57 protein-coding genes, 3 tRNA genes, 1 pseudogene and 1 riboswitch (1 of these 62 running past the window's edge) are annotated in these 56,164 nt (G+C 66.2%); of the genes and pseudogenes, 22 read left to right on the top strand and 39 right to left on the bottom strand.

Annotation, left to right across the window (positions count from 1 at the left end):
* Nucleotides 1-305 precede the first annotated feature (305 nt).
* The 3 genes from ACQP0C_RS03440 to ACQP0C_RS03430 form a co-directional block, all read right to left on the bottom strand.
* Entirely contained in the window at nt 306-1,520 is a 1,215-nt protein-coding gene (locus ACQP0C_RS03440) for an O-succinylhomoserine sulfhydrylase (protein WP_433730453.1), read from the bottom strand.
* Nucleotides 1,517-1,933 (bottom strand): rhodanese-like domain-containing protein, encoded by a 417-nt coding sequence (locus ACQP0C_RS03435; RefSeq protein ID WP_433682217.1) that lies wholly within the window; start codon nt 1,931-1,933, stop codon nt 1,517-1,519. Before ACQP0C_RS03435 ends, ACQP0C_RS03440 begins: the two co-directional genes overlap by 4 nt.
* Nucleotides 1,934-1,947: 14 nt before the next feature.
* Nucleotides 1,948-2,064, bottom strand: a riboswitch (SAM riboswitch).
* Nucleotides 2,065-2,128: 64 nt separating this feature from the next.
* Nucleotides 2,129-2,584, bottom strand: coding sequence for an Rv0361 family membrane protein (locus tag ACQP0C_RS03430; protein WP_433730451.1), 456 nt, complete (start codon nt 2,582-2,584; stop codon nt 2,129-2,131).
* Between the two features lie 410 nt (nt 2,585-2,994).
* On the opposite strand from ACQP0C_RS03430, the gene ACQP0C_RS03425 reads away from it, so the two are divergent.
* Nucleotides 2,995-4,410 (top strand): FAD-dependent oxidoreductase, encoded by a 1,416-nt coding sequence (locus ACQP0C_RS03425; protein WP_433730449.1) that lies wholly within the window; start codon nt 2,995-2,997, stop codon nt 4,408-4,410.
* A gap of 124 nt (nt 4,411-4,534) precedes the next feature.
* Nucleotides 4,535-5,407 (top strand): amidohydrolase family protein, encoded by an 873-nt coding sequence (locus ACQP0C_RS03420; protein ID WP_433730447.1) that lies wholly within the window; start codon nt 4,535-4,537, stop codon nt 5,405-5,407.
* A gap of 16 nt (nt 5,408-5,423) precedes the next feature.
* Here the strand turns inward: ACQP0C_RS03420 and ACQP0C_RS03415 are convergent, their stop codons facing one another.
* Complete coding sequence (locus ACQP0C_RS03415) at nt 5,424-5,906, bottom strand: DUF456 domain-containing protein (protein ID WP_433730445.1); 483 nt, start codon at nt 5,904-5,906, stop codon at nt 5,424-5,426.
* An 87-nt stretch (nt 5,907-5,993) separates the two neighbouring features.
* A complete protein-coding gene (locus tag ACQP0C_RS03410) occupies nt 5,994-6,575 on the bottom strand; it encodes a TetR/AcrR family transcriptional regulator (RefSeq protein ID WP_433730443.1) in 582 nt (193 codons plus the stop codon).
* A 132-nt stretch (nt 6,576-6,707) separates the two neighbouring features.
* On the opposite strand from ACQP0C_RS03410, the gene ACQP0C_RS03405 reads away from it, so the two are divergent.
* The 3 genes from ACQP0C_RS03405 (at nt 6,708) to ACQP0C_RS03395 (ending at nt 8,554) form a co-directional block, all read left to right on the top strand.
* A complete protein-coding gene (locus tag ACQP0C_RS03405) occupies nt 6,708-7,529 on the top strand; it encodes an SDR family NAD(P)-dependent oxidoreductase (protein ID WP_433730441.1) in 822 nt (273 codons plus the stop codon).
* A gap of 78 nt (nt 7,530-7,607) precedes the next feature.
* Entirely contained in the window at nt 7,608-8,300 is a 693-nt protein-coding gene (locus tag ACQP0C_RS03400) for an NUDIX hydrolase (protein WP_433730439.1), read from the top strand.
* A 101-nt stretch (nt 8,301-8,401) separates the two neighbouring features.
* On the top strand, nt 8,402-8,554 hold the full coding sequence (locus tag ACQP0C_RS03395; protein WP_433730437.1) for a hypothetical protein: 153 nt from the start codon (nt 8,402-8,404) through the stop codon (nt 8,552-8,554).
* A 144-nt stretch (nt 8,555-8,698) separates the two neighbouring features.
* Here the strand turns inward: ACQP0C_RS03395 and ACQP0C_RS03390 are convergent, their stop codons facing one another.
* The 3 genes from ACQP0C_RS03390 to ACQP0C_RS03380 form a co-directional block, all read right to left on the bottom strand.
* Nucleotides 8,699-9,862, bottom strand: coding sequence for an NAD(P)-binding protein (locus tag ACQP0C_RS03390; protein ID WP_433730435.1), 1,164 nt, complete (start codon nt 9,860-9,862; stop codon nt 8,699-8,701).
* A gap of 206 nt (nt 9,863-10,068) precedes the next feature.
* Nucleotides 10,069-11,169, bottom strand: coding sequence for a CaiB/BaiF CoA transferase family protein (locus tag ACQP0C_RS03385; RefSeq protein ID WP_433730433.1), 1,101 nt, complete (start codon nt 11,167-11,169; stop codon nt 10,069-10,071).
* 222 nt (nt 11,170-11,391) lie between these two features.
* On the bottom strand, nt 11,392-12,894 hold the full coding sequence (locus tag ACQP0C_RS03380; RefSeq protein ID WP_433730431.1) for a PLP-dependent aminotransferase family protein: 1,503 nt from the start codon (nt 12,892-12,894) through the stop codon (nt 11,392-11,394).
* Nucleotides 12,895-12,956: 62 nt separating this feature from the next.
* Between ACQP0C_RS03380 and ACQP0C_RS03375 the strand changes: the two genes are divergently transcribed.
* The 4 genes and pseudogenes from ACQP0C_RS03375 (at nt 12,957) to ACQP0C_RS03360 (ending at nt 14,697) form a co-directional block, all read left to right on the top strand.
* Nucleotides 12,957-13,271: a hypothetical protein gene (locus ACQP0C_RS03375; protein WP_433730429.1), complete on the top strand. Its 315-nt coding sequence runs from the start codon at nt 12,957-12,959 to the stop codon at nt 13,269-13,271.
* A 52-nt stretch (nt 13,272-13,323) separates the two neighbouring features.
* Nucleotides 13,324-13,896 carry a methylated-DNA--[protein]-cysteine S-methyltransferase gene (locus ACQP0C_RS03370; RefSeq protein ID WP_433730427.1) on the top strand — a complete coding sequence of 191 codons (573 nt, stop codon included), beginning with the start codon at nt 13,324-13,326 and terminating at the stop codon, nt 13,894-13,896.
* A gap of 54 nt (nt 13,897-13,950) precedes the next feature.
* Nucleotides 13,951-14,208 (top strand): annotated as a pseudogene (locus ACQP0C_RS03365) (PIN domain-containing protein); the annotation flags it as partial.
* A 78-nt stretch (nt 14,209-14,286) separates the two neighbouring features.
* Complete coding sequence (locus ACQP0C_RS03360; RefSeq protein WP_433734419.1) at nt 14,287-14,697, top strand: cupin domain-containing protein; 411 nt, start codon at nt 14,287-14,289, stop codon at nt 14,695-14,697.
* 1 nt (nt 14,698) lies between these two features.
* Here the strand turns inward: ACQP0C_RS03360 and ACQP0C_RS03355 are convergent, their stop codons facing one another.
* Both ACQP0C_RS03355 and ACQP0C_RS03350 read right to left on the bottom strand, forming a co-directional pair.
* Nucleotides 14,699-15,028, bottom strand: coding sequence for a hypothetical protein (locus ACQP0C_RS03355; protein WP_433730425.1), 330 nt, complete (start codon nt 15,026-15,028; stop codon nt 14,699-14,701).
* Nucleotides 15,028-16,260 carry a Rieske 2Fe-2S domain-containing protein gene (locus tag ACQP0C_RS03350; protein ID WP_433730423.1) on the bottom strand — a complete coding sequence of 411 codons (1,233 nt, stop codon included), beginning with the start codon at nt 16,258-16,260 and terminating at the stop codon, nt 15,028-15,030. Before ACQP0C_RS03350 ends, ACQP0C_RS03355 begins: the two co-directional genes overlap by 1 nt.
* A gap of 198 nt (nt 16,261-16,458) precedes the next feature.
* Between ACQP0C_RS03350 and hsaA the strand changes: the two genes are divergently transcribed.
* The 4 genes from hsaA to hsaB all read left to right on the top strand — a co-directional run bounded on the left by hsaA (nt 16,459) and on the right by hsaB (nt 20,167).
* The gene (hsaA, locus tag ACQP0C_RS03345; RefSeq protein ID WP_433730421.1) at nt 16,459-17,622 is read left to right on the top strand and encodes a 3-hydroxy-9,10-secoandrosta-1,3,5(10)-triene-9,17-dione monooxygenase oxygenase subunit; all 1,164 of its coding nucleotides are present in this window, start codon (nt 16,459-16,461) and stop codon (nt 17,620-17,622) included.
* Nucleotides 17,623-17,769: 147 nt separating this feature from the next.
* Nucleotides 17,770-18,648, top strand: coding sequence for a 4,5:9,10-diseco-3-hydroxy-5,9,17-trioxoandrosta-1(10),2-diene-4-oate hydrolase (gene hsaD, locus ACQP0C_RS03340; protein WP_433730419.1), 879 nt, complete (start codon nt 17,770-17,772; stop codon nt 18,646-18,648).
* Complete coding sequence (gene hsaC, locus ACQP0C_RS03335; protein WP_354958570.1) at nt 18,648-19,553, top strand: iron-dependent extradiol dioxygenase HsaC; 906 nt, start codon at nt 18,648-18,650, stop codon at nt 19,551-19,553. Before hsaD ends, hsaC begins: the two co-directional genes overlap by 1 nt.
* A 38-nt stretch (nt 19,554-19,591) precedes the next feature.
* On the top strand, nt 19,592-20,167 hold the full coding sequence (gene hsaB, locus ACQP0C_RS03330) for a 3-hydroxy-9,10-secoandrosta-1,3,5(10)-triene-9,17-dione monooxygenase reductase subunit (RefSeq protein WP_433730417.1): 576 nt from the start codon (nt 19,592-19,594) through the stop codon (nt 20,165-20,167).
* 235 nt (nt 20,168-20,402) lie between these two features.
* On the opposite strand, the gene ACQP0C_RS03325 is transcribed toward hsaB, so the two are convergent.
* Complete coding sequence (locus tag ACQP0C_RS03325; RefSeq protein WP_433730415.1) at nt 20,403-21,833, bottom strand: MFS transporter; 1,431 nt, start codon at nt 21,831-21,833, stop codon at nt 20,403-20,405.
* 126 nt (nt 21,834-21,959) lie between these two features.
* Here ACQP0C_RS03325 and ACQP0C_RS03320 point away from each other — a divergent pair, with 126 nt between their 5' ends.
* The gene (locus tag ACQP0C_RS03320; protein ID WP_433730413.1) at nt 21,960-22,538 is read left to right on the top strand and encodes a TetR/AcrR family transcriptional regulator; all 579 of its coding nucleotides are present in this window, start codon (nt 21,960-21,962) and stop codon (nt 22,536-22,538) included.
* A gap of 144 nt (nt 22,539-22,682) precedes the next feature.
* Here ACQP0C_RS03320 and ACQP0C_RS03315 read toward each other — a convergent pair.
* The 13 genes from ACQP0C_RS03315 to ACQP0C_RS03255 all read right to left on the bottom strand — a co-directional run bounded on the left by ACQP0C_RS03315 (nt 22,683) and on the right by ACQP0C_RS03255 (nt 34,184).
* Nucleotides 22,683-22,755, bottom strand: a tRNA-Asp gene (locus ACQP0C_RS03315).
* 4 nt (nt 22,756-22,759) lie between these two features.
* Nucleotides 22,760-22,832: transfer RNA gene (locus ACQP0C_RS03310), tRNA-Phe, on the bottom strand.
* A gap of 39 nt (nt 22,833-22,871) precedes the next feature.
* A tRNA-Glu gene (locus ACQP0C_RS03305) sits at nt 22,872-22,947 on the bottom strand.
* Between the two features lie 219 nt (nt 22,948-23,166).
* Nucleotides 23,167-23,289, bottom strand: a complete 123-nt coding sequence (locus ACQP0C_RS03300) for a hypothetical protein (RefSeq protein ID WP_433730411.1) — start codon at nt 23,287-23,289, stop codon at nt 23,167-23,169.
* An 85-nt stretch (nt 23,290-23,374) separates the two neighbouring features.
* Nucleotides 23,375-24,109 (bottom strand): hypothetical protein, encoded by a 735-nt coding sequence (locus ACQP0C_RS03295; protein WP_433730409.1) that lies wholly within the window; start codon nt 24,107-24,109, stop codon nt 23,375-23,377.
* 37 nt (nt 24,110-24,146) lie between these two features.
* The gene (locus tag ACQP0C_RS03290; protein ID WP_433730407.1) at nt 24,147-25,868 is read right to left on the bottom strand and encodes an asparagine synthetase B family protein; all 1,722 of its coding nucleotides are present in this window, start codon (nt 25,866-25,868) and stop codon (nt 24,147-24,149) included.
* Between the two features lie 8 nt (nt 25,869-25,876).
* Complete coding sequence (locus ACQP0C_RS03285; RefSeq protein WP_433730405.1) at nt 25,877-26,362, bottom strand: hypothetical protein; 486 nt, start codon at nt 26,360-26,362, stop codon at nt 25,877-25,879.
* Between the two features lie 909 nt (nt 26,363-27,271).
* Nucleotides 27,272-28,591, bottom strand: coding sequence for a hypothetical protein (locus ACQP0C_RS03280; RefSeq protein ID WP_433730403.1), 1,320 nt, complete (start codon nt 28,589-28,591; stop codon nt 27,272-27,274).
* On the bottom strand, nt 28,576-29,466 hold the full coding sequence (locus tag ACQP0C_RS03275; RefSeq protein WP_433730401.1) for a hypothetical protein: 891 nt from the start codon (nt 29,464-29,466) through the stop codon (nt 28,576-28,578). The genes ACQP0C_RS03280 and ACQP0C_RS03275 overlap by 16 nt, the downstream gene beginning before the upstream one ends.
* A gap of 317 nt (nt 29,467-29,783) precedes the next feature.
* The gene (dmpG, locus tag ACQP0C_RS03270; protein ID WP_433730399.1) at nt 29,784-30,818 is read right to left on the bottom strand and encodes a 4-hydroxy-2-oxovalerate aldolase; all 1,035 of its coding nucleotides are present in this window, start codon (nt 30,816-30,818) and stop codon (nt 29,784-29,786) included.
* Between the two features lie 13 nt (nt 30,819-30,831).
* The gene (locus ACQP0C_RS03265; protein ID WP_433730397.1) at nt 30,832-31,746 is read right to left on the bottom strand and encodes an acetaldehyde dehydrogenase (acetylating); all 915 of its coding nucleotides are present in this window, start codon (nt 31,744-31,746) and stop codon (nt 30,832-30,834) included.
* Nucleotides 31,747-31,756: 10 nt separating this feature from the next.
* Complete coding sequence (locus tag ACQP0C_RS03260) at nt 31,757-32,542, bottom strand: 2-keto-4-pentenoate hydratase (protein WP_433730395.1); 786 nt, start codon at nt 32,540-32,542, stop codon at nt 31,757-31,759.
* A gap of 1 nt (nt 32,543) precedes the next feature.
* Complete coding sequence (locus tag ACQP0C_RS03255) at nt 32,544-34,184, bottom strand: FAD-binding protein (RefSeq protein WP_433730393.1); 1,641 nt, start codon at nt 34,182-34,184, stop codon at nt 32,544-32,546.
* A 105-nt stretch (nt 34,185-34,289) separates the two neighbouring features.
* Between ACQP0C_RS03255 and kstD the strand changes: the two genes are divergently transcribed.
* Both kstD and ACQP0C_RS03245 read left to right on the top strand, forming a co-directional pair.
* Nucleotides 34,290-36,014: a 3-oxosteroid 1-dehydrogenase gene (kstD, locus tag ACQP0C_RS03250; protein ID WP_433730391.1), complete on the top strand. Its 1,725-nt coding sequence runs from the start codon at nt 34,290-34,292 to the stop codon at nt 36,012-36,014.
* A 185-nt stretch (nt 36,015-36,199) separates the two neighbouring features.
* On the top strand, nt 36,200-37,066 hold the full coding sequence (locus ACQP0C_RS03245; protein ID WP_433730389.1) for a MaoC/PaaZ C-terminal domain-containing protein: 867 nt from the start codon (nt 36,200-36,202) through the stop codon (nt 37,064-37,066).
* Nucleotides 37,067-37,081: 15 nt separating this feature from the next.
* Here the strand turns inward: ACQP0C_RS03245 and ACQP0C_RS03240 are convergent, their stop codons facing one another.
* The 8 genes from ACQP0C_RS03240 to zapE form a co-directional block, all read right to left on the bottom strand.
* Nucleotides 37,082-37,459, bottom strand: a complete 378-nt coding sequence (locus ACQP0C_RS03240; RefSeq protein WP_433682184.1) for a DUF5615 family PIN-like protein — start codon at nt 37,457-37,459, stop codon at nt 37,082-37,084.
* Nucleotides 37,456-37,689, bottom strand: a complete 234-nt coding sequence (locus ACQP0C_RS03235) for a DUF433 domain-containing protein (RefSeq protein ID WP_433682183.1) — start codon at nt 37,687-37,689, stop codon at nt 37,456-37,458. The genes ACQP0C_RS03240 and ACQP0C_RS03235 overlap by 4 nt, the downstream gene beginning before the upstream one ends.
* 39 nt (nt 37,690-37,728) lie before the next feature.
* Nucleotides 37,729-38,196: a hypothetical protein gene (locus ACQP0C_RS03230; protein ID WP_433730387.1), complete on the bottom strand. Its 468-nt coding sequence runs from the start codon at nt 38,194-38,196 to the stop codon at nt 37,729-37,731.
* On the bottom strand, nt 38,193-39,479 hold the full coding sequence (locus ACQP0C_RS03225; RefSeq protein ID WP_433734418.1) for a DUF58 domain-containing protein: 1,287 nt from the start codon (nt 39,477-39,479) through the stop codon (nt 38,193-38,195). The genes ACQP0C_RS03230 and ACQP0C_RS03225 overlap by 4 nt, the downstream gene beginning before the upstream one ends.
* A gap of 112 nt (nt 39,480-39,591) precedes the next feature.
* Nucleotides 39,592-40,554: an AAA family ATPase gene (locus tag ACQP0C_RS03220; protein WP_433730385.1), complete on the bottom strand. Its 963-nt coding sequence runs from the start codon at nt 40,552-40,554 to the stop codon at nt 39,592-39,594.
* 265 nt (nt 40,555-40,819) lie between these two features.
* Nucleotides 40,820-41,314 (bottom strand): hypothetical protein, encoded by a 495-nt coding sequence (locus ACQP0C_RS03215; RefSeq protein WP_433730383.1) that lies wholly within the window; start codon nt 41,312-41,314, stop codon nt 40,820-40,822.
* Nucleotides 41,311-42,228 carry a DUF4129 domain-containing protein gene (locus ACQP0C_RS03210; protein ID WP_433730381.1) on the bottom strand — a complete coding sequence of 306 codons (918 nt, stop codon included), beginning with the start codon at nt 42,226-42,228 and terminating at the stop codon, nt 41,311-41,313. Before ACQP0C_RS03210 ends, ACQP0C_RS03215 begins: the two co-directional genes overlap by 4 nt.
* Nucleotides 42,229-42,393: 165 nt before the next feature.
* Nucleotides 42,394-43,401: a cell division protein ZapE gene (zapE, locus tag ACQP0C_RS03205; protein ID WP_433734417.1), complete on the bottom strand. Its 1,008-nt coding sequence runs from the start codon at nt 43,399-43,401 to the stop codon at nt 42,394-42,396.
* A 22-nt stretch (nt 43,402-43,423) separates the two neighbouring features.
* On the opposite strand from zapE, the gene ACQP0C_RS03200 reads away from it, so the two are divergent.
* Entirely contained in the window at nt 43,424-44,002 is a 579-nt protein-coding gene (locus tag ACQP0C_RS03200; protein ID WP_433730379.1) for a TetR/AcrR family transcriptional regulator, read from the top strand.
* Here the strand turns inward: ACQP0C_RS03200 and ACQP0C_RS03195 are convergent.
* Nucleotides 43,999-44,442, bottom strand: a complete 444-nt coding sequence (locus ACQP0C_RS03195) for an NUDIX hydrolase (RefSeq protein ID WP_433730377.1) — start codon at nt 44,440-44,442, stop codon at nt 43,999-44,001. The two genes, ACQP0C_RS03200 and ACQP0C_RS03195, sit on opposite strands and share 4 nt — an antisense overlap.
* Nucleotides 44,443-44,499: 57 nt before the next feature.
* On the opposite strand from ACQP0C_RS03195, the gene ACQP0C_RS03190 reads away from it, so the two are divergent.
* Entirely contained in the window at nt 44,500-44,712 is a 213-nt protein-coding gene (locus tag ACQP0C_RS03190; RefSeq protein ID WP_433730375.1) for a hypothetical protein, read from the top strand.
* The gene (locus tag ACQP0C_RS03185) at nt 44,709-45,146 is read left to right on the top strand and encodes a PIN domain-containing protein (protein WP_433730373.1); all 438 of its coding nucleotides are present in this window, start codon (nt 44,709-44,711) and stop codon (nt 45,144-45,146) included. Before ACQP0C_RS03190 ends, ACQP0C_RS03185 begins: the two co-directional genes overlap by 4 nt.
* A 64-nt stretch (nt 45,147-45,210) precedes the next feature.
* Here ACQP0C_RS03185 and ACQP0C_RS03180 read toward each other — a convergent pair whose 3' ends face one another.
* From ACQP0C_RS03180 to ACQP0C_RS03155, 6 genes are all read right to left on the bottom strand, one after another.
* Complete coding sequence (locus ACQP0C_RS03180) at nt 45,211-46,395, bottom strand: lipid-transfer protein (RefSeq protein ID WP_433730371.1); 1,185 nt, start codon at nt 46,393-46,395, stop codon at nt 45,211-45,213.
* Complete coding sequence (locus tag ACQP0C_RS03175; protein ID WP_433730369.1) at nt 46,395-46,805, bottom strand: MaoC family dehydratase; 411 nt, start codon at nt 46,803-46,805, stop codon at nt 46,395-46,397. The genes ACQP0C_RS03180 and ACQP0C_RS03175 overlap by 1 nt, the downstream gene beginning before the upstream one ends.
* Nucleotides 46,802-47,764 (bottom strand): bifunctional MaoC family dehydratase N-terminal/OB-fold nucleic acid binding domain-containing protein, encoded by a 963-nt coding sequence (locus ACQP0C_RS03170; protein ID WP_433730367.1) that lies wholly within the window; start codon nt 47,762-47,764, stop codon nt 46,802-46,804. Before ACQP0C_RS03170 ends, ACQP0C_RS03175 begins: the two co-directional genes overlap by 4 nt.
* Before the next feature lie 10 nt (nt 47,765-47,774).
* A complete protein-coding gene (locus tag ACQP0C_RS03165) occupies nt 47,775-48,935 on the bottom strand; it encodes an acyl-CoA dehydrogenase family protein (RefSeq protein WP_433730365.1) in 1,161 nt (386 codons plus the stop codon).
* Nucleotides 48,920-49,984, bottom strand: a complete 1,065-nt coding sequence (locus ACQP0C_RS03160) for an acyl-CoA dehydrogenase family protein (protein ID WP_433730363.1) — start codon at nt 49,982-49,984, stop codon at nt 48,920-48,922. The genes ACQP0C_RS03165 and ACQP0C_RS03160 overlap by 16 nt, the downstream gene beginning before the upstream one ends.
* Before the next feature lie 73 nt (nt 49,985-50,057).
* Nucleotides 50,058-52,238: an acyl-CoA dehydrogenase family protein gene (locus ACQP0C_RS03155; protein WP_433730361.1), complete on the bottom strand. Its 2,181-nt coding sequence runs from the start codon at nt 52,236-52,238 to the stop codon at nt 50,058-50,060.
* A gap of 119 nt (nt 52,239-52,357) precedes the next feature.
* Here ACQP0C_RS03155 and kstR point away from each other — a divergent pair, with 119 nt between their 5' ends.
* From kstR to ACQP0C_RS03140, 3 genes are all read left to right on the top strand, one after another.
* The gene (gene kstR / locus ACQP0C_RS03150) at nt 52,358-53,020 is read left to right on the top strand and encodes a cholesterol catabolism transcriptional regulator KstR (RefSeq protein ID WP_433682169.1); all 663 of its coding nucleotides are present in this window, start codon (nt 52,358-52,360) and stop codon (nt 53,018-53,020) included.
* 248 nt (nt 53,021-53,268) lie between these two features.
* Nucleotides 53,269-55,839: a trehalose-phosphatase gene (gene otsB / locus ACQP0C_RS03145; RefSeq protein WP_433730359.1), complete on the top strand. Its 2,571-nt coding sequence runs from the start codon at nt 53,269-53,271 to the stop codon at nt 55,837-55,839.
* A 190-nt stretch (nt 55,840-56,029) separates the two neighbouring features.
* Nucleotides 56,030-56,164, top strand: partial view of a metal ABC transporter solute-binding protein, Zn/Mn family gene (locus ACQP0C_RS03140; RefSeq protein WP_433730357.1) — the start only. The gene runs 741 nt beyond the window's last position; the window shows 135 of its 876 coding nt (coding positions 1-135); the start codon lies at nt 56,030-56,032; its stop codon lies off the right edge, out of view.

The raw sequence follows: 56,164 nt of genomic DNA, 5'->3' as shown, positions 1-56,164 counted from the left end.
AACGAACCAACAGCCATCCACCCGCACAAACCGGCAAAACACCCCCACTTGCCCGGCGGCGCAACGAGCCAACAGCCATGCGTCCACACGAACCGGCAAAACACCCTCGCTCGCCCGGCGGCACAGCGCGCCAACAGCCATGCATCCACACGAACGAGACCCCGGCCCGCTCATCGCCAACAGCCACACCTTCGGCAAAACACCCTGGCCCGGCAGCGCAACGAACCGACAGCCAGTCACCGGCGCGGTTGCGGCCGAACGCGACGCGGACGCACGATGCCACCGCGTCGCGTTCGTCGGACGTGCTAGCTCAGCGCGTGGTCCAAATCGCCGAGCAGATCCTCGACATCCTCCAGCCCCACCGAGATGCGCACGACGCCGTCGGACAGGCCGATGGTGGCGCGGCCCTCGGGGCCCATGGCGCGGTGGGTGGTGGTGGCGGGGTGGGTGATCAGGGTCTTGGAGTCACCGAGGTTGTTGGAGATATCGATGATGCGCAACCGGTTGAGCACCTCGAAGGCCTGCTTCTTCGCCTCGTGTTCCAGCGCGTTCAGCTCGAAGGTGACCACCGTGCCGCCGCCGCTCATCTGACTGGTCGCCAGCTCGTGTTGCGGATGCGACTCCAGATACGGATACCGCACCCACGAGACGGACTTATTGCCCTCCAGGAAGCGCGCGATACGCAGCGCGGATTCGGTCGAATGCCGCACCCGCAGCGGCATGGTCTCCAAACCCTTGAGCAGGGTCCACGCATTGAACGGGCTCAGCGCCGGACCGGTGTGGCGCATAAGGGTTTTCACCGGACCGTCGATGTAATCCTGCGGGCCGAGGATCGCGCCGCCGAGCACCCGGCCCTGACCGTCGATGTGCTTGGTGCCGGAATACACCAGCACATCCGCGCCGAGCTCGAAACCGCGTTGCAGCAGCGGGGTGGCAAAGACGTTGTCCAGCACCACCTTCGCACCCGCGGCATGGGCGAGTTCGCTCACCCGGCGCACATCGACCAACGTCTGCATCGGGTTGGCCGGCGTCTCGAAGAACACGGCCTGGGTCGGCACCGACAGCGCCTGCTCCCACTGGTCCAGATCATCGCCGTCGACGAAGACGGTCTCCACACCCCAGCGCGGCAGGATCTCGTTGCACACCACGAAGCATGAGCCGAAGAGGCTGCGCGCGGCCACGAGTCGATCGCCCGCACCCAGCAGCGCGCCGAGCGCGGTGAATACCGCCGACATACCGCTCGCGGTCGCGAAACAGGCCTCGGCGCCGTCGATCAGGCGCAGTCGCTCCTCGAACATGGCCACCGTCGGGTTGCCGTAGCGGGAGTAGACGAAATGTTCGATATCGCCGGTGAACGCGGCCTCGGCCGCCTCGGCGCTCTCATAGACGAAACCGGAGGACAGATACAGCGCCTCGGCGGTCTCCTCGAATCCGGAGCGGCGCAGGCCGCCGCGGACGCCGAGTGTCGCCGGGCCGACCCCCTCGGGCAGCGGTTTGTCGAACGCACCACCGGTGATCATGACTGCCGCCACGGCAGACCGAGTGCGCGCCAGCCGGAGCCGCCGCGGTGACCGAACTCGTCGATCGGGCCCTCGAAGCCCTCGAGCACGTTGTACGACGGTTCGATCCCGACACCCGTCGCGGCGACCGCGGCGCCGATGGAACGCTGCCCGGAGCGACACAGGAAGACGACGGGCGCCGCCGGGTCGCGACCCTCCAGCGCCGAGGTCAGCTGTGCGACGAACTCACCGTTGCGGGCGCCACTGCTGTCGACCCATTCGATCAGCACCGTCGGCCGATCGATCGAACTCGTATCGGGGACGCCGACGAAGCGCCATTCGGCCTCGGTCCGCACATCGACCAAAACGGCCTCGGGATTGTCGCGCAACAACTCCCACGCCTGCTGTGGGGTGATGTCACCGGCATATGTCATGCGATCCTCCTGTGAATCCACGCTTGCCGCACCTGGGTTTCGGTGCGCGGCCAGGTCGTCACCCGGAGCACCCCACCGCGGAGGAGGGTTGCCGACCAGCCAGCCGGGGCTTGACGCTGGTTCTCATGACCTGCGTCCGAGATTGCCTGGGCAGGGGCCGCCGTGTCAAACCCAGGTCAGCGCTGCGCCGGGTAATCAGTTGCAGACGATCCAGCGGTCGCCGGAGCGAACCAAATTCCACGTCGCCGCCGTCTCCCGGCCGTCGACCGCGATGGTGACGTTCGCCTTCGCCTTATCGCCGTCGACCATGGCGTTGTCAATGTTGGTGACCTTGATCGACTTTCCGGCCGCGGCGCCACCGAACTGGGCGGCCAGCGGCGACCTGCTCTCGTCGAATCCCTGGCAGGCCACCGCGGGCGGCGGCGTGCTGTCGGTGGTGCCCCTGGCCTCCGCATAGCGATGCACCGCGGCCGCGATCTTGTCCGAATCTGTGACATTTTTCTCAGCGGGCGAGAGCACGGCGCCCAGCACGATGGCGACCAGGACGACGGCCGCGAATACCGCCGCCGCGATGAACGGCGCCATCGTGCGGCGATCGGTCTGGTCGACCTCGATCACCGGTTCCTCATCGGTGCCCTGCTGCTCTGTCATGGGTCGATCATCCCTGGTGGGCAGCGGTATCCGACAGGCGCCCCCGGACCAGGGCCAGACCTCGCACGGCGGCGGCGCGGCAATGATTCGATAGCCACCGCGACAGTGGGTACTCCGATAAGTGAGCCCGGGTGGCAACCATCCGGTTCACGCACCGCCCGCAGGGTGCGCCATGCGCCACCGATAGAATCGCGAGACTGCGGCCTGCTGTCATAGCCATATGCCAGCTCACCGACGTAGCGACTGTGCAGCCGCGAGCCGCCTGTCCGCATCGTCAGGTGCAACCAAAGAGGGTGCGCCAAGTTAGCCTAAGCTAAGACTGACGCCATTAATTGTTTCGACCATAAGGGTGCGCGTAAGAGATGACCGAACACAGTGCAGAGTCGACTAGCGGTGCGCACGGGCCCTCCGTGGTTACGCAGGCTGCCGCCTCCGGGCCTGACGCGCACACCGCCGGGACTCGCCCGCTTCGCATCGCGATCGTGGGCGCGGGACCGGCCGGTATCTACGCCGCCGACGCGTTGATGAAGTCCGATGCCGAAGTCAGCATCGACCTCTACGAGCGCATGCCCGCGCCGTTCGGTCTGATCCGCTACGGTGTCGCGCCCGACCATCCGCGCATCAAGGGCATCATCACCGCCCTGCACAAGGTGCTCGACAAGCCGCAGGTCCGCCTGCTCGGCAATATCGACTACGGCACCGATATCACCCTCGACGATCTGCGCACGTTCTATGACGCGGTGATCTTCTCCACCGGCGCCAACGCCGACCGCGCACTCGACATCCCCGGCATCGGTCTGGACGGCAGCTACGGCGCCGCGGACTTCGTGTCCTGGTACGACGGACATCCCGATGTGCCGCGCACCTGGCCGCTCGAGGCCGAAAAGGTCGCCGTCCTCGGCGTCGGCAATGTCGCACTCGACGTCGCGCGCGTGCTCGCCAAGACCGGCGACGAACTGCTACCGACCGAAATCCCACCCAACGTCTACAACGGCCTCAAGGCGAACAAGGCCCTCGAGGTGCACGTCTTCGGCCGCCGCGGTCCCGCCCAAGCCAAGTTCACCCCGCTGGAACTGCGCGAACTCGACCACTCCCCGACCATCGAGGTCATCGTCGATCCCGAAGACATCGACTACGACGAGGGCTCCGAAGCCGCGCGTCGACACTCCAAGCAGGTCGACATGATCGCCAACACCCTCGAGCAGTGGGCCATCCGCGATGTCGGCAACCGCCCACACAAGCTGTTCCTGCACTTCTTCGAATCCCCCGCCGAGATCATCGGTGAGGACGGCAAGGTCGTCGGCCTGCGCACCGAGCGCACCCAGCTCGACGGCACCGGCAACGTCAAGGGCACCGGCGTCTTCAACGACTGGGACGTGCAGGCCATCTACCGCGCGGTCGGCTACCTGTCGCAGAACCTCACCAACCTGCCCTTCGACGATCAGGCCGGTGTGGTCCCCAACGAGGCCGGACGCGTCCTCGCCGACGAGGACGCCGACGGCGCCCAGCGCTACCTGCCCGCCACCTACGTCACCGGCTGGATCAAGCGCGGACCCGTCGGGCTCATCGGCCACACCAAGGGCGACGCCAACGAGACCGTGGCCTGCCTGCTCGACGACAGCGTGAACTTCACCCCCGCCGAGAAACCGCAACTGGACGCCGTCACCGAATTCCTCGAGAGCAAGGGCATCCCGTTCACCACCTGGCAGGGCTGGTACCGCCTCGACGCCCACGAACGCGCCCTCGGCGAGCCGGAGGGCCGCGAGCGCGTCAAGGTCGTCGAGCGCGAGGACATGCTGCGCGCCAGCGAACCGCACAAGGTCTAGTGCCGGTGTCACAGGGGGTGAGCGTCACCTCCTGTGGCACTCGACAATCCGACACGGCCGCGGCAGCGAAAGATCTGTCGGGTCTGCGGCAGCGGAAAATCCTTCACTGAGGCATTCTGTACAAGTGTTCGATGCCCATCTCCACATCTTCGACCCGCGGTTCCCGCTGGCCGAGAACGAGGGCTACCTGCCCGACCCGTTCACCATCGCCGATTACCGAAAGCGTATGTCGCGCTTCGACATCGGCGGCGGCGCCGTGGTCAGCGGATCCTTCCAAGGCAGCGATCAGACCTACCTGAAGGCGGCGCTCGCGGAACTGGGCGAGGGCTGGGTCGGCGTCACCGCATTGGACCCCGATGCCACCGACGCCGAGATCATCGAACTCGACCGCATCGGTGTGCGGGCACTGCGGTTCAACGTCAAGCGCGCGGCCGCCGATATCACCGCGATGACCCTGCTGGCGCTGCGGGCGCACGAGCTGGTCGGCTGGCATGTCGAGGTCTATATCGACGGCACCATGCTCACCTCACTGCAACCGGTGATCTCGAAACTGCCGGTGTTCTCCATCGACCACCTCGGCATGTCCGAGGAGGGCCTGCCCTACCTGCTCGATCTGGTCGATGGCGGCGCGCGGGTGAAGGCGACCGGCTTCGGGCGGGTGCACATGAATGTGGCCGATACGCTGCGCCGCATCCACGCGGTCAATCCCGAGGCGCTCATGTTCGGTACGGATCTGCCCGGCACCAGGGCGGGACGGCCCTTCGACGATTCCGACGTCGATCTGATCTGCGATGTGGTCGGCACCGATATGTTCAAGGTGCTCGAGGACAACGCACGGGCGTTCTATCGACTACCCGCCCGCGTACGCGATACTCCGTCCGATCCGGCGCCCACCCTGCCGATCCTGCGCACCGAACAGCCGACCCTGCCGCTGCGCCGCGATGAGATCCCGAAACTCGAAGCGGCGGATACGATTCCATTCCCCGCCATCGAGTGAGCACGACCCGGCCGACTCAGGTCACGATGGCACCGATGACCCACACCCCGGTCGCCAGCAGCGCGCCGAAGAGTTCGATGAGCATCGACAGGCCGACGCCCTCGAGGGCGTGAACCGTTGCCTGCCAGGCGGGTTGGTTTTCGCGGAGGCGGTGGAGTTCCGAAAGGTACACGCCCAGAACGAATCCGATGAACAACCCGACCACCGGGATGATGAAGAAGCCCACGATGCCCAGTACCGCGCCCACGACCAGCGCCCGATTGGAAACCCCCGCCTCCTTCATCTTCCGCCCCGGCCATGTGTACTTGATGATCCCGGAGAGCACCAGAAACGCGGTACTGATACCGAATACGACCCAAGCCGTCGCCCCACCGGTCACCACCGCCCAGACCACAATGGCCCCGAAGATCACTATGACCCCGGGCAGTATCGGAACGATGACCCCGACCACTCCGACCAGAATTACCAGGCCGACCACGACCTCACCCCAAGCTGACACTCCCGGTCCCTCCACTCTCCACGCCCAGTCACGCTGCCTGGATTCTCACCCACCCATCCCTTCCACGCACACGGAAGGTCTCGGCTGCTATTTGGGGGCTACGCCGGAGAGGAGGGTGGTGATGAGGCGGGTGGCTAGGATGTCGGGGTTGGTGGTGCCGTCCAGGGCGGGGGTGCCGTGGACGGTTTCGGTGATCAAGGCCAGGTAGACGCGGCGGACCCAGAGTAGGTCGGCGTCGGGGGCGATGAGGCCGTCGGATTGGGCGTGGGCCAGGGCGGCATCGCATTTCGCGAGGACGCGGGCCTGTAGGTCGGCTACCTCGGGGTCGGTTTCGTCGGCTCGGTCCAGTGCGTATGCGGCGCCGTATTTGATCTCGATGACATTGGCGGTGGCCTGGTGTAGGGCGACCATCGGGGGTGCGGTCTCGGGGCGGGCCGCGTCTACGGCGGCGTCGATGCGGCGCCACGCGTTGACCGCCATGGTGCGCAGCAGCTCTTCGCGGCTGGCGAAGCGGCGGTGCACGGTGGTTCGGGCGACTCCGGCGGCTTCGGCGATCTGTTCCAGCGTCGCATTGGGGTTTTCGCTCAGCACTCGCTCCGCGGCGTCGAGGATGGCGCGCACGGTGCGTTCGGCGTCGGCGCGCAGCGGGCGCGCGGATGTGGGCGGCATGGGCTCCTCTTCGCTGAGATCTTCTGGACATAGTACAGCTGACGAGCAGTTTCTCGATTAACTGCAACATGAGTGTTGCAGTTCTAGAAAATATGGCTACTCTTGTGTTGCATCCGATCGAAGGAGTTAGACATGACCCACTCGGGAAAAACCGCCCTCGTCACCGGCGCCTCGTCCGGTATCGGGGCCGAATTCGCCGCCCAGCTCGCGGCGCGCGGTGACAATCTGGTGCTGGTCGCCCGGTCGCTGGATCGCTTGGAATCCCTTGCCGCCGAATTGCGTAACCGACACGGCGTCCGAGTGGATGTCATCGGTCAGGACCTGACCGATGTGGACGCGGCCATCCGGATCGCGAATGAGCTTGCAGCCCGGGAACTTTCGATCGACGTCCTGATCAACAACGCCGGTTTCGGCAGCGCGGGCCGGTTCGAGGAACTCGCCGCCGATGGTGAACACGACCAGCTGATGGTCAATGTCGTTGCACTGGCCGGTCTTACGCGCCGGTTGGTCCCGGGCATGCTCGAACGCGGCAGCGGCGAGATCGTCAATGTCGCCTCGATCGCCGCCTTCCAGCCCTCGCCGTACTTCGCAACCTACGCCGCGGGGAAGGCCTTCGTCCTCAACTTCAGCCTCTCCCTGTGGAGCGAATACAGCGATCGCGGTGTCAAGGTTCTCGCTTTGTGCCCGGGTCCGACGGAGACCCAGTTCTTCGACGTGGTGGGCACCCGCAAGGCCGCGATCGGCCCGTCCATGGACAGCGCGGCGCACGTCGTCCGCTCGGCCCTGCGTGCCCTCGAACGCAACAGGGGCTATGTGGTCCCCGGTGCGGGAAACTTCGCCTCCGCGCACCTGATGCCGCGCCGCCCGCGTACGCTCGTCGCCCGAATCGCCAAGCTGGTGACCCGCGGCGTGGCCGACGCGGCCGAGCAGGGTTCGGTGCGCACAGCGGCGTGAGGCCGGCCGGAGCCGAGAGCGTGCCGATGTGTGGGAACCGACGTCACCGAATCCCCGATGCTGGGGCAAGATCGAAGGATGGGCCCGACTACGGGACCTCGCGTCCCCACCAGCATCGCCGACTTCCGCGCATCGGCCTGCGCCCGGCTGGACGGGTATCCACACACCGAGGTCCCGGACGCACCGGGCCTGCGCCGCGCCGCGGTCCTGCTGTGTGTGGTCGATGAACCGGACGGCCCGTTGTCGGTGATCGTCATCAAGCGGGCATATCGCGGGCGCAATGCCGGACAGTGGGGATTGCCGGGTGGGCGGGTCGATGCGGGCGAAACCACCGAACAGGCGGCGATTCGTGAGCTGCACGAAGAGCTCGGCCTGACCGCCACCCCGGCCGACATCCTCGGCAGACTCGACGACTTTCCGGCCACGTCCGGTTTCGTGATCACCCCGATCGTCGCGGCCCTCGACGACGCGGGCGAGCTGCGGCCCAGTCCGGCGGAGGTCCACTCGGTGCATCTCGTGGATCTCGCCCGGCTGGTCGCCGACGATGTCCCGCACTGGGTGTCCCCGAAAGACGCTGCTCTGCGCGCCGACGCGCCATCGACCACCCTCGAAGGCCTCGGCATGCTGCAGATGCGCCTCGGCGAGAATATGACCATCCACGCGCCGACCGGCGCGATGCTCTGGCAGTTCCGCGAGGTCGTCCTACTCGGCCGGGACGCCACCGAAGCCCGCATTGCCCATTTCGCCCAACCGGAGTGGACCCGCCATTAGGAGCACTGCACGTTCGGGGCCGGGATACCGCCACAGACCGGCGACCTCGGCGAGCCGGTCGGCGAATGAAACGCAATAGCCTGATCCGGCAGACTCGCGCCATGCAGACGCACCAGACCATCACCGACACCGTCGAGTCCCACCTCGCACTCGCCGATGTCGATGCCCCGGGCCTGGTGGAAGGCCTCTACTTGGAAGGGTCGGCCGCTCTCGGAGACTTCCAGTCCCAGGATTGTGAAGAGACAGCGGTGTAGCCCGAATCCAGGAGTGGCACTTGATGTCTGATGTGACGTGCCGATACTGCTGCGGCGACCGAGCGTCGGGGGGAAGGCCTCCGCGGTGGATGCGGAGCTGGTGGAGCGGGCCCGCGCCAACGGCCGGTAGGCGACCGGCAGGCTTCAGATTCGGATGGGCGACTGCACTGCGGCCACGGCTTCTCGCGCGGCATGCACGGCACTATTGATGGAGATCTCACCCCGCATGCCGGGGGCGGCGACCATGTCGCCGGCGAGGTAGACATTGTCGCCTCGAGCTATGGCGGGCCGGTCACGCCAGGTCTGTCCGGGCAGGTCGACGGCGCCGGTGCGGCCGTTGGCGGTCGCGGTGCGGGTGAATTTCGTGCGGTCACGCCAGCCGGGAACCACGAGGTTTGCAAAATCCTGCAGCCGTGTGTGCGCATCGGCATTGGCTTCGCCTGTGCGGATGGGCATTTGGAGTTGGAACAGCGACTCACCCGGCGGGGCGATGGTGTCGTCCTGCATGGTGTAGCTCTCGTGAAAACCTCCTTCGTCGAGGTCGAATACCAGATTGCGATCGGATTTGCCTGTGGTGACGGCAATATCGAGGAGGGCGCAGTGGCCGCTGGTCCAGGTGAGGGAGTCGTCGCCTAGCAGCCTCCGGGCCGCGGGCAGGTTGGTCGCGACGATTACCGGCCCGTGGGTGGGGAGCTGATCGATCCGTGACCCGGTTTCGATACCGACACCGAGTTCGGTTGCGCGCGTTTCCATCCGATCGATGACCCGCTGCCACCCGCCGCGCACCCACCGGATGGACGGGATCCGTACCCCGAACACGCGCTGGAACAGATCCCAGACGAATGCCGCCGACAGGCGCCCGGTATCGGCGTCGTAGGTGGTCGCGCTGATTGCATTGGCAACCCGGTCGGCGGTGTCGGCACTCCACCGTTCCGATGCCCAGTCGCGGAAGCTCCGGTCGACCGGCGCGACGAGTCGGGGATGCGGTTGGGCGCGCAACATTGCCAGCGGGGGCAGCCGCAGGAGCCGGCCGTCGACACGGAACCCGATGCGTGCGGCGTCGGCGACCGACGGCCAGCCCAGATCGTCGATGAATCCGCGCGTTTTCAGCCAGGTGTAGTGCGGGCCGTCGGCATAGAACACGTGCCCACCGCCGTGGGCGACACACGGTGCCGCCTTGGCGCGGCCCCGCCCACCGAGGGTGTGATGTGCCTCGTACAGCTGGACCGGGACGCCGGTCTCGGCGCACGCGATGGCCGCCGTCAACCCCGCCAAGCCGCCCCCGATCACGGTGATATGGGTTTTCATGTGGTGCTCCCTTCGAAGAGGCCGATGCACCTTGGACGGACCACCGTCGCGGAACGTGACGGGCGGGAGCCATGACACGAGTCACAGCTTGCAGGCCAACGACTCCGGAGCAGCTCAGCGCGCCTGAAACGGCGCAGGCCCCGGTAGAAACCGGGGCCTGTCGGCGTGGGAGGAACTGTGGGCTTGCCCGCGTCAGCGGTGAATCATCAATCCGCCCAAATGGATTCGATCGGCGTCGCCTCGCTGGGCGGCGGGGTGGGTGTGCCGGCCGGCGTGCGCGAGAAACGTGGGGCAGGGGCGTGCTGGACGACGCCGTCGATCTCGATGAGTCCGGTGCGGGCGGCGATGTGCGGATTCTGTTCGGCCTCGGTGAAGGTCAGCACCGGTGTCGTGCAGGCGTCGGTGCCGTCGAAGATCGCGGCCCACTCGTCGCGGGTCTTGGTCTTGAACTTCTCTGTGAACAGTTTTTTGAGCTGATCCTGACCGTTCGGGTCGATCTGCATCGGCAGGCCCTCGGGGTCGATCTCCAAGCCCTGCAACAGTTCCGCGTAGAACTGCGGTTCGATCGCGCCGACCGCCATGTACTTGCCGTCGGAGGTTTCGTAGGTGTCGTAGAAGGCCATACCGGTGTCGAGCAGGTTGGTGCCGCGCTCATCGGACCACAGGCCCATACCGCGCATGCCCCAGATCATGTGCGACAGGGCGAGCGCCCCATCGATCATCGCCGAGTCGATGACCTGGCCCCTGCCGGAGCTCTGCCGCTCGACCAGCGCCGCGAGAATGCCGAAGACCAGGAACATCGAGCCGCCACCGAAGTCGCCGACCATATTCAGCGGCGGCACCGGCCGCTCACCCTTGCGCCCGATCGCGTGCAGCACACCGGTCAGCGAGATGTAGTTGATGTCGTGTCCGGCGCGATCGGCCAGCGGTCCGTGCTGGCCCCAGCCGGTCATCCGGCCGTAGACCAGACGCGGGTTGCGCGCGAGCACGGCATCCGGACCCAGGCCCATGCGCTCGGTGACGCCTGGGCGGAAGCCCTCGATCAGCACATCGGCCTTCTCGGCGAGTGCGAGCACCTTCTCGATATCCGCCGGATCCTTCAGATTCGCCTCGACGATGGTGCGCCCGCGCCACTGCGGCCGCTCCATGAAACCGGGCAGCATGCCCGGCCGCTGTACCCGAACCACATCGGCGCCGAGATCGGCGAGCAGCAGTGCCGCATGCGGCCCCGGACCGATCCCGGCCAGCTCGATGACCTTGATGCCCGCAAGCGGCCCCTGCTTGGTGGCGGTGGATGATGTACTCACGCCCTACCTCGGTTCGTCGTTGACCCAGCGCACCGCCGAAACGGTGCTCCCCGGGAGCCACCCCCGGGCTGTATTGACAGTACGACAATAAGCCGCGAACCAACCATACGAGCACCGAGGCTCACGCATATCCAGTTGTCATCGCGCATACCGCACAGCCTGTGCGAGGTCGTGACTCACTGTGCGGTAGCACAACCGGCGTGCCAACGAGCCGGGCAGGGTTCAGTAGCAGGTGAGGGGTTGGAGGGGGTCGGCGGCGCGGGGGGTGAGGGCTTCGTAGGCGGCGGCTATGGATTTGACGGCTAGGCGGAGTTCGGGTTCGGGGTGGGTGAAGGGGAGGCGGAGGAAGCGTTCGAAGGCGCCCTGGACGCCGAATCTCGGTCCGGCGGCGAGTAATACGCCGTGGTTGGGGGCGGTGGCGGCGAGGGCGGTCGAGACGGGGGCCGGCAGTTGCGCCCAGACGGACATGCCGCCGTCGCCGACGATCGCGCGCCAGTCCGGGAGTTCCTCGGCCAAGGCGGTGAGCAGGGCCGCGCGCTGGGAGTGGAGTTGGTCGCGGCGGCGGGTGAGGATCGTGTCGGCGTGCTCGAGCAGGTGGATGGTGGCGAGCTGGTCCATGACAGGGGTGCCGAGGTCGACGGTGGAGCGGATGCCGAGCAGTTTCGCGATCAACGATTGGCCGGTGCGGATCCAGCCGACGCGCAGACCGCCCCAGAAGGATTTCGAGGCCGAACCGATGGTGATGATCTCGGAGCCCTTCGCGAAGGCCGCGACCGGGGGTGGGGCGGTCCGGTCGGTCAGGCTCAGGTCCACCATCGACTCGTCGATCACCACGGTCATCCGGGTTTCGCGGGCAATGGCGGCCAGTTCGGCGCGGCCGTCGGCGTCGAGCAGCAGGCCGGTCGGATTGTTGAAGTCCGGCACCAGGTAGGCCAGCGTTGCCGCGGTTTGTCTTGCGGCGCTTCGGATTCCGTCGAGATCCCAGCCGGATTCCGGGGTTTCCGGACGCAGCGGTACCGGCACCGGCCGGGCGCCGACGTCCCGGATCGCCTCGATGGCATTGGGATAGGTCGGATGGTCGATGAGCACCCGGGCCGCCGGTGCGGTGAGCACATTGAGCAGCAGGCGCAGGCCGTGCTGGGCGCCGAGGGTGACCAGGATCTGGTCCGGTTCGGTGGGCAGGCCACGCTCGGTGTAGCGGCGGGCCAGCGCCTCGCGCAGTGCGAGCACACCGACGGGGTCCATGCCGTGCGTGCCGAGATAGGCCGGAATACCTTGCAGCGCATCGGAGTACGCATCCTGCATCTCCATGGGCGCGGCCATCGCGGCATAGGTCATATCGATGGTCGGCAGTTCCGGCTGAGACATCATCGCCAGGATGCTGCGGGCGGGTTTGGTGCCGTCGTGCTGCACGTCGCGCGGGAGGGCGACGGTGCTGCGCGAGCCCTGGCGGCTGATCAGATAGCCGTGTTCGCGCAGCAGGCTGTAGGTCGAGGTGATGGTGGTGCGACTGACGCCGAGGGTGGCGGCGAGGTCGCGCTCACTGGGCAGGGCGACCCCGAGCGGGGCGCGACCGTCGTGGATGAGCAGACGAATGCCTTCGGCGAGGGCCAGATAGGCCGGACGCGTCGACCGACGCTCGCCCGATTCACCGTTCTCATCCGCATGGCGCCAGTACCCCAGATCGCGGGCCAGGCTGGCGGCACCGATCACTCTCGTCGACATAAAGTCCAGTATTAGCGAAGTGGATATTTAATGGCAAGGCCAGTGCGCGCACGCTGTTCGTTATGAGCGCCCTCGCCACCGTCCTCGTCATCGCCTTCTTCGGCTATCTCGTGCACCGGTACGCGCCGAGACAGCCCGGTGCGGTATTCCGCCTCGAACGGTTCCACGCACCGGGACCGCTGACCGAATGGTCGCCCTCGTACTACGAAAACCAGCGCCAATACGCGGATCTCGCCGCGATCTACGGCCGCGGCGATGTACCGGATCCCGATGCGGTGGCGCTGACGCGCCCCGTGCGCACCGCGCGGCGGACGATCTCGAACCCGAGCTGCGCGGCGACAAAACCGACCGTCGGCGGATTCCAGGCCAGTTTTTAGAAACTGGACTGGACTGCTCGAAGATGTCGGACCCCGCGTGCACACTGACCGTATGAGTGCTTCCGCGCGCCCGGTCACCGGGTCGGCGCTGTTCGACACCGCGATCGGCCCCTGCGCGATCGCCTGGACCGATGATGCGGTATTCCGGTTCCGGTTGCCGGAGGCGACCCCCGCCGCGACGCGGGCCAGGATCATGCGGCCGAGCAGCTGGATTCCGGACGCCGACGAAATCCCCGAGGCCGCGCCCACCGGCCCGATCGCCGACGCCATCGCACACATCCAGGCACATCTCGCCGGAGACCTCGACGATCTGCGCTGGATTCCGGTGACCACCAAGGGAATTCCGGAATTCCACCGCGCCGTCTACAAGGTGACCCGCGCCATCGATCCGGGCCACACCCTCAGCTACGGCCAGGTTGCCGACCGCATCGGCGTCCCCGGCGCGGCCCAGGCCGTCGGACAAGCCTTGGGCCGCAACCCGATCCCCCTGATCATCCCGTGCCATCGAGTCCTCGCCGCCGACCACACCCTCAACGGCTTCTCCGCCCCCGGCGGCATCACCACCAAACAGCGCCTACTGGAAATCGAACGCACCCCGGGCTTCGGCGAACCCACCCTGTTCTGACCACAGCTCGACCCTTGTCCGGATGTCTTCGCCTGGCGGCCCGCCGCCGCGGCCGTGCTGATCGCCGTCTGCCCGATTGTCGAGTTGGAGTTCTTCTACTCTGTGCGGTCTGCCGCCGACCGGGACCGGACCGTCGGGGACATTCGAGTGGTGTTCGGTTGGGAACCCATCGATGATGGGGCCTTCGCCCGCGCCTGGGAGGTCCAGGGAGCTCACCAAGCGGGCGCAACATCGCAGCGCAGGCCCCGTCTCGTTATCGCCGCCACCGCGGAGCTACGCGGATCGACCCTGCTGCACAGAGATCGCGACTTCGAATGCATCGCAGCGGTCACCGGACAGCCGCAAGTGGCTGGGACCCCGCGACGCACGCCGATCGGGCATAGTCGGGACATGACCGACAACCGACCGCCGCTTGCCGTCGCACTCGATCTGGAACCGCATCCGGAGGGCGGGTGGTATCGGCAAACCTGGCGCAGTGCAGTGGAATTCACGCCGGAGGGCTATCCGGGGCCGCGGGCCAGCGCGACGGCGATCTACTTCTTACTGATGCCGGGCGAAAGGTCGGCGTTGCATACGGTGCGCTCGGACGAGCTGTGGCTGTGGCATCGAGGTGGGCCGCTGGTGCTCGACATCGGGGGCGAGGAGATCGTCCTCGGGCCCGATGTCGAGCGCGGGCAGGTGTTGCAGGCGGTGGTGCCGGGTGGGGTCGGTCAGGCCGCGCGTCCGGCTGGCGCCGAGTACGTCCTGGTGAGCTGCATTGTTTCGCCGGGATTCGACTTCGCCGACTTCACCCTCGACTGAATCAGTCGATGTCCAGCAGACCCTCGTCGACGGCCCATTTGATCGTCTTCTCCAGTTGCGCACAGGATTCCGGCCGCCCCGGGCCGTAGCCCTGCGCACTGAGCTTGGCGAAGACCGGGCAGCGCGCGGCCGGATTCTCCGTCCACTGCACCGAGGTCTGGTGCGACGAACTCTTGCGCACCAGCACCTCGCTCTGACATGACTGACACCGCAGCGGCGTCAGTCCCTCCTCCAGATAGCGCTGCTTGTCGACCACGGTCTGGGCCTGCACCGCGGCCCGCCGCGCCGGTTGGTCGGCGAAGTCGGGTGCTTTCGCCCAGGTCGGTGCCATCAGACTCCCGCTTCCGCTTCCCGCTTGCGCCGCAGATTTTCGGCGACCTCGGCCTCCCACGCCTCATTCGCCTTGGTGGTATCCACCTCGAACTCGAAGCGCTGGGTCATCTTCTCGGTCACATCGGCCAGGTCGACATAGAACTGGTCGTACCAGCGACGCAGCTGATAGACCGGCCCGTCCTCCTCGCAGAGCAGCGGATTTTCGACCTTGGACTTGTGCTTCCAGATCTCCACATCCTGCAGGAAGCCGACGCTGATGCCTTCGGTCATCTTCGCGGCCAGCTTGTCGGCCATCTCACCGTCGACGCCCTTCGGCTTCTCCAGCGAAACACCCCACTGCAGGACGAACGAATCCTGAGTGACCGGGTAGTGGCAGTTGATCAGGACGCTCTTGACCTCGTATCCGCTGTAGATATTGATCAGCGGATTGATCATGTACGACGGCCCGAAGTACGACGCCTCCGACTTCAGCAGCGTGTCGCCGCCATACTTGGAGGCCATGCCGATATCGGGACGACCCTTGGTCTCCAGGAACTGGGTGGCGATATGCCCCTCGAAAACGTTCTTGAAGTACGTCGGGAATGCGAAGTGGATGTAGAAGAAGTGGGCCATATCCACCACGTTGTCGATGATCTCGCGGCAGTTCGCGCCCTCGATCAACAGCGAGTTCCAGGTCCACTCGGTCCACCCGCTGTCGAGCTGTTCGCTCGGGTTGCCATCCGCGTCGGTGTACGGGCCGACGATGTGCGGAATGGTCACCTCGGGCGGGGGCTGGCTGCCCTCGACATCGTGCCAGACGAACAGCTGTCCGTTGCGCTCGAGCGTGGTCCACTTGCGGGTCCGCGCCAGCGGCGGCACGCGCCGCGCGTACGGGATCGCCGTGCATTTACCGTTGGTCCCCGACCAGCGCCAGTCATGGAACGGGCAGGCGATATCGCCGTTCTTGACCTCACCCATGCTCAGGTCGCCGCCCATATGCCTGCAGTAGGCGTCCAGCACCCGGAGTTCGTCATTGCTGTCGACCCAGACGACGAGCTTGGTGCCGAACACCTCGACCGCGTGTGGCTTGCCGTCGCGGAACGTCTTCGCCAAACCGAGGCAATGCCATCCCCGCGCATAGCGGGTGGGTGCGGAGCCCACATCGAGCTCACGGGGCTTACCCACCCCGTCGGCTCCGCCGACTGCCGTCCCCCTTCCCTTCGCACCGCTCCCCTGTGGGGTAACTGCCATCGCGATTCCTCCTCCTTCTGTACTAGAACACGTTACAAAAATGTCGCGTTCCACGCCAGCGATTCGGTCGACCACCTGCGAATCGGCGGCGAACGCCCCCGATGGTCACCCGTTCTCGACAGAAATAAGAACCTGTTCTAGTCTCAGAGGCAAATGAGTACCGGTTACCAATCCGACCAGGCAGGAGCGGGTCCCGCGATGACGCAAGAAGTGACCGAACGGGTCGAAGCACTGTTGCCGACGCTGCGCGAGCGCGCGCAGGAGGCCGAGGACCTGCGGCGCATCCCCGACGAATCAATGAAGGCACTGCAGGAGACCGGATTCTTCCGGCTGCTCCAGCCCAAGCAGTGGGGCGGACACGCGGCCGACCCGGTCGTCTTCTACGACACCGTCCGCAAGCTCGCCAGCGCATGCGGCTCCACCGGCTGGGTGGCCGGCATCGTCGGCGTGCACAACTGGCATCTCGCACTGTTCTCCCAGCAGGCGCAGGAGGATGTCTGGGGCGAGGACGACGAGGTGCGCATTTCCTCGTCGTACGCTCCGATGGGTGCGGGCACCGTCGTCGACGGCGGCTACCTCGTGAAGGGCGCGTGGGCCTGGTCCTCGGGCTCGGATCACGCGACCTGGGCGGTGCTCGGCGGTCCGGTGATCAAGGACGGCAAGCCGGTGGACTTCGGCAGCTTCCTGATCCCGCGGACCGACTACCGCATCGATGACGTGTGGAACGTCGTCGGCCTGCGCGGCACCGGCTCCAATACCGTTGTGGTGGAAGACGTTTTCGTGCCATCGCATCGGTTCCTCAGCTTCCGCGCGATGAGCGAGCTGAAATCCCCCGGCCTGGAACAGAACACCGATCCGGTGTACAAGATGCCTTGGGGCACCATCCATCCCACCACCATCTCCGCGCCGATCGTCGGCATGGCCTACGGTGCGTACGCCGCCCATGTCGAGCACCAGGGCAAGCGGGTGCGCGCGGCCTATGCGGGTGAGAAGGCCAAGGACGATCCGTTCACCAAGGTGCGCGTGGCCGAGGCCTCCAGCGATATCGACGCGGCCTGGCGTCAGCTGTCGGGCAATGTCGCCGATGAATACGCACTGCTGGTGGCGGGCAAGGAGATTCCGTTCGACCTGCGGGTGCGGGCCCGCCGCGACCAGGTGCGCGCCACCGGCCGGGCGATCGCATCCATCGACAAGCTCTTCGAGGCATCCGGTGCCACCGCGCTCGCGAACGGCACTCCGCTGCAGCGCTTCTGGCGGGACGCGCACGCCGGTCGGGTGCACGCGGCCAACGATCCCGAGCGCGCCTACGTCATGTACGGCACGCACGAGTTCGGGCTCCCCGTTACCGACGGCATGGTTTAGCTGTGACCGAGCGCAGCGAGGGCACCATCGACACAGCACCACCGGTCGCAGCGGAACCGAGCGCCAGCGAGGTGCAGCTGTGACCGAGCGCAGCGAGGGCACCATGGACACAGCACCACCGGGACCGAGCGCCAGCGAGGTACCGCTGTGACCGCGACTGCCGAGCTGACCTACGCTTCGACCTCGCGGTACGCGCAGGTGCGGCCCGAGCTGCGCCTGCACTACCACGAGGCCGGGGTCGGCAATGGCCCGACGATCGTGCTGCTGCACGGCGGCGGGCCCGGTGCCTCCTCGTGGTCGAACTTCGCCCGCAATATCGCGGAACTCGCGCGCGAGTTTCACGTACTCGCCGTGGATCAGCCGGGCTTCGGACGCTCGGATAAGCCGACCGATCATCCGCAGTACTTCGTGCACAGCGCCTCGGCGCTGCGGGCTCTGCTCGATGCCCTGGATATCACCGGACGGGTGCACCTGCTGGGCAATTCGCTCGGCGGCGGTACCGCGGTGCGGTTCGCGCTGGACTACCCGGATCGGGCCGGCAAACTGGTGCTGATGGGTCCGGGCGGGTTGAGCCTCAATCTGTTCGCGCCGGACCCGACCGAGGGCGTCAAGCAGTTCGCGAAGTTCAACTACGAGCCGACCAGGGAAAACCTGGAGGCGTTCCTGCGGATCATGGTCTTCGATCAGTCGCTGATCACCGATGAGCTGATCGAGGAGCGCTTCGCCTCGGTGAGCACACCCGAGGCACTGGCCGCGACCAGGGCGATGGGAAAGTCGTTCGCCGGATCCGATTTCGAGCAGGGCATGATCTGGCGCGAGGCCCATAGGCTGCGTCAGCCGGTGCTGCTGATCTGGGGCCGGGAGGATCGGGTGAATCCGCTCGATGGCGCACTGGTCGCGACGAAGATGATTCCACGGGTGCAGCTGCACGTATTCGGTGCTTGCGGACACTGGGCCCAGCTGGAAAAGTTCGATGAATTCAACCGGCTGGCAACGGATTTCCTTGCCGGTGCGAAGGAGAAGTGATGAGCATTCGATCACTGGCGTATCTGCGCATCGAGGCCACCGATATGGCGGCCTGGCGCGAATACGGCCTCAAGGTGCTCGGCATGGTCGAGGGCAAGGGCGGCGATCCGGAGGCGCTGTACCTGCGCATGGACGACTTCCCGGCACGCCTGGTCATCGTGCCCGGCGATAAGGACCGGCTGCAGGTCTCCGGCTGGGAGACCGCCAATGCCGCTGATCTGCAGGACATCCGGGACCGGCTGGACGCGGCCGGGGTGCCGTTCAAGGAGGGCACCGCGCAGGAGAAGGCCGATCGGCGGGTCTACGACCTGATTTCGTTCGAGGATCCCTCCGGCAACACTCTGGAGGCGTTTCACGGTGCGGCACTGGAACATCGGCGCGTGGTCAGCCCGTACGGGCACCGGTTCGTCACGGGCGAGCAGGGACTCGGCCATGTGGTGCTCAGCACCAAGGACGACGCGGCGGCGCTGACCTTCTACCGCGATGTGCTCGGCTTCCGTTTGCGTGACTCGATGCGGCTGCCACCGCAGATGGTCGGACGTCCCGCCGACGGCGAACCGGCCTGGCTGCGCTTCTTCGGCTGCAATCCGCGGCACCACTCGCTGGCCTTCCTGCCCATGCCGACCCCGAGCGGCATCGTGCACCTCATGCTCGAGGTGGAGGGTTCCGACGATGTCGGACTCTGCCTGGATCGCGCGCTGCGCAAGAAGGTGAAGATGTCGGCGACGCTCGGCAGGCACGTCAACGACAAGATGCTGTCGTTCTATATGAAGACACCTGGCGGATTCGATGTCGAATTCGGCTGTGAAGGTTTGGAAGTCGATGACGACGACTGGATCGCCAGGGAATCGACCGCGGTCAGCCTGTGGGGTCACGACTTCACGGTCGGACAGCGGCAGCAGTAATCGGTGACAGGGCCAGCGACCAGACCGGCGGGAAGACCATGACAATCGACGAATACCCCGCGATCGACGGACGGCAGTTCCGAAATGTATTGGGGCAGTTCTGCACCGGCATCACGGTGATCACCACCTTCGATGCCGACAGCGCCCCGATCGGCTTCGCCTGCCAATCCTTCGCCGCCCTGTCCCTCGAGCCACCCCTGGTCCTGTTCTGCCCCACCAAGACCTCCCGGTCCTGGGCGGCCATCGAACAGTCCGGCCGCTTCTGTGTGAACGTCCTGGCCGAAGAGCAGCAGCAACTGTGCGCCCGATTCGGTTCCCGCGAACCCGATAAATTCGCCGAAACCAGCTGGCACACCTCGGAACTGGAGCTCCCGCTCCTGGACGACGCCCTGGCCACCATCCAGTGCACGGTGGACAGCGTCGTCGACGGCGGCGATCACTACATAGTGATCGGCCGAGTGCTGGCCCTGTCGGAGTCGACCAGCTCCGGCAGGCCGCTGTTGTTCTACCGCGGCCAATACACCGCGATCGAACCGGAGAAGACCGTCCCCGCCCCCTGGCGCCACGACCTGGAGCATTTCCTCACCACCACAACGTTGGACACCTGGCTCTAGCGCGACTTCACCTTGGGCCAGAATCCCGCGCTCGTGGGCTCCGACACTTCGCCGACTCCACAGCGTCGGCCGATGTCGCGCCGACCGCGACGGGGCACGCATGCCCAATGGTGACGAATTGTTGACGACCGAGCGCAAGCCGTCGAATTGCCTTCGCGCTCTGAGTCATTCGTACGCAGGCGGCCCGGTGGCCCGACCCGAAGTAGCTCGGGTCGGACCACCGGCGCATTGGTGGTCAGGTTGTGGACCGGGTGCTGCGGAAGGTGAGGGCGACTGCGAAGGTCAGGGCGGCGATGCCCACTGCGGCGGCGAAGGCGGTGGTGATGCCGCTGACCAGGGCGTGCTGTGCCGAACCTCCGGCATTGCGGGAGGCGGTGCCGAAGACGGTGACCAGGATGGCGAGGCCGAGGGAGGAGCCGGTCTGCTGGAGGGTTTGTAGTGCGCCGCCCGCGGCGCCGGCTTCGGCCGGCGGCACGCTCGACATGATGATCACATTGAGCGGTGAGAAGGCAAGGCCGATACCGCATCCCATCAGGATCATGGCGATGAACAGCAGCGGGAAGTAGCCGCTGTCGACCGTCAGCCGGGTCAGCAGGGCCAGACCGGCCGCCATCGACATCGTGCCGATCACCGTCACCGGTTTCGGACCGAAGCGCGGCAGCAACCGCGGGATCAGCCGGATCATGGTGAACATCAGCAGTGCGGTCGGCATGAAGGCGAAACCGGTTGCCAGCGCGGACAATCCGCGCACTTCCTGCAGGTACTGGGTGAGGAAGAAGAACATCGACATACCGGCCATCGGGCCCAGGAACATATTGGTATAGGCAGCGGCGCGATTGCGGTCGAGGAACAGCCGCAATGGCAGCAGAGGCTGGGCCGTGCGCGCCTCGATGGTCAGGAAGGCGGCGATCGATGCGGCGCCGACCGCCAGCCAGATAACCGTCCCCGCATCGCCCCAGCCGTGTGACGCGGCGCTGATGAAGCCGTAGACCAGTGCGGCGACGCCGCCGGTCGCGGTCACGGCGCCGGGCAGGTCGAGGCGCGCGGGCTGGCGCGCGACGACCGGCAGATAACGCAGCGCGAGCACCACGACGGCCAGGCCGAAGGGCACATTGATGAACAGCGCGGAGCGCCAGCTCAGCCATTCGGTCAGCAGTCCGCCGACAATGAGGCCGATCGCGAAGCCCGCGCTGGACATGCCGGAAAACAGTGCGAGCACCCGCATCCTGGCCTTGGGTTCGCTGAATGTGGTGGTCAGCAGCGCGAGGGTGCTCGGCCCCGCCATGGCACCGCCGATGCCCTGTACGACACGGGCGATGAGCAGCCAGGTCGCCGATGGCGCCAGCCCGCCCGCCAGCGAGGCGAGTGTGAACAGTGCCGTACCGGCGATGAACAGGTTGCGGCGGCCGAACAGGTCACCGGCGCGGCCGCCGAGCAGCAGCAGCCCGCCGAAGACGAGGGTGTAGGCATTCATCACCCACGACAGATTCGTCGCGGTGAAGTGCAGGTCGGTGCGGATGCGCGGCAGCGCCACATTCATCACCGTGATGTCGAGGATGATCATCAATTGGCAGGTCAGCAGGGTGACCAGCACGATGCCGGAGCGGAGCCGACCGGCGGTGGGGGTGGCGGACGCACGGGTGTCCGCGGAGAGGGTGGTGGACAAAGAACGCTCCATCGCATGAGATTCAAACGGAGGGAGCCTCCGTTTCCGATGGAGCTATCATATGGAGGGTTCCTCCAGTTACGCAACTCTATCTGGAGGGTCCTTCCGTTTTCCACTGGAGGGAATATGGCAGCACCGTCGACCGGACGGCCGATGCGCGCGGACGCCCGGCGCAACTACGAGCGGATCGTGACGACCGCTCAGGAGGCGTTCGCCGAACAAGGCCCCGAGGCGCCGCTGGAAGAGATCGCGCGCCGCGCCGGTGTCGGCATCGGCACGCTCTACCGGCACTTTCCGAACCGCGAGGTGCTGGTCGAGGCCGTATACCGTTCCAGCATCGAACAATTGAGTGCCCGCGCCCACGAACTGCTCGAAACCCACTCGGCTGACCAGGCTTTCGAGCAGTGGCTGCGCGAACAGGTGCAATGGGTGATGGACAACCGCAGCCTCGCCACCACCCTGAAGGCCGGAATGGACAAGGGCTCACCGACCTTCCAGCTGTGCCGGGCCATGATCACCGATGCGGCGGGCGCACTCCTGCAGGCGGCACAGGACGCTGGCGCGATCCGTCGCGATATCGAACCGCGCGATCTGCTCAGATTCGGCCATGGCATCGGAATAGCGTGCGAAACGGTGCCCGAAGCCGCCGGCCGGATGATCACCGTGACGCTCGACGGTCTGCGCGCGTCGGACGGGACCGACTGACCGGAGGAAAGCCGAGGTGTCGATCCCCATCCCATTCGCATGGGACCATCCGTTTTCAAGACGGTGACGGACGCCGGTCCGCATGACTTTCCGAGTGAGCATCCAAAAGGACGGAGCTCTACCAACTGAGCTACAGGCGCATAGCGACCTCGACGGGAATCGAACCCGCGTAGTTCTGATCGACAATCAGAGTGCTCGACCAACAGAGCACGAGGCCATCGTGGTTTCTGAAGGATTCGAACCTTCGACACCTCGGGCTTCAACCGAGTGCTCTGCCAACTGAGCTGAGAAACCGTGGAGTTCACACTCCTGGGTGGTGGAAAAATTAGCGAGTGACGCAGATCGGAATCGAACCGACGTGGTCCCTGAATGAAAGTCAGGTTGCCCATACCAACAGAGCAACTGCGCCGCAGTGGGGACGGTAGGGATCGAACCCACCTGCCGAAGCATCTGATTTACAGTCGGGGTGAGCCACCAGGCTCATCGTCCCCAGCGTGAAATACGCTATCGTTGTTCAGTTTTCGAAGGTCATCTCTTTGCGCAGATGCGGCGACTTGCCGCGAAATAAAGAAGGGCCGCTCCCCGGCAGCTGCCCGGTGCGACCCATTGCGACACAAGAAAAGCTGTGTCACGGATCGCTCACGGTGCTGCTATCGGAAAAGCCATAGGACGAAAACTCCTGCGCGGACTCACTTTTCAAGGCAGCATCGAAAGAGCGCGCACGCCCTTCGAATTTCGCCTTGGTGGTCATTGCCGGATCCTCTCCCTGAACTCGTTGTATCCACGGTAAGCACGCCCGCACGCGATCGCAACCGAATTATCGGATGGGTCCGCAGTCAGCTGGTGTGCGACGTACACGTGGCGGCATCCGGCAATTCTTCTGCCAGGAAGACGGTTTGGGCCATCATCTTGAAGCCGGACATCTGTTCGCGGAAGACCTCGATGGACTCCTCCGGATGCACCGAATCGATCACCGCGTGCGGGCCGATGGCATTGAACTGGTGGCTGACACCGCGCGGAATCTGCATATCGACGAAGGAGCAGGGCGGGACGATCAGGTTGTATCTGGTGCGGTGCAGGCCGGGCGGTGTATCCGGTAGTTCGTCCTCGAATTCGCTCGGCACGAAGGGCGTAACGCCGACAACATTGGTCACCCGGAACGGCGAGAGGCTGCTCACCCGAATGTGGGTGTCGGGGCCGGTCATCATCCGAACGAAGCGCAGGCCGGTGTGCAAATGCATGCGCGAGCAGATGCCGCGTTCGGCGGCATTGTAGAAATCCATGAGGTAGCGGTCGGCGAAGAAGCCGTCGAAGGGGGTTTCGATCATGTAGACATCGCCCTCCTCGAAGGTCTGGGATCGGATGATGCCATCCGCGTCGGGTGCGGTGGCGGCACGACTCGCCTTGGCATTCCGGACTATCTGCGCGAACGCTTGGACCACCACCGCGGCGACCTCGGCCGGAAATTGCGCGACGGGCGTGACGACATTGCGTCCCGCATCCTGGAATTCGGCGAGGTCGTGGATCTCGTTCTCATCGTCTGCGCGGTATTTGATTCGGGGATCGGACATGCGGCTCCTCGGTGCTACTCCAATGGACGAATGCGGGTCACGGCCCCACGTCGAAGGACCGCAACCACAGCTCCAACGACAGCACCAGCCACAACTTGCCGCCCTGCCGCGGCAGCAGCGCGCCGTCACCGCGCAACCACGACCGGATGGTGTCCTCCCGGAACAGACCACGTGCCCGGGCGGACGAGCCGAGTAGCAGGTCGTTGCCGAGTTCGCGTAGCGGCCCGGAGAGCCACTGCTGCACCGGAACTCGCATCCCGCTCTTCGGACGGTCCACGATGGTGGCCGGAAGTAGATCTCGCACAGCCTGTTTGAGAATCCACTTCTCGCTGGTACCGGCCAGCTTGTAGCGGCCGGGCACGCGGAAGGCGTGGTCGATCACGGCGCGGTCGAACAGCGGCGCACGTCCCTCCAAACCGCTCGCGGCGGTGAGTCGTTCGACCTTGGTCAGAATGTGATGTGCGCCCTTGGTGCGCAGATTCGTATGCAATAGCTGGTTGAGCAGGCTGGTCATCCGGCCCTGGCGCAGGTATGGAGCGATCAGCTCGGTCAGCGGCGGTGCGTCGATGAGCGCGGTCAGCACATCGGGGCTCAGTAGCACCGGCAGGTCGCTGTAGCACTTGCGGTAGCTGTCCAGATAGGCAGCAGCCCTGGCATCGGCAGCCGGATCGTCACGGGACAACTCGAAGATCAGCATCGGCAGGTTCTTGGGACCGCCGAAGACCGGGTCGCCGCCCTCACCATTGAGCACCACTCGCATACCGTCCGCGGCAACGGCTTCGGCGAGCATCAGATTCGGTACCGTGAGCGGATCGCCGACCGGGCAGTCCAGCAGCGATACCGTCTGCGCCAGTCGCGATGCGACCGTCGTACCGGGGACGGTGAGTACCCGATGTTCGGTATTGCAGTGCGTGGCAACGAGTCCGGAGTAGGCGAGTTCGTTCGGTGTGGTGCCGCCGAAGCTGATGGAATACGACCGCACGCGCTGATCGTGCAGCTTGGCGGCAAGGGCGGTGACCAGGCTGCTGTCGATACCGCCGGAGAGCAGCACCCCGACCGGTTCACCCGCGGGCAGGCGCCGGGCAACCGCGTCCTCGAGCAGTTCACGCAGTTCCAGCGCGTGGTCGGCGGCCGAGCGCGCATCCTCGACTTCGATCGGCTCCCAGTAGGTTTCCTCGGTCAGCGAGCCGTCGTCGTGCAGGCGAACGCAGCGGCCGGGCAGGACCTCGTTGATATCGCGCAGCAGCGTCTCGCGGCCCGGCAGGTAGGCGAAGGTGAGGAAGGACCGGACCGCGGGTAGATGCAGTCCGGTGCGCAGTGCGGGCCATCGGTGCAATGCACGCAGCGATGTGGACGCGGCCCAGCCGTGGCCTGCGCGCGCATGGAACAGCGTGCGGGTGCCGACGTGGTCGCGGATCAGCACGAGATCGGCACCATCGGCGATGACCAGCGCGAACATGCCGTCGGCGGCGGCGATTCCGTCGAGTCCGAAACGGGCGTAGCAGTGCAATAGCAGTTCGCCGTCGGCGCAGTCCGGCGATATGCCCGCGCCGAGTCGAGCGCGCAGCCGGGCCGCGTTGAACAGCGTGACCTCACCGACCGCCGTCAACGCGCCGACGGTGAAGGGACCCGCCGCGACGCCGGGACCTTCGAGCAACCCCAGCGCATGACAACCCGTGACCGCCACCGGATCGCCACCGACCGCCCGCACCTGACCGGCCGGGTCATCCGGAGTCTGGAAAGCACACCAACGAGACATGGTTCCCCTCAGCCGAAATCGCCGCCGTCGTCCCCGGCGTCATCGTCCCAGCCACCGTAATCGCCACCCCCATCACTGGAACCGGACGACTGCGCGACCGCCTGTCGGCGCAACTCCTGCTCTTCCTCCACGGTCAGCGAAATCGGCGGCATGACCAGCGCACCGAGCAGTGCGCCACCCGCCACCGCGGCCAGAATCCCACCGAGCCGACCACCGAACGAGGACCGGTTCACCGTCAGCACACCGTCACCCCACAGCGTCCGCCCGAAACCCGCCTCCCGCCCGTACACAACGGATCCATTGCGATACACGCGTTTTACGATCTTCGGCCCGAGCGCCTCATCGGTCCCGGAGCCACCCCGGTCATCGCGCCACGACACCACCCCTCGCGCGTCACGAGTCCGCCACTCCTGACGCCCATCGGCATAACGCCGATGCACAGACCCATCAGCAAGCAATTCATCGGTATAGGTGATCTGCCGATGCTCCGACACAGCACTCCCCTTCCCTGCCTCGAGCCAGACCAACAAGCCCGCTGTCCTGCATAGTTCGATCACATGCGTTATCCGCACGCGCACCCCGCAAACCCGGCGATGCACAGCGCCGCCGCACCCACGGCACCGCGCCCGACCCAGCGACCGCGCCACAGCCACATGCGCCATAGGCACGCACACCCCCCAAACCAGGCGATCCGGAGCGCAACCGCACCCACGGCACCGCGCCCGACCCAGCGACCGCGCCACAGCCACATGCGCCATAGGCACGCACACCCCCCAAACCAGGCGATCCGGAGCGCAACCGCACCCACGGCACCGCGCCCGACCCAGCGACCGCGCCACAGCCACATGCGCCATAGGCACGCACACCCCGCAAACCAGGCGATCCGGAGCGCAGTCGAACGGACGGCAGCCCGTTCGACGCAGCATCCATGCCGCAGCCACACGCCGATCCACCAGTCAGCGCACCCGGATGCCGCGAGGCTTCCCGAAACCTCATGCGGCAGGCCGCATCAGAAAGCACGCGCTCTGGGCGCTGGCGGGTTCGGTAACGCGGCCTCTCGGCACCCACACCAGACGATGCGCGACAGCACCGTCGGACAGACGGCGTCCGATTCAACACGGCATCCGCATTGCAGCCACATGCTCCCACCGATCGGCCTGGCGCACAGGACGGCCGCAGGGTGTCCTGAAACATCATGTGGCGAGCCACATAAGCAAGCCCATGTTCCGTGCGCCGCGCAGTTCTGCCACACGCGCTATCTGCGCGCGCACCCCGCAAACCAAGCAATGCACAGCGCCGCACCGGCGGCGGCCCGCTCGATCCAGCGGTGGAGCCACAGTTACATACTGTCCATGATCGACCGGCCGCCAGCACACCCTGCTGCCCCATGGTGGCGTGGAAACTCATGCGGCGGGCCAGGTCAGGAAGCCTGCGTTTCGGGCGCGGCGTAGCTCGGTGAAGGTGGGTCGGGGTGGGCGGACCTCACGGACGAGGCGGTGGACGGTGCGCAGCAGCGAGGCCGGGCGCACTGCTTCGACCTCGACGTACCGGCCGCGGAGCAGCCATGTCCGTTCCCACGAATCCAGTTGCGCCACTATTGCGCTCAGAGCGGGGTCGCCGTAGGGCTCTTCGCCTTCCCACCAAGCCGACTCCGCCGCCTCAGCGCTCGATGCCCGGCCCCGGCGCAATTGTGTACTTTGCGTCGGCCCCATGTGCTCAGCAAACGTGCTCGGCGCTCGGGCGTCCGACTCTTCGCGCTCCCACGAATCGACCTGCGCCGCCTCAGCGCCCGGCGCTGGGTCACGGCGCAACTGTGCACGTCCGGACAAATCCACCTGCGCCGCTATCGTGTTCGACCCAAAATCGCAGTCCAGCTCTTCGCGCTGACACTGATCCCTCTGTGTCGCCTCGGCGTTCAGCGCTGGGCCATGGCGCAACTGTGCACGTTCCGTCGAATCCACCTGCGCCGCTATCGTGTTCGACCCAGGTTCGCAGTCCAGCTCTTCGCGCTGACACTGATCGCTCTGTGTCGCCTCGGCGTTCAGCGCTGGGCCGTGGCGCAACTGTGCACGTTCCATCGAATCCACCTGCGCTGCAAACAAGTTCGGCAACGGTCCATGGACATGGGGCAGGTGCAGTGTGCCTGCTTGGCGTGGCCGTAGGCCCAAGGGGACGACTCGTACGTCGTCGGGGATTTCGGTCAGTTCCCTCAGCCGCGCTGGGAAGGTGAGTCCGGTGGCGCTTGCATCGTGCAGCAGATAGATGGTGCCCTGGACGCTTGCGAGCATGCCTGCGATGCCGGGATCCAGGGGTAGTTCGGCTGCGCTGAGCACCGGGCATGCGGATTCCATCGGTAATCCGTTGGCGCGCAGCATTTGTGCGATGGCATCCGATTCGCAGACGAGCAGCCGTGGTAGGCCATAGTCGAACAGGTCCGGTTCGGGTGTGTGTCGTCCGGCTGGGGTGGCCTTCGGTGGCGCGATCGTCAAAAGACCCGGCACCTCGCCGTGGCGGTCGAGCGCGGCGCGGAAGGACGCGTAGGTCAGCGGTGCGGGGACCGTGAATGCGAAGCGTCGTGGGATCCGATGCACAGGTGTGAGGATTCGGCACACCTCGTAATAGAGCTGGCGCTCGGTGAAGCGGATACCGCTCGGTGCGGCGGCTCGCTCGGCGGCGATGCGCAGCAGCCGATCGAGCATATGCTGTTTCACCCGGTCGGCCACGTGAGGAAACCTACCTCGCGGGCCCGCCGCCGGTCCGGATCGGCCGCATCATCGACCCGCTCGACCGCCCGTTCGAGCACGGCGAGCAGTTTCGCTGGCGGAATCGCGGCGATCGGCGACCACCATCCTTCGGCGAGCCATTCGATCTCCGCCGCCGAGAGCGGTTCCCCGCGCAGGAATGCGGTATCGGACTCGGGCGGTCGGGGCTCACGCAGTCGCAGCGCCGATGCATTGGCCAGTACCGCGCGCGGCCACAGGCCGACCGGCACGACCCTGGGACCGAGCGCAGCGCGAGCCTGCCCGGCCAGCGCGACACCGGTCAGGCTGGCATCGTGCAGCACGATCACCGGCACACCAGGTGGCACCCGATCGATGCGATCCGACAGGGCCATATCCCAGGTCCGCGATACTTCGTTGGCGGCAAGGCAAGCCAGCACACTCGCATCCGGACACAGCACGGCGAATCGAGGTCGCTGCACGGCTGGTGGCTTCACCAGTGATTCATCCACCGAGCCGGGCGGCGGACCGTTATAGATCGGGGTCCACCGGCCGATCACATCCCGACGGAATACGTTGTACGGCACCGGCATTCGCACGGAGGCGACACTCAGAAACCAAGGCCGTGCGGCTTGTATTCCGACAATGGCCAGCGCAAGCACCAGCGCACCGAGCGGAATCCCCACCCCCGCCGGTACCGCGCCACTGACCATCAGAAAAAACGCCACCACCACAATGGCCACCGAAACCCCGATGCGCACCCGCTTGAACACCTGCAGCACATCCGGAACCTTCTTGCGCCCGGCCGCATACCAGAGCTGGGTCAAGGTGTACCGCAGCCCCCGCCCGTCCCCGAGCCGCTCGGCCAACTTGCGCATCCGAATATCGTGCAGCCCGAACGGACTCTCCTTCGGCTCGAGCGCGAACTCCCGCTTACACGTCGAACAGCGCCGCCCCCCGCGCTCCTTGCGCAACAAATTCGCATTGCAATGCGGACAGATCACGCCTCATAGTCTCCGATTCCCCCACCACCCGCGACCCCAAATCTCCAATGTTCACCCGCCCGCCGGAAACTGGCGCATATCTACTGGGCACCGCGCATAAGTTGCAGCCTGTGCGCGGTGCCCACTGGATATGCGGCACCCACTGCGAGGCCGCGACCAGTTGGGGACTGGTCGCGGCCTTGCGGTTCGGGTCAGGCGGAGACGGAGGCTTCGCGTTGGAGTTCGAGGGCGATATCGATGAGCTGGTCCTCCTGGCCGCCGACGAGTTTGCGCTTGCCGGCGCGTACCAGCATTTCCGCGGCGGAGACGCCGTAGCGTTCTGCCTGACGTTCGGCGTGCTTGAGGAAGCTGGAGTACACGCCCGCGTAGCCCATCATCAGTGCCTGGCGGTCCAGCAGGCATTCCTGCGGCATGACCGGGCGGACCACGTCCTCGGCCGCATCGGCGATCGCGAAGAAGTCGATACCGGTCTTGATGCCGAGTTTGTCGCAGACGCCGACGAATGCCTCGACCGGGGTATTGCCCGCGCCAGCGCCGAATCGCCGTGCACTGCCGTCGATTTGCTTCGCACCCGCGCGAACGGCGTAGACGGAGTTGGCAACCGCCAGGTCCAGGTTCTCGTGCCCGTGGAAACCGACCTGGGCGTCATCGCCGAGTTCGGCGACCAGCGCGGCGACCCGGTCCGAAACCTGTTCGAGCACAAGCGCACCCGCGGAGTCGACCACATAGACACACTGGCACCCCGCGTCGGCCATGATGCGGGCCTGCTTGGCCAGCGCCTCCGGCGGCTGGGTATGCGACATCATCAGGAAGCCGACGGTTTCCAGACCCAGCTCGCGCGCGAGACCGAAATGCTGGATCGACACATCCGCCTCGGTGCAGTGCGTGGCGATGCGGCAGATCGACGCACCGTTGTCCTGGGAGATCTTGATGTCCTCCTTGACGCCGACGCCGGGCAGCATGAGCACCGCGATCTTGGCCTGCTTCGCCGTCTCCGCCGCGATCTTGACCAGTTCCTGCTCGGGAGTGTGCGAGAAGCCGTAGTTGAACGACGAGCCGCCGAGTCCGTCGCCGTGGGTCACCTCGATGACCGGCACACCGGCGCCGTCCAGTGCGGTGACGATATTGCGCACATCGTCGGCGGTGAATTGGTGGCGCTTGTGGTGCGAGCCGTCCCGCAGCGAGGTATCGGTGACGCGGATGTCGAGTTCTGCTGAATAGACCATATCGAAGGCTCCTTTACACCCGGGCCGACAGAATCTGCTGTGCCATGACCTCGCCGACCTGGGTGGCGGCGGCGGTCATGATGTCGAGGTTGCCCGCGTACGGCGGCAGGAAGTCACCGGCGCCCTCGACCTCGACGAAGACCGAAACCTTCGCCATACCACCGGAAACCACCGACGGCGGGTCGAACTGCGGCTCGTTCAGCAGCCGGTAGCCGGGCACGTACTTCTGGATGTCGTCGACCATCCGATGGATGGAATCGGCGATCGCGTCGGTATCGGCGTCCTCGGGAATCGCACAGAAGATGGTGTCGCGCATGATCATCGGCGGTTCGGCCGGGTTCAGGATGATGATCGCCTTGCCGCGCTGCGCGCCGCCGATGGTCTCCACACCGCGCGAGGTGGTCTTGGTGAACTCATCGATATTGGCGCGGGTGCCCGGTCCGGCGGAGACCGACGATACCGACGCCACGATCTCGGCATAGGGCACCGCCACCACGCGCGATACCGCCGCCACGATCGGAATGGTGGCCTGACCACCGCAGGTGATCATATTGACGTTCGGCGCATCGAGATTCGCGCCGACCAGATTCACCGGCGGCACGACCGCGGGCCCGACGGCGGCGGGTGTGAGGTCGACCGCGCGGATCCCGGCCTCGACATACTTGGGTGCCGCGGCGCGATGCACATACGCCGAGGTCGCCTCGAAGACGAGATCCGGCAGTTCCGACTGCGCGAGCAACCAGTCAACGCCCTCGTGCGAGGTCTCCAGCCCGAGCCCGCGGGCGCGCTTCAAACCCTCGCTCTCCGGGTCGATTCCGATCATCCACTTCGGTTCCACCGTGGTGGAGCGCAGCAGTTTGTACAGCAGATCGGTGCTGATATTGCCGGATCCGACGATCGCGGCGGTGACGGTCCCCGTTTCGGACACGGCCAGCCTCCTATTTGAATTGCAAACGGACAGAACCGAGTCCGGCGAACTCGGCATGGAACGAATCACCCGCACGGGCGTCGATGGCGCGGGTGCAGGAGCCGGGCAGCACGATGTCGCCCGCCTTCAACCGCACCCCGAAGCTGGCCACCTTGCGGGCCAGCCAGGCCACCGCGATGACCGGATCGCCGAGCACGGCATCGCTGCGGCCCTCGGCGATCACCTCGCCGTTGCGGGTGAGCACGGCGTCGATGGCCTTGATATCGATGTCTTTCGGCGCGACTCGCGCCGCACCGAGTACGAAACCGGCCGAGGACGCGTTATCGGAAATGGTGTCGGCCAGCCCGATCTGCCAATCCTTGATCCGCGAATCGATCAGCTCGATGGACGGCGCGTACGCGACCGTCGCGGCGAGCACATCGGCCTCGGTGCAATCGGCGCCGGGCAGATCCGCGCCCAGGATGAAGCCGACCTCGACCTCCACCCTCGGGATCAGATAGCGCGAGGTCTCGACCGGAACATCCTCGAATACCTGCATATCCGCGAGCAGATGACCGTAGTCGGGTTCGTCGACACCCATCATCTGTTGCATGGCGAGGGAGGACAGACCGACCTTGTGCCCCACCACCTTCGCGCCATTGTCGAGCTTGCGCCGGATATTGATCAGCTGGATCTCATAGGCGTCCACGACATCGATATCGGGATGCCTGGCGATGAGGGGGTCGATGCCGACCCGGTCGCGCTCGGCGACGTCGAGTTCATCGGCCAATTCGATTCGTACCGCGTCGGACAGCACGCTAATTTCCTTCCACTGTTGTCGCTTCGGGCACGGCTGCCCGCGAAAGCGCGTCGGCACCCGCGGCGAACCTGCCCGCACGCCGACCGGAGAAGATACAGTCGGCCAGGGACAATCCGCTGACGTAGGAGTCCGAGCAGATGCCGACCGCGGTCCGCCCGGCCGCGAACAGGCCGGGAATATCGGTTCCGGCAGCCGATTGCACGGCTCCGGTGCTCTCGTCGACGACCACGCCGCCGAGGGTGAGCATCGGGCACGGGTTGATGACGCTCGGCTTGATACCCACATCCAGCAACCAGAACGGCCCGGCCCCAACGGTTTTGGTGAACTCCGCGGGCTTGCCGACCGGATCGGGCGCACCGTTGTCGATGGCGGCATTGTGCTCGGCGACGGTGGCGCGCAGCCCGTCGGCACTGATACCGGCCTTCGCCGCGACGGCGTCCAGGGTCGCACCGCGCACCGCGGTCCGCCGCATCGCCTCGAACTGCCCGCGCTGGAACCAGGCCGACTGAGTCCGAATCTGCGCGATCGCGGTCCGCATGAGCTTGTCGTCGGCGAGCAGCCAACCCTTGCCGTCGTGTTCGGTGATCAACGCGTGGCCGACCGCGGCACCGTAGCGTGTCTCATCGATGACCCGGCGGCCGTCCGCGTCGACCAATACCGAACCGGTAAAAGCGCTGGGCGGCAGGATGAACCGCCATGCCGAGATATTCCCCATCCGATCCGTGGCCGCACCGACCTGCTCGGCCATCCGGATCCCGCTGCCGTCATCGCCGGTCGTGCCGAGTGCGAGTCCGCCGCGGTAGCGCGGCCCGTATTCCCGCAGCATGTCCCGATTGGCGATGAACCCGCCCGCACTGAGCACCACACCGCGGCGGGCCTGGATCCGAATCGTGGTGCGGTAGCTGCGATCCAGCTTCGCCAGCCGACGCTCCAGCGCCTTGCGCAGCGGCGGGTAGTAGATGCCGGGCTTGGCGGCGATCGTCGCCATCCGGGTGTAGCGGTCCCGGACCGGTCCCGGGGCGTCGCGCAGGGTCTCGCATTCGACGCCGATCACCGTGCCGTTGTCATCGACGATCAATCGGGTTGCCTGCGTGAGGGTTTCCACCCGAACCCCGCGCCGCGCCGCGGAGGCGGCCAGCGGACCGGTGAGCTTCTTACCCGAGGTGCCCTTGCCCTTGACCCGGTGTCCGCGCTGTGCGGGCGTCGCGACCTCACGCCCGTAACCGGAGACCTCACTGCCCGAGTAGTAGAGGTAGTAGCTGTCATTGGGATACGACGTCTTGTACGGACACAGCGACGCCTCGAACGGCACCCCGTGTCCCTTCAGCCATTCGATCATCGCGGGGCTCTCGGCTACGAATCGCCGCAAGGTCTCGGGCTTGACGGCGGCGCCGACTTCGCGCTCGAGATAGGCCAGCATCTGCTCCGGTGTATCGCGCACACCCGCCTCGTGCTGCACCGATGTGCCGCCGCCCGCATAGATGATGCCGCCGGACAATGCCGACGCGCCGCCACCGGCGAAGCGTTCCAGCACCAGCACCTGCGCACCCGCATCCGTCGCTTCCAGGGCGGCGGCCGCACCCGCGGCGCCGAATCCGACGACGACCACGTCGGCGGCCAGGTCCCATTCGAGGCCCATGTACATCACTCCGGTCAGAAACTGAAACAAGTTTTCTCGACGAATGGAACGCCGAGCAAGTCTTCTGCCACTCAACATAGACCAAATGCGCCCCCATTCTATAACGTGTTCTACATGACTGATCCGGTTAATGATCCACACAGCTACGATGTGGTGGTGGTCGGCAGTGGTGCTGCAGGTATGACCGCCGCCCTCGCCGCAGCCCACCATGGACTGAGTGCGGTGATCATTGAGAAGGCCGCGCACTACGGCGGGTCGACCGCGCGCTCGGGTGGTGGTGTGTGGATCCCCGGCAACAAGGCGCTCAAGACGTCCGGCCGTCCCGATGACCGCGAGGATGCGCGCACCTACCTGCACAGCATCATCGGCGACGTAGTGCCGAAGGACCGGATCGACACCTACATCGACCGAGGCGCGGAGGCCTTCGACTTCGTCCTCGACCACACGCCGCTGAAGATGAAGTGGGTGCCCGGCTACTCCGACTACTACCCGGAAGCTCCGGGCGGCCTCGGCGATGGACGCTCGTGCGAACCCGCGCCATTCGACGCGAAGGTTCTCGGCGAGGAACGCTTCGATCTGGAGCCGCCGTATGCCAAGGCTCCGCTGAACGTCGTCGTCATGCAGGCAGATTTCGTGCGGCTCAACCTGATCCGCCGCCATCCGAAGGGCATCATGCGGGCGATGCGGGTCGGCGCCCGCACCTATTTCGCCAAGTGGACCGGTAAGCACATCCTCGGCATGGGGCAGGCCATCATCGCCGCCATGCGCAAGGGGCTGCTGGACGCGAATGTGCCGCTGCTGCTGAATACTGCGCTGACCAAGCTGATTGTGGAAGACGGCGTGGTCACCGGCGTCGAGGCCGAGCACGACGGCGAGACGGTGCGGTTCACCGCCAAGTACGGGGTGGTGCTGGGCAGCGGCGGTTTCGAGCACAACGCCGAAATGCGCACCAAGTACCAGCGCCAGCCCATCACCACCGAGTGGACCACCGGCGCGGCCGCCAATACCGGCGACGGCATCAACGCGGGCATGGATGTGGGCGCCGCGGTCGGCTTCATGGAGGATTCCTGGTGGGGGCCGACCATCTTCAAGGGCGGTAAGCCCTGGTTCGCGCTGGCCGAGCGGAATCTGCCCGGCACCATCATGGTCAACGCCGACGGCAAGCGATTCGGAAATGAGTCCGCTCCTTACGTCGAGGCTGTGCACACCATGTACGGCGGCGAATATGGGCAGGGTGAAGGTCCGGGCGCGAATATCCCCGCGTGGCTGGTTTTCGATCAGCGCTACCGGAACCGCTATATCTTCGCCGGATTGCAGCCTGGTCAGCGGTTTCCGTCCCGCTGGATGGAAAACGACCTCATTGTCAAGGCCGATAGCCTCGACGAGTTGGCCACCAAGATCGGGGTGCCCGCGGACAATCTGGCGGCGACCGTCGAGCGGTTCAACAAGTTCGCCGAGACCGGCGCGGACGAGGACTTCGGCCGCGGCAACAGCCACTACGACCGCTACTACGGCGATCCGACCGTGAAGCCCAACCCCTGCCTCGCGGGGCTGGTGCAGGGTCCGTTCTACGCGGCCAAGATCGTGCCCGGTGACCTGGGCACGAAGGGTGGTCTGGTCGCCGATACCGCCGGTCGGGTGCTGCGCGAGGACGGCAGTGTGATCGAGGGTCTCTACGCCTCCGGCAATAGCGCGACCCCGGTGATGGGCCACACCTACGCGGGCCCGGGCGCCACCATCGGCCCCGCGATCACCTTCGGCTATCTGGCGGTGCTGGATATCGCCGAACGCAAGAAGCAACTGTCGGCCGAGGCAGCCGCCGAGGCGTGACCGAGGGGGCGTCTCACCGAGCGGACGCCCCCTTGCCCACGCGGATGCGGTCGCCGCAGGATCGATTCGAGGCAACCGTCCCCGTGAGCGGCGAACCGCAGGCCACCTCGCCGGACCGCATCCGACCAGGACCCGGCCGCACCGGGCAGAGGAATCTGTCCACAAGCATTCACAAGGAGAACTCGATGCCCATCGATCCGAAAATCGCCCTCGGCGCGGAACTGCCCAGCCGGGAGTTCGCCTGGACGCCGTCGGATGTGCAGCTGTACCAGCTGGGACTCGGGGCTGGCACGCGCTGGACCGATGCGGCCGAACTGCGCTACCTCGACGACCGCACCCCGCAGGTGCTGCCGACCTTCGCCACCGTCGCGGCCACCTTCCACGACACCGAACCGCCGAAGGTCAAGTTCCCGGGCATCGATATCGATCTCGCGAAGGTGGTGCACGGCCACCAGGAGGTCGAGGTGCACCGCCCGATTCCGTCCTCCGGCAAGGCCACCAGCACCGGACGCATTACCGAACTGTGGGATAAAGGCTCCGCCGCCGTCGTCGTACAGGAGCACACCGTCACCGGCTCCGACGGCGAACCCCTCTGGACCGCCCGCTCATCCATCTTCGCAAAGGGCGAGGGCGGCTTCGGCGGCGAACGCGGCCCCAGCACGAAGACCGAACTCCCCACCCGCACCCCGGATTTCGACGTCACCACCCCAACCCTCCCCCAACAGGCCCTGCTCTACCGCATGTGCGGCGACCGCAACCCCCTCCACTCGGACCCCGAATTCGCGCGAGCCGCAGGCTTCCCCAACCCCATCCTCCACGGCCTGTGCACCTACGGCATCGTCTGCAAAACCGCCACCGACACCGTCCTCGACTCCGACGCAACCCGCGTCACCGGCTTCCGCGCCCGCTTCGCAGGCGTGCTGTACCCCGGCGAAACCATCCGCACCCGAATCTGGCGCGGGGATGGCGAATTGACCATTGTCGCAACGGCGGTCGAGCGCGATGACGCTCCGGTTCTCGGCGACGTCACGCTGCGCTTCCAGCCCGCCTGAGCCCGCGCGAGAACGTCAGGCGCGACTGTCCGGGTCGCGATCGGCGTGTGCAATCAACCGATCGCGGCCCAGCTCTACGACTGAGTTCTCGGCAAGAAGCCCGACAATGTCGTCCATGTGCTCGGCAAAGATCTGCAGCAGAGCATTGTTGGTGATATTGCCAGTCGAAACGATCAACAACCTGGACGGACACCCGTAGAGCACATGGCCGACCCAGAAGTCGCGATCTTTGCTGACGACCACACGGTTCTCACGATCCGCAAGTTTCGCGATGTCGTCATCAGCCGTGCGGTTTCCTTGCTCGAGTTGAGATGTGTGCACGATATCGTGCCCCGCCGCCGCCAGGAACATGGCCAAGCGCCGAGGCAGCTGGGCGTCGACGAGGAACTTCACGCCGCGTTGAAAGGTATCGTCGTCTGCTGGGCGGTCACGATCGCAGCGTACTCGAGCGCCGCCAGCACGTCGTCACCTTCGAGGTCGGGATAGTCCGCGAGAATGTCGTCGATGCTCATGCCTGCTGCCAGCAGCTCGAGCAGCATCTCGACGGGATACCGGAGGCCACGCACCACCGGCTTACCGTGGCAGACGGCAGGGTCGGAGGTGATCCGTTCCAGTCGGGACATGCGAATCACTCTACCTATACAGGTGCCCTGATAGCTTGCTCATCCAGGCAGGCTGACCGGCTGTTGTGCTTCTGCCCCATTGCGTCTGCGCCGTTGGGCGACCCCCTGGATCACCATGGCGTACAGGAGGATCGCCAGGATCGGCGCGGCGACTGGGACCCAGGCCAGGCGTAGGGGGAGCAACACGGCGCAGACGGCGACGGTGGCGAAGGCTACCGCGCCGGCTACCGAGGGCACCGTTGTCGGGACTACGCCTACCGGGGCGGAGACGGTGGCGGTGTTCAGGAGGTAGGCGGTGGCCACCAATCCGGTTGCCGCTGCAGCCAGTACGCCGGTGTCGGCGGCGGTTAGTACGCCGATTGCCAGCAGTACCGCGGCGACGGCGGGGAGGCGGAACCACCAGCCTGCTACTACGAGTAGGACTGCGGGGATGCCTGCCCAGGGGGTCATCAGGGTTATCGAGGTCACCAGGAGGACGCCGGACAGGATTGCGAGGAATCGGATCATCGGTGTACCCGTGCTGTTCGGCGATGGTCGGGGATCAGGCGCATCACCTGGTCCAGGCGGGCGTCTTCGGTCCAGGCGACGATGTCGACGCCGACGGTGCCCATATCTCGATACATCGAGGCGCGCTCCAGGTTCCACATCTTGGCGAGGGTTGGGTCGAGCTCTTCCTGGAAGGGGGTGCCGCGCAATACGTCGACGACCACGACGACATGGCCGCGCTTGCGCAGGTCGATCAGGGCGAGGGCGAATTGGGTGTCGAGGAGGGTGGAGAAGGCGACGATGATGGCGCCGAGCGGGACGGCGGCGTGGGGGGCGAGGGTGCCGGTGGTCGGAATGTGCTCATCGCCGACATCGAGGACGGTGTCCACGATCCGATAGAACTGCCGCCGCCCGATATCGGGGCGCAGCCAGCGGGGGGACTGGCCGAGGCAGACGACCGCGGTGCGATCCCCCGCCTGCAGTGTCGACTGCACCACCTGCGCCGCACCGCGCACCGATAGCTCGAGGGAGTCGGTGGCCGGGCCCGGTGCCTGCTGCGAAGTGTCGACCAGCACAACCACATCCGCGGATCGGTTGGTGAGCCGCTCGGTGACGTATAGCCGCCCGCGCCGGGCGCTGACCGGCCAGTTCACGATTCGCAGCTGATCACCGGGCGCGTAGGCGCGGATATCGGCGTACTCGACGCCCGGACCGTGCTTGCGGGTGAGGTGGATGCCGAGCCGTTCGGGAAGTTCGGTGCGCGGCAACTTCATTCGCTGCGGATCGGTGATCGGATAGACGAAGAGCTGACCTGCTGGCAGCACGGCGGTCGCGACGGACAGACCCGCCGGGCTGAGCGCGGAGATCCGGATTGATAGCGGATAGCGACCCCAGCGATCCGCCGTCAGGGCCAGCCGCAGCCCGGCCGGTGCCGTCCCGGAATCGATCGCCTCCTCGATCTCGATTCCGAGGCCCGCGGACTTCTCCGGAGTCAGCCGCAGCAGGGCATGGCCCGATTCTACGAAGGCGGCGATCGTCGTCACGATCTCCTCGGTCTCGAAGCAACGCAGCGTGCCGCCACCGTCGACGAGGATCCGGGTCCTCGACTGCTGCCATGGCGCGGTGGCGAGCACACCGAGCAGCGGGGCCGCGAATACGACCAGCTGCCAGCGGCCGAGCACCACCGCGAGCACCAGCGCGACGGCCGCGGCCACCGCCAGCATGAACACCAATGGGGCCGGTCGCCAGTGCAATTCGGCTTCGACCGAGGTGCTGATATCCCGGTGTCGTGCCCCGCCGGCCATCGGCTCGTCGCGGCTCGGTAGCCGCTGTGCGAGGGCATCGGCGGCCGCGGTCCCCTGGATGACGGCGGCCGATTCGTTGGCTTCCGGCTGGGTCATGTCCTCCCCTGCCGCATCAGGTCACCGATGCGCGCGGAACCGGCAGACGGCGCAGCAATTCGGTGATCACGTCCTCGCCGCGGATCCGGCGCACCCACATCTCGGGTCGCAGGGTGATCCGGTGCGCCATGGCCGGAACGGCCAGCGCCTTGACATCTTCCGGAATCACATAGTCGCGCCCGAGCAGCAGCGCGCGGGCCCGCGACATCTGCACCAGATCGAGTTCGGCGCGCGGGCTCGCGCCCACCTCGACCTGCGGATGTCCGCGCGTCGCACTCGCCAGCGCGACCACATAGCTGACCACATCCGGATGCACCGTGACGAACTCGACCGACTGCCGCATCTCCAGTAGCCCGTTCGCATCCACGACCTGGACCACCTGCGGTGTCGCCGCGCCGCGCTCGAGGCGGCGGCGGATCATCTGCCGTTCGTCGTTCTCCGACAGATATCCCAGCCGCAGCTGCATCGCGAACCGGTCCAACTGGGCTTCGGGCAGCGGATAGGTGCCCTCGTACTCGATCGGGTTATCGGTGGCGAGCACGATGAACGGCTGCGGCAGCGGGAAGGTTTCGCCATCAATGCTGACCTGGCCCTCGGCCATTGCCTCGAGCAGCGCGGCCTGCGTCTTCGGGGGCGTGCGGTTGATCTCGTCGGCCAGCAGCACGTTGGTGAACACCGGACCGCGCCGGAAATTGAACCGGCCCGATGACATGTCGTAGATGGTGGAGCCGAGCAGGTCGGCGGGCAACAGGTCGGGCGTGAACTGCACGCGGGTGAAGTCCAGGCCGAGCGCGGCGGCGAAGGACCTGGCGATGAGCGTCTTGCCGAGGCCGGGCAGGTCCTCGATCAAGATGTGACCGCCGGCGAGCACGGCGATCATGATCAGTTGCAACTCATCCCGCTTGCCGACGATCACGCGGGACAATTCCCGCAGTACCGCCTCGCTGCGCTGGATGGTCGCGTCCATCGGCATCGTCATTTGTCTACTCGCACTTGCCTCAACCCATTCTCTTTCGGCTGTATTCAACTGGGCTTGATCGGGGACCTACGTGGCTGCGCACGCTGCCTCCTCCGGGCCTGACCGCTCATGCTGTGTTCGATCGGGCATGATCGGGGCCCTACATGGTTACGCACGCTGCCTCCTCCGGGCCTGACCGCTCATGCTGTGTTCGATCGGGCATGATCGGGGCCCTACATGGTTACGCACGCTGCCTCCTCCGGGCCTGACCGCTCATGCCGGGCACTTACATTCTCCGCAGACGGCGCAGAATTTCGTCCAGTGCCGCTCGCCCGGGTGCGGGCGTCGTCTGATCCCGCAGCGCCGAGTTGGCCGGATCGACCCAGAGCCATAATTCCGGGCCGAACTGCAGTATCCCGGCGGCCTCGGTCGCCTTGCGGTTCTTGGCAACCCGCAGTCCGGTGGACAACTCGAACTCCTTGGCCAGCAGTGGACGCAGGTGTCGATCCCAGTCCGCTCTGGTGCCGTCCGCGCGGTCGGCGAGCATTTCCGCCCTGGCATGCCAGTGCCGCAGCATTTCCGCGGGGCCGTTCTCGATGTAGTCCTGCTCCGCATCGGCCTTCGGGCCGGACCTGGTCGACAGCGACCAGATCAGCTGAATCATGACCAGCGCCACCGGAATTCCGGCGGCGATCAGCAATGCGCCACGCGCCCTGCCGAGGGTGATCAACTCGATCAGCACGGTGATGATCAGCGCGCCGAATACGATCGCGCGATTCATACCATCTCCCCCTGCAGATCCGCCAGAACGATGCGCAGCAGCTGTTCGGCCCGCATCCGCTGCCACTCCAGCATCGAATGCGGACTGAATCTGGCCTCCTCGAACAGCGCGACCAGTTCCCTGGCGGACGCGTCGTGCAGTGCGCCGCGTTCGAAGGCGCGGGCCAGCACTTCCATCGGGGTATCGGAGGCCAGCGGCGCGGCCGCGCGATCGAAGGACAGGCCGCGTTCCATCGCGACGTAACAGGCGATGATGGCCTCGCGCGGATCCTGGCCGGGCGCGTTCATGGCGGCCAGGCCCATCTCGGCCGCTCGGGCCAGCGAACCCGCCACCGTCGGCGCGGCCGGGGGCAGCGGGGGCGATGCGGGACGCGGCTTGCGCTGGCCCGCCATCGCCACCGTGATCACCCCGGCCAGTGCCACACCGACCAGCGCGATCGCGGCGATGGTGGCCACCAGCATCGCCGTGCCGCCGAGATGCGGGGTCGGCGCGGCATCGGGTGTCGGCGCAGTGGTGACGACCTGCTCGGTGGTGTGGCCCGAGCCATCCCGTGGCACCGACGCCGGCGCCGGCTCGCCCTCGCGCCCGAAACCGACGAAGAAGACCGCCGACGCAGCCGCGACGATCAGGGAAACCACCGCAAGTGCGGCCAGGACCAATAGGCCGACCCGGCCGAGACGCCCGTGTCCGCGCTCGGAATCGCGATCCACCTCCGGCATGGCCAGCGGCAGCCGGTGCTGACTGGCGATCACCCCGGCGATCAGGATCACCATCGATACGGTGAGCAGTACCGGCATCAGCACCACCGAGATGGCCGATGGCACCGTGCGGTGGTCACCGGAGGCTTGCGCCCCGGGAATATGACCGCGCAGCGCGATCGCGACACACGCCAGCAGCGTGATCAGCACGATCACGCGCGTTATCGGCGCTCCCGCCCTAACCACCTGCTACCACCACATCTGAGTACAGCTCTGAACAGGCACATAGTTACATGCCGAGTGGTCGGCTCGGGATGGAATCGAATACTTAGGATCGCCTCCTCCTTATCGACGATACCGCGACTTCGATCGTGTACGGTGCTAGCCGATCGCGACGGATTCGGGCTGGTGGAGTTCGCCGAGACGGCTTTCGGTCCGTGCGATATCGGGGATGGCGGGGACGTCGGCCACCAGGTCCGATAGCGGCGCGCGGGCCGTGAGGGTGAGTTCGCGATCCGCGTCGTAGAGCACGTCGATCAGGTTGACGAAGCGCATGGCCCAGTCGGGTGGGACCTCGCGCAGGCGTGGAACGTCGCACAGGGTCCACCGTTGAAATCTTCGCGCCAACTCGACGTAGTCCGAGGCGGCGGTAGCGGTACCGCACATTGCGGTGAAGTCGATGACGAGCGCGGCGTCGTCGATCGCGCGGGCGCGGATCGTTCGGGTGCCGAGATGAATATCGACGCCCGGATCCGCCACCCGGTCCGCTGGGCTATCCGCATCGCAGATGAGGTAGCGCCCGGCCGCGAAGGCGGTATCCGCGCCGCCGCGCCTGCGGTAGTCGAGTGGACCATCGACCGAGACGACGTCCAGATGCGCGACGATGCGCGCGATGGTCGGCAGGAAACGATCGTGGAACAGCGGATTGGGCAGCAGTTGGGCCGGTGGATAATTCGAGGTCACCACCAGCAGGATGTGGCGGGCGAAGAGCGCGTCGAGCATTCGGGCGATCAGCATCGCGTCGCCGATATCGTGCACATGGAATTCGTCGAAGCAGACCAGTTCGGCATTGCCGAGCAAGGTGTCGATGGCCTTGTCGATGGAGCCCGACTCATACGCCGCGGTGTGCAATTCGGCGAAGAAGTTGTGGAAGTGGAAGCGGCGCTTGCGATTCGACGCAACGCTCGCGAAGAAGTCGTCCATCAGCATGGTTTTGCCGCGGCCCGGTCGGCCGTGCAGGTAGGTGCCGCGATGCCGCTTTACCGGGTGGCCGCGCCGATCGAGCTGTGCCAGCAGCCGCGCCCGCGCCCGGAGCTGATCGGTATCCAATGTGATGTTGTCCTGCACGGCATCCTCCTGATCCTCTACAGTTGTAGAGGAGGAAGTCAGACGGACGCCATAGAAGGTGACGATGTCCACAACCGACCGGCACATACTGATCGTCGATGCCGCCATCGATCTCATTGCCACCCAGGGCATTCGAGCACTCACCCACCGCGCCCTCGATACCGCACTCGAACTGCCCGCCGGATCGACCTCCTATTACTTCCGCACCAAACGGGCACTCATCGAGGCGATCGCGGACCGCATCACCACCCGCTCCCGCGACGATTTCGCCGCCGCCGAGCTCGAATCATCGGAAGCCGCCAACGCGACCCACATCGCCCGCGCCATCGCGATATGGCTCGATCGACTGCTCGTCGAACGACGCAATCACCTGATCGTCCGGCACGCGCTCATCATCGACCTACGCGCCGATCCCGAACTGCACGACCGACTCGCGCACAGCCTGTTCTCCACCATTCGAGCCCGAGATCTCTTCCGCGCCCTGCACTTCCCCGATCCCAGCAGTGCCGCCGCCGACTTCATCGCGGTACTCGAGGGCGCCGTCTTCGATCGCTTCGCGGGCGCACGCGCCCACCTCTCCGCAGGCACCGCCGAGAGCATTGATCAACTCACCGGACTGCTCGTCCGCCACCTCGACGGCTAGCGTCGCGGCCAGCCGCCCTCACTGTAGGTAGCTCCGCTGAGGTAGCCACGCAGCCCCGCGGCGGGATACCCGATGATCGAGTCATCGGGTAGCGCGTCCAGCGAAAACCATTGCAGCCCATAGCTTTTGTCCGGCTCCCGGTTGACCGGCTCGCCGCGCCAGCGCAGCGCCTCGAAGAACACCCCGAGCCGGGCCTCGCGGCCGGAGCCGACCACATGGGCGGTATGCACATGCCGCAGATCCGCCGGGTCGATAACAACCCCGACCTCCTCATATGCCTCCCGCACCGCCCCGGCGGTGGCCGACTCCCCCGCTTCCAGCTTTCCGGCGGGCAGATGCCACAGCCCATCGAACTCGTCGGCACTGCGCCGCCTGCTGAGCAGCACCTCACCATCACGAACGAGCAGAATGTGGACGTCGACCAGGTGTCGATCGGTCATATGAATCCCCTCTCAACAGCCTGCGGCGCCACCTGACCGATCGGTATACTCAACGGTATGACTGCTACTACCATCAAGGTGCCAAAGGCTACGCGCGACCGGCTGCACCGTCTGGCGGCAGCACACGGATTGACGTTAGCCCAGCAAATCGACCGACTGATCGATGAGAGTGCGGCGAAACCGCGCCCAACGACTGGTGGATACCGCAGCGACCGACCGCTCGACGCCGAGGAAATCGATGAGCAGCTGGCTCGGGGCTTCGGCGAGTGACCGTACTCATCGTCGATACCAGTGCCATTCTCGCCGCCTTCGACGAGGCGTATCCGGAGCAGCCAGCCATCGCACATATCCTCGAGGAGGCCGACGATCTGCTTGTCGTTTCCCCGATGATCGTTGCCGAAGCTGACTACATGCTCTCGGCCCGACTGGGGGCCGACGCCGCGCGCGCCTTTGGTCAAGATGTCGTGACAGGCGCGTACGAGCTGGCCGAGTGGACCGCCGAAGACCATGCCGTTGCGCTGGCCATTACCCGCAAGTTCGACGGACCCAAGGACTACATCGGAATTGCGGACGCATCCAAGGTCGTGCTCGCAGACCGTTACCGCACGACCTCGATTGTGACCTTGGACCAGCGTCACTTCCGCCAACTTCGTCCGCTCTGGGGCTCAGACCACTTCACTCTGTTGCCTTACGACGCCGACTGATCACGCTCTGCTTGTCGCCGAGGGCGGCGTTGCGGACCATCCGGCCTGAGCCCGACGGACGGGCTCAGTTGGCGCTGAGCACCAACCCCGAGGTCGGCACACCCGTACCCGCGGTAACCAGGATGTTCGCCAAGCCCGCAACGGGATTCACCGAAGTACCGCGAATCTGGCGCACGGCCTCGGCGATCCCGTTCATCCCGTGGATATACGCCTCGCCGAGCTGTCCGCCATGGGTGTTCAGAGGCAGCCGACCGCCGACTTCGATGGCACCGTCGGCAATGAAATCCTTCGCCTCACCGCGGCCGCAGAAGCCGAGCTCCTCCAACTGCATGAGCACGAACGGGGTGAAGTGGTCGTAGAGGATGGCGGCCTGCATATCGTCTGGGCGCAGACCGCTCTGGGCCCAGAGCTGGTCGCCGACCAGACCCATTTCCGCCAGTCCGGTGAGGGCGTCGCGGTAGTAGCTCGTCATCACGTACTGGTCGGCACCGGAACCCTGTGCGGCGGCGGTGATCACGGCCGGGCGCTGCGGGAGATCGCGGGCGCGCTCGACGCTGGTGACCACGATCGCGACGCCGCCGTCGGACTCCTGGCAGCAGTCGAGCAGATGCAGCGGCTCGGCGATCCAGCGGGAATTCTGGTGCTCCTCGAGGGTGATCGGCTTGCCGTAGAAGAAGGCAGCCGGATTCACCGCGGCGTGTTTGCGATCGGCGACGGCGACCCGGCCGAAGTCCGCACTGGTCGCGCCGTAGACGTGCATATAGCGCCTGGCGACCATCGCCACCTGGGCCGCCGGAGTTCCCAGGCCCTGTGGATAGGACCAGCCCGCATCGATACCCGAGGAGGTCGGCGCGGTGGCCAGCGCGGTAGAGAATTGGCCGAAGCGCGATACCGACCGCTCATTGAAGGCGCGGTAGGCGACGACCACATCGGCGACACCGGTGGCGACCGCCATCGCGGCCTGCTGGATGGTGGCACAGGCCGCGCCGCCGCCATAGCCGATGTGGCTGAAGAACTTCAGCTGCGGGATGCCAACGGCGCGCGCGACCGCCGCCTGGGTGTTGGTATCCATGGTGAAGGTGGTCAGGCCGTCGACATCGGCGGGCGTCAGACCAGCGTCGGCCAGCGCCGCGGTGACCGCCTCGGCGGCCAACCGCAATTCGCTGCGGCCGGAGTCCTTGGAAAAGTCGGTGGCGCCGATGCCGACGATGGCGGCGCGGCCGGAGATCCCAGTGTGGTCAGCGCTCATCATGGCCTCCGCAGGGCGATAACGGCTTTCGCCGTGATGTGGTCACCGAGGCTGTCGCGTCCGACGACATCGATGTGGATGTCATCGCCCTCGATGGCGGTGACGGTGCCCGAGAGCGTCAGGGTGTCACCGGCATACAGCGGCACGCCCAAGCGCAGCGCGACCGATTTGACGATGGCACGCGGTCCGGCCCAGTCGGTTACGAAGCGCTGCACCAGCCCGGTATCGGTGAGGATATTGACGAAGATGTCCTTGGAACCGCGGGCGACGGCCTTGTCCCTGTCGTGGTGCACATCCTGAAAGTCCCTGGTGGCCAGGGCGGTACTGATCACGAAGGTCGGATCGGCGTGAATGACCAGCTCGGGCAGTGCGGTCCCGACCTGCACGGCGGCGGGTTCGACGTAGGTCATGCGATCACCCGCCAGACCGGCAGCACGGCCGCATCGTCGAGTTTCTCGAACTCGACCTGTACCGGAAGGCCGATCTTCACATCGGCCGGGTCGATGCCGCGCAGTTCACCGAGCATGCGCACGCCCTCCTCCAATTCGACAAGCGCGACGACGAACGGCACCTGCCGCCCCGGCACTTTCGGCGCGTGATGCACGACGTAGCTGAAGACTTCACCGCGCCCCGAGGCGACGACGTAGTCGGTCTGCTCGGATTTGTCCTGCCACAGCGCCGGGATCGGCGGATGCCGCAGCGTGCCGTCCGGCAGCCGCTGAATCCGCAGCTCACCGGCTTTCGTACCCTCCCAGAAGAATTCGGTATCCCAGGACACCAGCGGCTTGACGCGTTCACCCGCGGGCGCTTTCGCGGCGGTACCGGTACCCGGTGCGAATTTCAGTAGCCGCCACAGCATTTCGGCGACCAACTCGTCGCCCACCCGCCAACTGATCTGGAAGCTGACGAACCATCCTTCGCCGAGCGCCGTCCGCTTCGGGCCGCGGATATCGACCAGCCTGCTGGTAACCGCCACTTGCTCACCGACATTCAGGTATCGGTGATAGGTCTGCTGGCAGTCGGTCGCGACCACCGAGGTGAAGCCCGCACTGTCCAGCAGCTCGATGACCTGGTTCGTCGGATCGTCGGCCGCGCGCGAACCATTGAGCCCTAGCATGGTCCAGACCTGGATCATGGCGGGCGGTGCCACGGTGCCGGGAAGTCCGGCCGCGCGGGCGGCCGCGTCGTCGACGTAGATCGGGTTCTTGTCCCCGAGCGCCTCCACCCAGTTGTTGATCATCGGCTGGTTCACCGGGTCACGCCCGAAGCGTGGCTCGCAATCCCCCGCCGCGATGATCTTCTCTGCGGCGGCGGTAATCGCTTCCGGAGTCAGGGTTTCCGGCACGCGCGGCTCCTTGCTGTAGTCCATCTCGCGGGATTCATCGTGGTACCCGAGGCAGTTTCAGACCGGACGAGGCGACCAGTTCGCGCATCACCTCATTGACGCCGCCGCCGAAGGTCACCACCAGGTTCTGTTTGGTCCTGCGGTCCAGCCAGGTCAGCAGTTCGGCGGTGGCCGGATCGGCCGGATCGCCGTAGTGCCCGACGATCTCCTCGGCGAGTCGACCCGCCTCCTGCAGCGATTCGGTGGAGTACACCTTGGTGGCCGAGGCGTCCGCGATCACGCTGGCCTGGTCGCCGTCGACGGTCGCCGCCACCTGCCAGTTCAGCAGTTCGTTCAGCCGGACCATGGCGTGGATGCGCGCGAGCGAACGGCGCACGTCATTTCGGGCGAGCACGCCGCGCGGCTGCGCCCACTCGCGCACGCGGTCGTAGAGCTGTTCGATCTTGCCGGACGGACCCAGGCTCACCCGCTCGTGATTGAGTTGGGTGGTGATCAGCCGCCAGCCCCGGTTCTCCTCGCCGACGAGCATGTCGGCGGGTACGCGCACATTGTCGAAGTAGGTCGCGTTGGTGTGGTGCGCCCCATCGCAGGTAATGATCGGCGTCCAGGAGTAGCCGGGATCGGTGGTATCCACGATCAGGATCGTGATGCCGCGGTGCCGCGATTCGACCGATCCGGTTCGGCAGGCCAACCAGATGTAGTCGGCCTCGTGCGCGCCGGTCGTGAAGATCTTCTGCCCGTTGACGATCCAGTCACCGGATTCGTCGCGCACCGCGCTCGTACGCAGCGATGCCAGGTCGGTGCCCGCCTCCGGTTCGGAGTAGCCGATCGCGAAATGGATATCGCCGGAAAGGATTCCGGGCAGGAACTTCGCCTTCTGCGCATCGGTGCCGAAGCTCTGCAGCGTCGGTCCGACCGTCAGCAGGGTGACCAGCGGTAGCGGAACATCCGCGCGCACCGCCTCATTGAAGAAGATCTGTTGTTCCATCGGACCGAAGCCCTGGCCGCCGTATTCCTTCGGCCAGCCGACTCCGAGCCAGCCGTCCGCGCCCATCCGACGCACCACCGCGCGGTAGGCGTCGCCGTGGCGGTTGACCGCCATCTCGGCCTCCTCCTCGGGAGTCACGAGATCGGCGAAATAGGACCGCAATTCGTCGCGTAGCTGGCGCTGCTCCGCAGTCAGATCGATGAGCATCTGGCCCCCAATCGGTCGAGGCGCAGGGATTCGCCGCCGAGCCAGCGGGCGATGTCCTTGGCCTGTGAGTAGTAGCGATGCATCGGATGGGTCACGTCGACCCCGAGACCACCGTGCAGGTGATGGCATTTCTGCATGGCGGCGGGCAGTTCCGAGGCCACGGTGTAGGCGAGCACATCGAGGTCGTCGTCGATGCGTTCCTGATGCGCTGGCGTCGAATCATCCTGTGCCAGTGCCCAGTTCGCCGAGACGGCGACGGCATGCAGGGTTCGCGAGACGACGTAGACATCGGCGATCTGCTGGGCGACGGCTTGGAATTCGGCGAGCGGCCGGTTGAACTGGTGGCGGGTCCGCAGATGTTCCGCGGTGAGTACGAGCGCACCCTTTAGCAGTCCGTCCGCGGTCGCGCCGATCGAAGCGACGGCCATGCGGTGCAGTTCGGCAATGCCGCCGGGCAGCAGCTGCTCGGCCGGAATCTCGACCTGGTCGAGTCGCACCGTGCATTCGGGAATCCCACCGGATACCGGCGTCGGCGTCAGGGTCAACCCGGCCGCATCCGAATCCACCAGTGCGATACCGGAATTCGTTGGAATCAGCAGCCAGCGCGCCTGCTCCGCATACGGAACCGCCACCTTGTGGCCGGTGATGCGCACGGTGTCGCCATTGGAGACGGCCGTGGTCTCGGGTTTGACGACGAAGGGATTCGCGGGCTCGCTGAGGGCCGCGGTGAGCACCGCCCCCTTGGCGACCTCCGGATAGACCCGCTCGGCGACGGTGTCCGGCAGGACCGAAAGCAGCGGCAGCAGCCCGAAGCCGAGGGTCGGCAGGGCGGGCACCGCCACCGCATCGGTGGCCAGTTCGGTCAGCAGCACCGAGACCTCCGGCAGGCCCATGCCGTCACCGCCGAACCGCTCCGGCAGCGCGAGCGAGAGCAGGCCGGTCTCGATCAGACTCGGCCACAGCTCGATATCGCGTGCCGGTTCACGCTCCAGCAAACTCACTACAACCTCGGCCACGGCATCCTGGCCCTCGTCCCGGGTGAAGTCCACGCTTACTCCAATTAAGTTCAGTATCGCTCCGCGCTTCCATGAGGGGCGATCTTCTGGCAATCGACCTCGTCGACTAGCCGTCCGCGTCGCGGGGCAGTCCGAGAATTCGCTCACCTGCCACGGTCAGCAAGATCTGCTCGGTACCACCCGCAATCGAAAGACAGCGGGTGAGCAGGAACTCCTTGAGCACGTCGGAGTCCTGCGCACCGATCGCCCCCGCCGTCTCCACCGCGAATTCGGCAACCGCCTGGCGATGCCGGACACCGACGAGCTTGCGCACACTGCTCTGCGCTCCCGGATCACCGCCCGCGAGCATCCGCACCGCGGCACGCTGCTCCAGCAACAGTCCAGCGATAGCATCGGCGACGAAACCGCCGAGCCGATCGTTCACAAGCTCCGCACCCGGCCCGGTGGCGGGCAGTTTGGCGATGAGTTCCTCGAGCACCGGCCCGATCCCATTGCCGCCCATGGCGACGCGTTCGGTCGACAGGGTGGAGCGGGCGATCTTCCAGCCGTTGTTCAGCGCGCCGACCACACAGTCGTCCGGCACGAAGACATCGTCGAGGAAGACCTCGCTGAACCGCGCCTCACCGGTGATCTGCACCAGCGGGCGCACCTCGAGCCCCGCGCTGCGCATATCGACAAGGAAATAGCTGATACCGCGATGCTTCGGTGCGTCGGGATCGGTGCGAGCCAGGCAGATCGCCCAGTTCGCCCGGTCGCCCAGCGACGTCCACACCTTCTGCCCGCGCAGCACCCAGCCGCCGTCGACCTTCTTGGCGGTGGTCCGCAGCGCCGCCAGATCCGAACCGGCCTCCGGCTCGCTGAACAGCTGACACCAGATCACCTCACCGCGCAGCGTCGGCCATGCGAATCGGTCGATCTGCTCCTGGGTGCCGTGCTGCAGCAGCGTCGGGATCGCCCAGCCGCCGATCGCCAGATCCGGTGACTCCACACCCGCGCGGCGCAGTTCCTCCGAAATGACCAGGCCCGTCATGGGATTCGCGCCACGGCCGTACGGTGCCGGCCAGTGCGGCATGACGAGTCCGGCCTCGACCAGCGCATTGCGCTGCGCGCCGACCGGCAGTGCCGCGATCGCGGCCACCTCGGCGGCCAGTTCGTTCCCGCTGTTCCCGCCGCCGTCACGCCCCGCGACCGTCTCGGCGGCCGTCGCTTGCGCAGCGGAAGCGAAGATCCGGTCCGCACCGGTGGTCCGGCGCTGACCGGCGCGGGTCAGCTCGGTGACCCGGGCCCGCCACCGCGCCGATCCGCCGAGCAGCTGCCGCAATGCGGTGGCCCGGCGCAAGTAGAAGTGCGCGTCGTGCTCCCAGGTGAAGCCGATGCCGCCGAGCACCTGAATGCAGTCCTTGGCGGTCTCCACCGCGGCGTCCAGGGAAATCGCGGCGGCGATCGCGGCCGCGATCGGCAGCTCCGCACCGCCCTCGTCGACGGCGGCCGCGGCATCGGCCGCGACGGAGCGGATCAGCTCGGTGCGGCACAGCATCCAGGCGCAAATGTGTTTGAGCGCTTGGAAAGACCCGATCTTGCGCCCGAATTGCTCACGCACCTTGGCATATTCGACCGCGGTCTCCAGACACCATCCCGCCACACCGGCGAGTTCGGCCGAAACCAGCACCGCGAGTAGATCTTCCACCGCGTGCGGCGACTCGAACACCCGCTCCGCCGGCACCCGCACCTCGGCACAGTGCACACGCGCCAGTGGCGTACTCGAGTCAGCGGGTACCAGCGCCTCGATGCGCAGACCATCGGCATCGGGCCCGACCACACACCAGCGCAACCCTTCCGGCGTCCGCACCGGCAACAGCACCGAGGTACCCGGCGCGGCACCGAGCACCGAATCCCAGATACCCGTGAGCAACAGCTCACCAGATGCGGCCGCTACGCTGGCGACGGGTCCGACAATGAAGTCGAGCGCGACACCACACGGCATATCCTCGGCGAAGGCGCCAGCGGTGACCAGATTGGCCAAGGCGGTGGACAGCACCGGCCCGCCGACCAGGTCGTGTGCCGCCTGTTCGACCAATACCGCGAGGTCGGCGACCGATCCGCCGTGGCCGCCGGCCGCCTCGGCGACCGCGACCCGGAATATCCCGAACTCGGCCAGTCCGGGCCAATAGGCGCGCCAGAAGTCCGCCGGGTCGTCCCGCATTGTTGCAATTGGACGCACCGATCCAGCCCATCCGCGCATCGACTCCTGACCGGCTTTATGCTCGTCAGTGGTGGCGATGGTCACAGTCCGTACCGCCTTTCCGGCGTGACTCCCACACCTAGAACATGTTCTAATATCCTAGCTGGGCGGAAGTCAAGAGACGACCGAGGCCCGTTGCCGGAATGCGAAAGGACTCTCAATCCATGGCCAGTCCCTCCCGATCGCAGCCAGCCGATTCGAATTCGGCGGGGCGAGCGTCGGCCAACGCGACGGTCACGACGCTCAGCGAAGACGAACTGAGCTCAGCCGCGCAGCGGGAGCGGCGTAAGCGAATTCTGGACGCGACCCTCGCACTGGCCTCCAAGGGCGGCTACGACGCCGTGCAGATGCGCGCGGTGGCCGAACGCGCCGATGTCGCGGTCGGGACGCTCTACCGGTATTTCCCGTCCAAGGTGCATTTGCTGGTCTCCGCGCTGTCGCGGGAATTCGAGCAGATCGAGGGCAAACGCAAGCCGCTTGCCGGACAGACGCCGAATGAGCGCATGCACCTTTTGCTGACCCAGATCACCCGGATGATGCAACGCGATCCATTGCTCACCGAGGCGATGACCCGCGCATTCATGTTCGCCGACGCGTCGGCGGCCGCGGAGGTCGATCGGGTCGGCAAGGTCATGGATCGCGTTTTCGCCCGCGCCATGAACGACGGCGAACCCACCGAACGTCAGCTGGCCATCGCGCGCGTCATCAGCGACGTCTGGCTGTCGAATCTGGTGGCCTGGCTGACCAGACGGGCATCGGCGACCGACGTCACCGAACGCCTCGAGCTGACCGTCGATCTACTGCTCGGCGAAAACGGCGCCAAGTAGCAACCACCCAGCTCGACTACCAGCGCATACCAGGCAAATTCGGTATCGGAGGCCGCTGCGCACGTCGTAATTTCGATCACATCCACTGCTCATCGCGCCGTACGTATGGCGGCGCGCGAGCAAGGTGGGCGACCATTGCGTTAACGCAATACTGCGCACGCATGACGGCGCGCTTCGGTGCGGCAAATTCAACACAGTATTGTCACGCGTGCCCCTGAAAAAACTCCTCCGATCACTAGGTTGGATGCGTGAGCGCACAGGATCTGCCACTGGAACTTCGCCGTGCACTGTCGACGGTCGCGCGCGTGCCACGACTTTTGGTCGCATCGGACTACGACGGGACGATTGCGCCCATCGTGTCCGATCCGGCGAAGGCCTTTCCACACCGAGAATCGGTGAGCGCGCTACGAGCGCTCGCCGGTCTCACCGGGACGACCGCCGCCGTGATCTCCGGCCGTGCACTGCGGGATCTCGCCGCATTGTCGCGTCTACCGGTCGAGGTACAACTGATCGGTAGTCATGGCTCGGAATTCGATGTCGGTTTCGTACACGCCATCGACAACGACGCCAAACAATTGCTGGTGGAAGTGCAGACGAGTCTGTCGCAGATCGCCGCGGAGAATCCCGGTGCCAGCGTCGAGATCAAACCGGCCAGTGTCGCGTTGCATGTGCGCAATGCGAGTCCGGAAATCGGGTTGCGCGCGCTGAAGGCCGTCCGACAGGGCCCGTCCTGCTGGGTCGGCGTACAGGTGACCGAGGGGAAATCGGTTATCGAACTCGCGGTGATCCAGACGGATAAGGGCGTCGCGCTCGATACCGTCCGGCATCAGGAGGGCGCATCGGCCGCGGTGTTCTTCGGCGATGACGTCACCGATGAAAAGGCCTTCCGCATGCTTTCCGGCCCCGATGTCGGCATCAAGGTCGGCGATGGCGAGAGTCTGGCCAAATACCGGGTGGACAGCACCGAGGCCGTCTCCTGGGCACTGGCCTTCCTGCTCGAGGAGCGGCGTACCTGGCTGGCCGGTGCCAGCGCGCCGCGCATCGAGCGGCTGAGCATGCTGTCCAGTCCGCGCTCGGTGGCGCTGCTGACCCCCGACGCGACCGTCACCTGGTTCTGCCATCCGGAACCGGATTCGGCCGCGGTCTTCGCCCATCTACTCGGCGGCCCACAGGCCGGCCACTTCACCATCGAACCGGAACGGCCGGGCCTGCCGCTGTCCCAGCGCTATATCGACGGCACCATGACCGTCGAAACCCGTTGGGCCAAGCTGCAAGTGGTGGACTATCTGCCGCACGACGTGGCACCGAACCGCACCGACCTGACCCGGGTGATCACCGGCGATGCCAAGGCCGTCGTAACCTTCGCGCCCCGACCGGAATTCGGCCAGGTGCCGGTGAGCATCGAATGCGAGCCGACCGGCCTGCGCGTGGTCGGCACCAATGATCCGATGGTGCTGCGCTCACCCGGTGTGCACTGGGAGATCCAGTCCGACGGTATGCACAGCTCGGCCCGCGCCGTCGTCGATCCGTCGCGCGGCCCGATCGTGCTGGAAATGCGCTGCGGTACACACGATCTCGCGCCCGCCATGAGCAGTGAGGCGGATCGGCGCAAGGACGCCGAGGACTACTGGTCGAAGTGGGCGGCGAAACTGCAACTGCCGCCGCTGAAGCCGGATCTGATGAAGCGCTCGGCACTCACCCTGCGCGGCCTCGTGCACGCGCCGTCGGGTTCGATCCTGGCCGCGGCCACCACCTCGCTGCCGGAGGATATCGGCGGCGTGCGCAACTGGGACTACCGCTACTGCTGGCTGCGCGATGCCTCGCTGACCGCGCAGGCGCTGGTTTCGCTCGGCTCATTGACCGAGGCCGAGGAATTCCTCGGCTGGGTGCACCGGGTGCTGGAAACGCTGCCCGGTCCGGAGCGTCTGCACCCCCTGTACACGCTCTACGGCGAAACGCTGCCGCCCGAGGCATCGATCGATCAGCTGCCCGGTTATGCGGGTTCGCGCCCGGTCCGCGTCGGCAACGCCGCGAATATGCAGGTGCAGCTGGACGTCTTCGGTCCGATCGTCGATCTGATCGCATCGCTGGCGCACGGCCGCGAGGCGAAGGGCCTGACCGATCCGGCCAAGGCGCTGCCGGATGCCGACTGGGAACTCGTGCACGCCATGGTCTCCGCGGTGCAGCGGCGCTGGCAGGAACCCGACCACGGCATCTGGGAGATCCGCGGCAACCCGCGCCACCATGTGTACTCGAAGGTGATGGGCTGGCTGACCGTGGACCGGGCGATCACGCTGGCGCAGCGCTTCGCGCGCCAGATCGATCCGGCCTGGATCGCATTGCGCGAGACCATCGCCGACGAGGTGAAGACCAAGGGCTGGAACGACGAGGTCCAGTCCTACACCGCCGCCTACGACGGCACCGATCTGGACGCGGCCACCCTGCATATCGGCCTCAGCGGCCTGATCGAACCGTCGGATCCGCGCTTCGCGGCGACCGTGGTGGCCACCGAGGCGGAGCTGCGCAGCGGCTCGACCGTGTACCGGTACCACCACGACGACGGCCTGCCCGGCGGCGAGGGCGGATTCCACCTGTGCGCGGCCTGGCTGGTCGAGGCGTATCTGCTGATCGGCAAGCGTTCGGATGCCGAGGCACTGTTCGCGCAGCTGATCGATGTCGCCGGACCGACCGGTCTGCTCAGCGAGGAGTACGACCCGGTGGCCGAGCGCTCACTCGGCAACCATCCACAGGCCTACAGCCATCTCGGCCTGCTGCGCTGCGCCCAACTGCTCGGCAAGCCGGTGGAAGCGCTCGTCTGACGCGACCGTCGCAGAGATCTGGGCCCGCGAACCAACGGTTCGCGGGCCCAGCCCACATCCGGTGCCGAAGTGATGCCGCGAACACCGGCTCGTGCTGGGCGGGGCCTCCTGCTACAGTTCAAATGGTAACGATTTCCATTATGATCTAGAGCACGCTCAGATCTGCCGCATTGCCAGGAGTACCCCGCGCGTGAGCACACGAATTGCCCTCGGATTCGCCGGTATCGCCGTGGGGGTGGCCACCGCGCTGACACTCACCGCATGCGGAAGCTCGAAGGATTCGGATAAGCCGAATATCGTCGCGTCCACCAGTGTCTGGGGCAAT

Origin of the sequence: Nocardia sp. CA-129566 (genome assembly GCF_050956075.1) — a bacterium.
GTDB lineage: Bacteria > Actinomycetota > Actinomycetes > Mycobacteriales > Mycobacteriaceae > Nocardia.
The sequence above is the reverse complement of the archived record's forward strand: the minus strand, read 5'-3'. Positions and strand labels throughout refer to the sequence as shown.

Bases quoted from the DNA above. Each gene is read 5' to 3' on its own strand.
- ACQP0C_RS03440 (WP_433730453.1), bottom strand. From the start codon at position 1,520: ATGATCACCGGTGGTGCGTTCGACAAACCGCTGCCCGAGGGGGTCGGC.
- ACQP0C_RS03435 (WP_433682217.1), bottom strand. From the start codon at position 1,933: ATGACATATGCCGGTGACATCACCCCACAGCAGGCGTGGGAGTTGTTG.
- ACQP0C_RS03430 (WP_433730451.1), bottom strand. From the start codon at position 2,584: ATGACAGAGCAGCAGGGCACCGATGAGGAACCGGTGATCGAGGTCGAC.
- ACQP0C_RS03410 (WP_433730443.1), bottom strand. From the start codon at position 6,575: ATGCCGCCCACATCCGCGCGCCCGCTGCGCGCCGACGCCGAACGCACC.
- ACQP0C_RS03405 (WP_433730441.1), top strand. From the start codon at position 6,708: ATGACCCACTCGGGAAAAACCGCCCTCGTCACCGGCGCCTCGTCCGGT.
- ACQP0C_RS03400 (WP_433730439.1), top strand. From the start codon at position 7,608: ATGGGCCCGACTACGGGACCTCGCGTCCCCACCAGCATCGCCGACTTC.
- ACQP0C_RS03395 (WP_433730437.1), top strand. From the start codon at position 8,402: ATGCAGACGCACCAGACCATCACCGACACCGTCGAGTCCCACCTCGCA.
- ACQP0C_RS03390 (WP_433730435.1), bottom strand. From the start codon at position 9,862: ATGAAAACCCATATCACCGTGATCGGGGGCGGCTTGGCGGGGTTGACG.
- ACQP0C_RS03380 (WP_433730431.1), bottom strand. From the start codon at position 12,894: ATGTCGACGAGAGTGATCGGTGCCGCCAGCCTGGCCCGCGATCTGGGG.
- ACQP0C_RS03375 (WP_433730429.1), top strand. From the start codon at position 12,957: ATGAGCGCCCTCGCCACCGTCCTCGTCATCGCCTTCTTCGGCTATCTC.
- ACQP0C_RS03370 (WP_433730427.1), top strand. From the start codon at position 13,324: ATGAGTGCTTCCGCGCGCCCGGTCACCGGGTCGGCGCTGTTCGACACC.
- ACQP0C_RS03360 (WP_433734419.1), top strand. From the start codon at position 14,287: ATGACCGACAACCGACCGCCGCTTGCCGTCGCACTCGATCTGGAACCG.
- ACQP0C_RS03355 (WP_433730425.1), bottom strand. From the start codon at position 15,028: ATGGCACCGACCTGGGCGAAAGCACCCGACTTCGCCGACCAACCGGCG.
- ACQP0C_RS03350 (WP_433730423.1), bottom strand. From the start codon at position 16,260: ATGGCAGTTACCCCACAGGGGAGCGGTGCGAAGGGAAGGGGGACGGCA.
- hsaA (WP_433730421.1), top strand. From the start codon at position 16,459: ATGACGCAAGAAGTGACCGAACGGGTCGAAGCACTGTTGCCGACGCTG.
- hsaC (WP_354958570.1), top strand. From the start codon at position 18,648: ATGAGCATTCGATCACTGGCGTATCTGCGCATCGAGGCCACCGATATG.
- hsaB (WP_433730417.1), top strand. From the start codon at position 19,592: ATGACAATCGACGAATACCCCGCGATCGACGGACGGCAGTTCCGAAAT.
- ACQP0C_RS03320 (WP_433730413.1), top strand. From the start codon at position 21,960: ATGGCAGCACCGTCGACCGGACGGCCGATGCGCGCGGACGCCCGGCGC.
- ACQP0C_RS03300 (WP_433730411.1), bottom strand. From the start codon at position 23,289: ATGACCACCAAGGCGAAATTCGAAGGGCGTGCGCGCTCTTTCGATGCT.
- ACQP0C_RS03295 (WP_433730409.1), bottom strand. From the start codon at position 24,109: ATGTCCGATCCCCGAATCAAATACCGCGCAGACGATGAGAACGAGATC.
- ACQP0C_RS03290 (WP_433730407.1), bottom strand. From the start codon at position 25,868: ATGTCTCGTTGGTGTGCTTTCCAGACTCCGGATGACCCGGCCGGTCAG.
- ACQP0C_RS03275 (WP_433730401.1), bottom strand. From the start codon at position 29,466: ATGCGCAAGTTGGCCGAGCGGCTCGGGGACGGGCGGGGGCTGCGGTAC.
- dmpG (WP_433730399.1), bottom strand. From the start codon at position 30,818: ATGGTCTATTCAGCAGAACTCGACATCCGCGTCACCGATACCTCGCTG.
- ACQP0C_RS03255 (WP_433730393.1), bottom strand. From the start codon at position 34,184: ATGGGCCTCGAATGGGACCTGGCCGCCGACGTGGTCGTCGTCGGATTC.
- ACQP0C_RS03245 (WP_433730389.1), top strand. From the start codon at position 36,200: ATGCCCATCGATCCGAAAATCGCCCTCGGCGCGGAACTGCCCAGCCGG.
- ACQP0C_RS03235 (WP_433682183.1), bottom strand. From the start codon at position 37,689: ATGTCCCGACTGGAACGGATCACCTCCGACCCTGCCGTCTGCCACGGT.
- ACQP0C_RS03230 (WP_433730387.1), bottom strand. From the start codon at position 38,196: ATGATCCGATTCCTCGCAATCCTGTCCGGCGTCCTCCTGGTGACCTCG.
- ACQP0C_RS03225 (WP_433734418.1), bottom strand. From the start codon at position 39,479: ATGGCCGGCGGGGCACGACACCGGGATATCAGCACCTCGGTCGAAGCC.
- ACQP0C_RS03220 (WP_433730385.1), bottom strand. From the start codon at position 40,554: ATGACGATGCCGATGGACGCGACCATCCAGCGCAGCGAGGCGGTACTG.
- ACQP0C_RS03215 (WP_433730383.1), bottom strand. From the start codon at position 41,314: ATGAATCGCGCGATCGTATTCGGCGCGCTGATCATCACCGTGCTGATC.
- ACQP0C_RS03200 (WP_433730379.1), top strand. From the start codon at position 43,424: ATGTCCACAACCGACCGGCACATACTGATCGTCGATGCCGCCATCGAT.
- ACQP0C_RS03195 (WP_433730377.1), bottom strand. From the start codon at position 44,442: ATGACCGATCGACACCTGGTCGACGTCCACATTCTGCTCGTTCGTGAT.
- ACQP0C_RS03190 (WP_433730375.1), top strand. From the start codon at position 44,500: ATGACTGCTACTACCATCAAGGTGCCAAAGGCTACGCGCGACCGGCTG.
- ACQP0C_RS03180 (WP_433730371.1), bottom strand. From the start codon at position 46,395: ATGAGCGCTGACCACACTGGGATCTCCGGCCGCGCCGCCATCGTCGGC.
- ACQP0C_RS03175 (WP_433730369.1), bottom strand. From the start codon at position 46,805: ATGACCTACGTCGAACCCGCCGCCGTGCAGGTCGGGACCGCACTGCCC.
- ACQP0C_RS03170 (WP_433730367.1), bottom strand. From the start codon at position 47,764: ATGGACTACAGCAAGGAGCCGCGCGTGCCGGAAACCCTGACTCCGGAA.
- ACQP0C_RS03165 (WP_433730365.1), bottom strand. From the start codon at position 48,935: ATGCTCATCGATCTGACTGCGGAGCAGCGCCAGCTACGCGACGAATTG.
- kstR (WP_433682169.1), top strand. From the start codon at position 52,358: ATGGCCAGTCCCTCCCGATCGCAGCCAGCCGATTCGAATTCGGCGGGG.